Annotated in this window: 69 protein-coding genes and 1 tRNA gene (1 of these 70 running past the window's edge); 19 read left to right on the forward strand and 51 right to left on the reverse strand. The window is 67.7% G+C overall.

The window, feature by feature from the left end; all coding sequences use genetic code 11:
* The 24 genes from KZ810_RS12960 to KZ810_RS13070 all read right to left on the reverse strand — a co-directional run.
* Positions 1 to 357, reverse strand: the 5' portion of a protein-coding gene (locus tag KZ810_RS12960) for a hypothetical protein (RefSeq protein WP_219769543.1). It extends 249 nt beyond the left edge of the window; 357 of the gene's 606 nt are visible here — the first part of the coding sequence; its start codon is at positions 355 to 357; its stop codon lies beyond the left edge, outside the window.
* Entirely contained in the window at positions 358 to 960 is a 603-nt protein-coding gene (locus tag KZ810_RS12965) for a hypothetical protein (protein WP_219769544.1), read from the reverse strand. It abuts the gene before it with no gap.
* Complete coding sequence (locus tag KZ810_RS12970; RefSeq protein ID WP_219769545.1) at positions 960 to 4034, reverse strand: D-alanyl-D-alanine carboxypeptidase family protein; 3075 nt, start codon at positions 4032 to 4034, stop codon at positions 960 to 962. Before KZ810_RS12970 ends, KZ810_RS12965 begins: the two co-directional genes overlap by 1 nt.
* A complete protein-coding gene (locus tag KZ810_RS17470; protein WP_444547605.1) occupies positions 4021 to 4242 on the reverse strand; it encodes a DUF7697 family protein in 222 nt (73 codons plus the stop codon). The genes KZ810_RS12970 and KZ810_RS17470 overlap by 14 nt, the downstream gene beginning before the upstream one ends.
* Positions 4243 to 4250: 8 nt before the next feature.
* Positions 4251 to 4829, reverse strand: coding sequence for a hypothetical protein (locus KZ810_RS12975; protein ID WP_219769546.1), 579 nt, complete (start codon positions 4827 to 4829; stop codon positions 4251 to 4253).
* Positions 4829 to 5125 (reverse strand): hypothetical protein, encoded by a 297-nt coding sequence (locus KZ810_RS12980; RefSeq protein WP_219769547.1) that lies wholly within the window; start codon positions 5123 to 5125, stop codon positions 4829 to 4831. The genes KZ810_RS12975 and KZ810_RS12980 overlap by 1 nt, the downstream gene beginning before the upstream one ends.
* 16 nt (positions 5126 to 5141) lie before the next feature.
* Positions 5142 to 6086, reverse strand: a complete 945-nt coding sequence (locus KZ810_RS12985) for a phage tail tube protein (protein ID WP_219769548.1) — start codon at positions 6084 to 6086, stop codon at positions 5142 to 5144.
* Positions 6087 to 6110: 24 nt separating this feature from the next.
* The gene (locus tag KZ810_RS12990) at positions 6111 to 6551 is read right to left on the reverse strand and encodes a hypothetical protein (RefSeq protein ID WP_219769549.1); all 441 of its coding nucleotides are present in this window, start codon (positions 6549 to 6551) and stop codon (positions 6111 to 6113) included.
* Between the two features lie 2 nt (positions 6552 to 6553).
* Positions 6554 to 7255, reverse strand: coding sequence for a DUF6441 family protein (locus tag KZ810_RS12995; protein WP_219769550.1), 702 nt, complete (start codon positions 7253 to 7255; stop codon positions 6554 to 6556).
* A gap of 1 nt (position 7256) precedes the next feature.
* Entirely contained in the window at positions 7257 to 7565 is a 309-nt protein-coding gene (locus KZ810_RS13000; protein WP_219769551.1) for a head-tail joining protein, read from the reverse strand.
* A 3-nt stretch (positions 7566 to 7568) separates the two neighbouring features.
* Positions 7569 to 7889 (reverse strand): hypothetical protein, encoded by a 321-nt coding sequence (locus KZ810_RS13005; RefSeq protein ID WP_219769552.1) that lies wholly within the window; start codon positions 7887 to 7889, stop codon positions 7569 to 7571.
* A 107-nt stretch (positions 7890 to 7996) separates the two neighbouring features.
* The gene (locus KZ810_RS13010) at positions 7997 to 9037 is read right to left on the reverse strand and encodes a major capsid protein (RefSeq protein WP_219769553.1); all 1041 of its coding nucleotides are present in this window, start codon (positions 9035 to 9037) and stop codon (positions 7997 to 7999) included.
* Between the two features lie 107 nt (positions 9038 to 9144).
* Positions 9145 to 9822: a head decoration protein gene (locus KZ810_RS13015; RefSeq protein ID WP_219769554.1), complete on the reverse strand. Its 678-nt coding sequence runs from the start codon at positions 9820 to 9822 to the stop codon at positions 9145 to 9147.
* Positions 9823 to 9889: 67 nt separating this feature from the next.
* Positions 9890 to 11368, reverse strand: coding sequence for a S49 family peptidase (locus tag KZ810_RS13020; protein WP_219769555.1), 1479 nt, complete (start codon positions 11366 to 11368; stop codon positions 9890 to 9892).
* Positions 11365 to 13062 carry a phage portal protein gene (locus KZ810_RS13025; protein WP_219769556.1) on the reverse strand — a complete coding sequence of 566 codons (1698 nt, stop codon included), beginning with the start codon at positions 13060 to 13062 and terminating at the stop codon, positions 11365 to 11367. Before KZ810_RS13025 ends, KZ810_RS13020 begins: the two co-directional genes overlap by 4 nt.
* Position 13063: 1 nt before the next feature.
* Positions 13064 to 13312 carry a DUF6148 family protein gene (locus KZ810_RS13030; RefSeq protein WP_219769557.1) on the reverse strand — a complete coding sequence of 83 codons (249 nt, stop codon included), beginning with the start codon at positions 13310 to 13312 and terminating at the stop codon, positions 13064 to 13066.
* A 9-nt stretch (positions 13313 to 13321) separates the two neighbouring features.
* A complete protein-coding gene (locus KZ810_RS13035) occupies positions 13322 to 15361 on the reverse strand; it encodes a terminase gpA endonuclease subunit (RefSeq protein WP_219769558.1) in 2040 nt (679 codons plus the stop codon).
* Between the two features lie 142 nt (positions 15362 to 15503).
* Positions 15504 to 16106 carry a hypothetical protein gene (locus KZ810_RS13040; RefSeq protein ID WP_219769559.1) on the reverse strand — a complete coding sequence of 201 codons (603 nt, stop codon included), beginning with the start codon at positions 16104 to 16106 and terminating at the stop codon, positions 15504 to 15506.
* A gap of 248 nt (positions 16107 to 16354) precedes the next feature.
* Positions 16355 to 16567: a hypothetical protein gene (locus KZ810_RS13045; RefSeq protein ID WP_219769560.1), complete on the reverse strand. Its 213-nt coding sequence runs from the start codon at positions 16565 to 16567 to the stop codon at positions 16355 to 16357.
* Positions 16568 to 16676: 109 nt separating this feature from the next.
* Entirely contained in the window at positions 16677 to 17237 is a 561-nt protein-coding gene (locus KZ810_RS13050) for a transcription termination/antitermination protein NusG (RefSeq protein ID WP_219769561.1), read from the reverse strand.
* A 90-nt stretch (positions 17238 to 17327) separates the two neighbouring features.
* Entirely contained in the window at positions 17328 to 17723 is a 396-nt protein-coding gene (locus KZ810_RS13055; RefSeq protein ID WP_219769562.1) for a LexA family protein, read from the reverse strand.
* Positions 17720 to 18289: a hypothetical protein gene (locus KZ810_RS13060; RefSeq protein ID WP_219769563.1), complete on the reverse strand. Its 570-nt coding sequence runs from the start codon at positions 18287 to 18289 to the stop codon at positions 17720 to 17722. Before KZ810_RS13060 ends, KZ810_RS13055 begins: the two co-directional genes overlap by 4 nt.
* Positions 18255 to 19196 (reverse strand): DUF1376 domain-containing protein, encoded by a 942-nt coding sequence (locus KZ810_RS13065; RefSeq protein ID WP_219769564.1) that lies wholly within the window; start codon positions 19194 to 19196, stop codon positions 18255 to 18257. Before KZ810_RS13065 ends, KZ810_RS13060 begins: the two co-directional genes overlap by 35 nt.
* Positions 19193 to 19597 carry a RusA family crossover junction endodeoxyribonuclease gene (locus KZ810_RS13070; RefSeq protein ID WP_219769565.1) on the reverse strand — a complete coding sequence of 135 codons (405 nt, stop codon included), beginning with the start codon at positions 19595 to 19597 and terminating at the stop codon, positions 19193 to 19195. Before KZ810_RS13070 ends, KZ810_RS13065 begins: the two co-directional genes overlap by 4 nt.
* 107 nt (positions 19598 to 19704) lie before the next feature.
* Between KZ810_RS13070 and KZ810_RS13075 the strand changes: the two genes are divergently transcribed.
* Positions 19705 to 19917 carry a hypothetical protein gene (locus KZ810_RS13075; protein WP_219769566.1) on the forward strand — a complete coding sequence of 71 codons (213 nt, stop codon included), beginning with the start codon at positions 19705 to 19707 and terminating at the stop codon, positions 19915 to 19917.
* Positions 19918 to 19937: 20 nt separating this feature from the next.
* On the opposite strand, the gene KZ810_RS13080 is transcribed toward KZ810_RS13075, so the two are convergent.
* From KZ810_RS13080 to KZ810_RS13135, 12 genes are all read right to left on the reverse strand, one after another.
* Positions 19938 to 20717, reverse strand: a complete 780-nt coding sequence (locus KZ810_RS13080) for a PRTRC system ThiF family protein (protein ID WP_219769567.1) — start codon at positions 20715 to 20717, stop codon at positions 19938 to 19940.
* The gene (locus KZ810_RS13085) at positions 20707 to 21363 is read right to left on the reverse strand and encodes a PRTRC system protein A (RefSeq protein ID WP_219769568.1); all 657 of its coding nucleotides are present in this window, start codon (positions 21361 to 21363) and stop codon (positions 20707 to 20709) included. Before KZ810_RS13085 ends, KZ810_RS13080 begins: the two co-directional genes overlap by 11 nt.
* Positions 21360 to 22166: a PRTRC system protein B gene (locus tag KZ810_RS13090; protein ID WP_219769569.1), complete on the reverse strand. Its 807-nt coding sequence runs from the start codon at positions 22164 to 22166 to the stop codon at positions 21360 to 21362. Before KZ810_RS13090 ends, KZ810_RS13085 begins: the two co-directional genes overlap by 4 nt.
* Positions 22163 to 23296: a hypothetical protein gene (locus KZ810_RS13095; protein ID WP_258044892.1), complete on the reverse strand. Its 1134-nt coding sequence runs from the start codon at positions 23294 to 23296 to the stop codon at positions 22163 to 22165. Before KZ810_RS13095 ends, KZ810_RS13090 begins: the two co-directional genes overlap by 4 nt.
* Before the next feature lie 72 nt (positions 23297 to 23368).
* The gene (locus KZ810_RS13100; protein WP_219769570.1) at positions 23369 to 23575 is read right to left on the reverse strand and encodes a PRTRC system protein C; all 207 of its coding nucleotides are present in this window, start codon (positions 23573 to 23575) and stop codon (positions 23369 to 23371) included.
* 41 nt (positions 23576 to 23616) lie between these two features.
* Positions 23617 to 24063, reverse strand: a complete 447-nt coding sequence (locus KZ810_RS13105) for a PRTRC system protein E (protein ID WP_219769571.1) — start codon at positions 24061 to 24063, stop codon at positions 23617 to 23619.
* Positions 24064 to 24067: 4 nt separating this feature from the next.
* A complete protein-coding gene (locus KZ810_RS13110) occupies positions 24068 to 25393 on the reverse strand; it encodes a PRTRC system ParB family protein (protein ID WP_219769572.1) in 1326 nt (441 codons plus the stop codon).
* Positions 25390 to 25722 carry a hypothetical protein gene (locus KZ810_RS13115; protein ID WP_219769573.1) on the reverse strand — a complete coding sequence of 111 codons (333 nt, stop codon included), beginning with the start codon at positions 25720 to 25722 and terminating at the stop codon, positions 25390 to 25392. Before KZ810_RS13115 ends, KZ810_RS13110 begins: the two co-directional genes overlap by 4 nt.
* Complete coding sequence (locus tag KZ810_RS13120; RefSeq protein ID WP_219769574.1) at positions 25719 to 25883, reverse strand: hypothetical protein; 165 nt, start codon at positions 25881 to 25883, stop codon at positions 25719 to 25721. Before KZ810_RS13120 ends, KZ810_RS13115 begins: the two co-directional genes overlap by 4 nt.
* Complete coding sequence (locus KZ810_RS13125; RefSeq protein ID WP_219769575.1) at positions 25876 to 26076, reverse strand: hypothetical protein; 201 nt, start codon at positions 26074 to 26076, stop codon at positions 25876 to 25878. Before KZ810_RS13125 ends, KZ810_RS13120 begins: the two co-directional genes overlap by 8 nt.
* 39 nt (positions 26077 to 26115) lie before the next feature.
* A complete protein-coding gene (locus tag KZ810_RS13130; protein WP_219769576.1) occupies positions 26116 to 26619 on the reverse strand; it encodes a phage regulatory CII family protein in 504 nt (167 codons plus the stop codon).
* 488 nt (positions 26620 to 27107) lie between these two features.
* Complete coding sequence (locus KZ810_RS13135; RefSeq protein WP_219769577.1) at positions 27108 to 27311, reverse strand: hypothetical protein; 204 nt, start codon at positions 27309 to 27311, stop codon at positions 27108 to 27110.
* A 90-nt stretch (positions 27312 to 27401) separates the two neighbouring features.
* Here KZ810_RS13135 and KZ810_RS13140 point away from each other — a divergent pair, with 90 nt between their 5' ends.
* Positions 27402 to 28007: a S24 family peptidase gene (locus KZ810_RS13140; protein WP_258044893.1), complete on the forward strand. Its 606-nt coding sequence runs from the start codon at positions 27402 to 27404 to the stop codon at positions 28005 to 28007.
* Here the strand turns inward: KZ810_RS13140 and KZ810_RS13145 are convergent.
* Positions 27961 to 28380, reverse strand: coding sequence for an HIRAN domain-containing protein (locus KZ810_RS13145; protein ID WP_219769578.1), 420 nt, complete (start codon positions 28378 to 28380; stop codon positions 27961 to 27963). The two genes, KZ810_RS13140 and KZ810_RS13145, sit on opposite strands and share 47 nt — an antisense overlap.
* Positions 28381 to 28536: 156 nt before the next feature.
* Here KZ810_RS13145 and KZ810_RS13150 point away from each other — a divergent pair, with 156 nt between their 5' ends.
* From KZ810_RS13150 to KZ810_RS13215, 14 genes are all read left to right on the forward strand, one after another.
* Positions 28537 to 29016: a hypothetical protein gene (locus KZ810_RS13150; protein WP_219769579.1), complete on the forward strand. Its 480-nt coding sequence runs from the start codon at positions 28537 to 28539 to the stop codon at positions 29014 to 29016.
* Positions 29013 to 29246, forward strand: coding sequence for a hypothetical protein (locus KZ810_RS13155; protein WP_219769580.1), 234 nt, complete (start codon positions 29013 to 29015; stop codon positions 29244 to 29246). Before KZ810_RS13150 ends, KZ810_RS13155 begins: the two co-directional genes overlap by 4 nt.
* On the forward strand, positions 29236 to 29511 hold the full coding sequence (locus KZ810_RS13160) for a hypothetical protein (protein ID WP_219769581.1): 276 nt from the start codon (positions 29236 to 29238) through the stop codon (positions 29509 to 29511). The genes KZ810_RS13155 and KZ810_RS13160 overlap by 11 nt, the downstream gene beginning before the upstream one ends.
* 10 nt (positions 29512 to 29521) lie before the next feature.
* The gene (locus KZ810_RS13165) at positions 29522 to 29962 is read left to right on the forward strand and encodes a hypothetical protein (RefSeq protein WP_219769582.1); all 441 of its coding nucleotides are present in this window, start codon (positions 29522 to 29524) and stop codon (positions 29960 to 29962) included.
* Positions 29959 to 30525, forward strand: coding sequence for a sulfotransferase family protein (locus KZ810_RS13170; RefSeq protein WP_219769583.1), 567 nt, complete (start codon positions 29959 to 29961; stop codon positions 30523 to 30525). The genes KZ810_RS13165 and KZ810_RS13170 overlap by 4 nt, the downstream gene beginning before the upstream one ends.
* 244 nt (positions 30526 to 30769) lie before the next feature.
* Positions 30770 to 31045: a hypothetical protein gene (locus tag KZ810_RS13175; protein ID WP_219769584.1), complete on the forward strand. Its 276-nt coding sequence runs from the start codon at positions 30770 to 30772 to the stop codon at positions 31043 to 31045.
* Positions 31046 to 31127: 82 nt separating this feature from the next.
* Positions 31128 to 31463 (forward strand): hypothetical protein, encoded by a 336-nt coding sequence (locus tag KZ810_RS13180; RefSeq protein ID WP_219769585.1) that lies wholly within the window; start codon positions 31128 to 31130, stop codon positions 31461 to 31463.
* Positions 31456 to 32334, forward strand: a complete 879-nt coding sequence (locus tag KZ810_RS13185; protein ID WP_219769586.1) for a phage Gp37/Gp68 family protein — start codon at positions 31456 to 31458, stop codon at positions 32332 to 32334. Before KZ810_RS13180 ends, KZ810_RS13185 begins: the two co-directional genes overlap by 8 nt.
* Positions 32331 to 32750 carry a hypothetical protein gene (locus KZ810_RS13190; protein ID WP_219769587.1) on the forward strand — a complete coding sequence of 140 codons (420 nt, stop codon included), beginning with the start codon at positions 32331 to 32333 and terminating at the stop codon, positions 32748 to 32750. Before KZ810_RS13185 ends, KZ810_RS13190 begins: the two co-directional genes overlap by 4 nt.
* Complete coding sequence (locus KZ810_RS13195; protein ID WP_219769588.1) at positions 32747 to 33646, forward strand: UvrB/UvrC motif-containing protein; 900 nt, start codon at positions 32747 to 32749, stop codon at positions 33644 to 33646. The genes KZ810_RS13190 and KZ810_RS13195 overlap by 4 nt, the downstream gene beginning before the upstream one ends.
* Positions 33643 to 34461, forward strand: a complete 819-nt coding sequence (locus tag KZ810_RS13200) for a hypothetical protein (protein WP_219769589.1) — start codon at positions 33643 to 33645, stop codon at positions 34459 to 34461. Before KZ810_RS13195 ends, KZ810_RS13200 begins: the two co-directional genes overlap by 4 nt.
* A complete protein-coding gene (locus KZ810_RS13205; protein ID WP_219769590.1) occupies positions 34458 to 34931 on the forward strand; it encodes a hypothetical protein in 474 nt (157 codons plus the stop codon). Before KZ810_RS13200 ends, KZ810_RS13205 begins: the two co-directional genes overlap by 4 nt.
* Positions 34928 to 35461, forward strand: a complete 534-nt coding sequence (locus tag KZ810_RS13210) for a DUF1643 domain-containing protein (RefSeq protein WP_219769591.1) — start codon at positions 34928 to 34930, stop codon at positions 35459 to 35461. The genes KZ810_RS13205 and KZ810_RS13210 overlap by 4 nt, the downstream gene beginning before the upstream one ends.
* 5 nt (positions 35462 to 35466) lie before the next feature.
* Entirely contained in the window at positions 35467 to 35673 is a 207-nt protein-coding gene (locus KZ810_RS13215) for a helix-turn-helix transcriptional regulator (RefSeq protein WP_219769767.1), read from the forward strand.
* Between the two features lie 6 nt (positions 35674 to 35679).
* On the opposite strand, the gene KZ810_RS13220 is transcribed toward KZ810_RS13215, so the two are convergent.
* The 4 genes from KZ810_RS13220 to KZ810_RS13235 all read right to left on the reverse strand — a co-directional run bounded on the left by KZ810_RS13220 (position 35680) and on the right by KZ810_RS13235 (position 38559).
* Positions 35680 to 36513: an SDH family Clp fold serine proteinase gene (locus tag KZ810_RS13220; protein WP_219769592.1), complete on the reverse strand. Its 834-nt coding sequence runs from the start codon at positions 36511 to 36513 to the stop codon at positions 35680 to 35682.
* Positions 36514 to 36520: 7 nt separating this feature from the next.
* Entirely contained in the window at positions 36521 to 36700 is a 180-nt protein-coding gene (locus tag KZ810_RS13225; RefSeq protein WP_219769593.1) for a hypothetical protein, read from the reverse strand.
* A 206-nt stretch (positions 36701 to 36906) separates the two neighbouring features.
* Positions 36907 to 38301: a tyrosine-type recombinase/integrase gene (locus tag KZ810_RS13230; protein ID WP_258044894.1), complete on the reverse strand. Its 1395-nt coding sequence runs from the start codon at positions 38299 to 38301 to the stop codon at positions 36907 to 36909.
* A 167-nt stretch (positions 38302 to 38468) separates the two neighbouring features.
* Positions 38469 to 38559: transfer RNA gene (locus tag KZ810_RS13235), tRNA-Ser, on the reverse strand.
* A gap of 88 nt (positions 38560 to 38647) precedes the next feature.
* Between KZ810_RS13235 and KZ810_RS13240 the strand changes: the two genes are divergently transcribed.
* Positions 38648 to 39595, forward strand: coding sequence for a peptidylprolyl isomerase (locus KZ810_RS13240; protein WP_219769595.1), 948 nt, complete (start codon positions 38648 to 38650; stop codon positions 39593 to 39595).
* A 220-nt stretch (positions 39596 to 39815) separates the two neighbouring features.
* Here KZ810_RS13240 and KZ810_RS13245 read toward each other — a convergent pair whose 3' ends face one another.
* The 7 genes from KZ810_RS13245 to KZ810_RS13275 form a co-directional block, all read right to left on the reverse strand.
* On the reverse strand, positions 39816 to 40412 hold the full coding sequence (locus KZ810_RS13245) for an ABC-type transport auxiliary lipoprotein family protein (protein WP_219769596.1): 597 nt from the start codon (positions 40410 to 40412) through the stop codon (positions 39816 to 39818).
* Positions 40413 to 40414: 2 nt separating this feature from the next.
* Positions 40415 to 41377 carry an MlaD family protein gene (locus KZ810_RS13250; RefSeq protein ID WP_219769597.1) on the reverse strand — a complete coding sequence of 321 codons (963 nt, stop codon included), beginning with the start codon at positions 41375 to 41377 and terminating at the stop codon, positions 40415 to 40417.
* Positions 41377 to 42360, reverse strand: a complete 984-nt coding sequence (locus KZ810_RS13255) for an ABC transporter ATP-binding protein (RefSeq protein ID WP_258044895.1) — start codon at positions 42358 to 42360, stop codon at positions 41377 to 41379. The genes KZ810_RS13250 and KZ810_RS13255 overlap by 1 nt, the downstream gene beginning before the upstream one ends.
* Positions 42360 to 43457 (reverse strand): ABC transporter permease, encoded by a 1098-nt coding sequence (locus KZ810_RS13260; protein ID WP_219769598.1) that lies wholly within the window; start codon positions 43455 to 43457, stop codon positions 42360 to 42362. Before KZ810_RS13260 ends, KZ810_RS13255 begins: the two co-directional genes overlap by 1 nt.
* A gap of 80 nt (positions 43458 to 43537) precedes the next feature.
* On the reverse strand, positions 43538 to 44743 hold the full coding sequence (locus tag KZ810_RS13265) for a DUF445 domain-containing protein (RefSeq protein WP_258044897.1): 1206 nt from the start codon (positions 44741 to 44743) through the stop codon (positions 43538 to 43540).
* A 128-nt stretch (positions 44744 to 44871) separates the two neighbouring features.
* Positions 44872 to 48087, reverse strand: coding sequence for an efflux RND transporter permease subunit (locus KZ810_RS13270; protein ID WP_219769600.1), 3216 nt, complete (start codon positions 48085 to 48087; stop codon positions 44872 to 44874).
* Positions 48088 to 48093: 6 nt separating this feature from the next.
* Complete coding sequence (locus KZ810_RS13275) at positions 48094 to 49263, reverse strand: efflux RND transporter periplasmic adaptor subunit (protein WP_219769601.1); 1170 nt, start codon at positions 49261 to 49263, stop codon at positions 48094 to 48096.
* Positions 49264 to 49397: 134 nt separating this feature from the next.
* Between KZ810_RS13275 and KZ810_RS13280 the strand changes: the two genes are divergently transcribed.
* On the forward strand, positions 49398 to 50138 hold the full coding sequence (locus KZ810_RS13280; RefSeq protein WP_219769602.1) for an SIMPL domain-containing protein: 741 nt from the start codon (positions 49398 to 49400) through the stop codon (positions 50136 to 50138).
* A gap of 60 nt (positions 50139 to 50198) precedes the next feature.
* On the opposite strand, the gene KZ810_RS13285 is transcribed toward KZ810_RS13280, so the two are convergent.
* The 3 genes from KZ810_RS13285 to KZ810_RS13295 all read right to left on the reverse strand — a co-directional run bounded on the left by KZ810_RS13285 (position 50199) and on the right by KZ810_RS13295 (position 51140).
* Entirely contained in the window at positions 50199 to 50456 is a 258-nt protein-coding gene (locus tag KZ810_RS13285; RefSeq protein ID WP_219769603.1) for a GlsB/YeaQ/YmgE family stress response membrane protein, read from the reverse strand.
* 91 nt (positions 50457 to 50547) lie between these two features.
* The gene (gene sciP, locus KZ810_RS13290) at positions 50548 to 50847 is read right to left on the reverse strand and encodes a CtrA inhibitor SciP (RefSeq protein ID WP_219769604.1); all 300 of its coding nucleotides are present in this window, start codon (positions 50845 to 50847) and stop codon (positions 50548 to 50550) included.
* A gap of 101 nt (positions 50848 to 50948) precedes the next feature.
* Complete coding sequence (locus KZ810_RS13295) at positions 50949 to 51140, reverse strand: hypothetical protein (protein ID WP_219769605.1); 192 nt, start codon at positions 51138 to 51140, stop codon at positions 50949 to 50951.
* A 131-nt stretch (positions 51141 to 51271) separates the two neighbouring features.
* On the opposite strand from KZ810_RS13295, the gene mnmA reads away from it, so the two are divergent.
* Positions 51272 to 52372, forward strand: a complete 1101-nt coding sequence (gene mnmA, locus KZ810_RS13300) for a tRNA 2-thiouridine(34) synthase MnmA (protein ID WP_219769606.1) — start codon at positions 51272 to 51274, stop codon at positions 52370 to 52372.
* The last annotated feature ends 24 nt before the right edge of the window (positions 52373 to 52396 follow it).

Genomic DNA, 52396 nt, shown 5'->3' on the forward strand with positions numbered 1-52396 from the left:
GATCACGCGACCGGTCTGCTGATCGATCGCGCCCAGCCAGAGCAGCACCGGTGCGCCCTGCATCGCCACCGAGGAGAGCTGTGCGGCGGCGACGCCATCGCGCGGAGTGAAGGTGAGCGACAGCTGCGGGGCCTCGTCGCCGAAGCCGTCCGTCAGCGTGTCGATCGCGGTGAAGGTGCCGACCACCTCGTCTTCGCCGGTGAAACGCTCGAGCGCACCGTCGACGAGGAAGTCGACGAAGCCGCTGCCGACGAGCAGCCGCACGGTGCGGCCGGGCAGCGCCATGCGGATCGCGCCGAAGATCGTCGCGCGGTCGGCGGAGAGTGCCGCTTCGAGCGCGGGGTCGAGCAGCGACATTCAGGCGATCTCGCTGATCGTGAAGCTCAGCCCCTGCACGCGCGCGGGGATCATCTTCCACCCGCTCGCGTCGCCGCTCAGCTTGCCCTCGATCATCGGCACGCTGACCTCGCACTTGTCGCCGTCCGCGGGCTCGACGCGCAGCATAGGGCCGATCGGTACGCTCGCGCGGCCGTTCGCCCCCACCATCACCGGCTCGCGCACATAGTGCAGATACCGGCGGCCACCGTGGAGCAGTGAGAAGAACTGGCGCCGGCGGAAGCTGTAGCGCGGGGTCGCGCCGCGGATGTTCAGCACCATGCCCGCCTGCCCCGCGCCGTCGACGACGACCTTGCCGGGCGCGCCGACGTGAAAGCCTGGCTGCGGGAAGCGACACGCCACCGTCTCACCGGTCAGCCACGCGTCGAGTAGCGCCGCGGTCCACAGCCGGCCGTCGGGCTCGGGCATGAGGTTCGGCGTCTCGATCGCCATCGACAGGCGCGACCCCATGAAGCCGAGCCACGTCTCGATGCCGCCAGTGGGCGGGGTCTGCCACCCGCCGAACACGATCGGTGACGGCGAGGCAGAGCGCGGCAGCGGCGACGGCGGAAGATAGATCGTCATCAGCGCCGCCCCATCTTCCGCCGCTGCGCCTTGCGCATCTGATCGCGGCCGAGCTCGGCACCGCCAGCGGCGATCCCGGGTGCGTGAACGCCGACACGCTGGTCGGCGACGTCCGACACGGTCGCGGTGAACAGGTCGGTGTTGAGGTGGAGGTCGATGCGCTGGCGTGACGATGCGGTGTCGTTCGCCGCCATCATCCGGCGCGTCTCGGCCGCGGGGTAAATGCGGGTGCCGGTCGGCAGGTCCATGATCTCGCCGCCGTTCTCGTTGACGTAGGTCATGCCGCCCGACCAATGCTCGGTGCCGGTGGCGTTGCGACCAGGCGCGGGCGTCTTGCTGAACAGGCCGCTGATACTGCTGATCGCGCTGTTGAGCGTCGGCAGGTTCTTGTTGCCGTTGATGAGGTTCTTCAGCGGGTTCAGCAGCGCGAGCGCGATGAACTCGCCCTTGAGCATGTTGAGCACGCTCTTCCCGGCGCTGCCCCAGCTGTCCCACTGCGACGGATCGAACACGTCGACCAGCTGCACGCCGGCCGCGCGCACCTCGTCAACGCCAGCGGCCGTGATCTTCGCCTTGCGGTCCATCGCGTCGGCGCTCTCGTCGACGCTCGTGCGGATCTCGCGATCGGCGGCGTCCATCATCCCCGCCATGGGGTCGCTCTCGCCGAACAGCTTCTTGAAATCGGCGGCGAAGCGCTCGTTCTGCCCGGTCAGATACTGGACGCGCGCGGTGCGGGCGTAATCGATACTGTCGGCGAGCGATAGCTTGCCCGCGCTCACCAGCGCGGCGATGCGCTTCAGGCTGTCGGCATAATCGTCCGCCGCGGCGCGCGCGGGATCGAACGCGCGCACGGTGGTCGTGAGGTCCTGCTCCAGCTCGCGCTCCGCCGCGGCCGCCTCGCGAACCTTCTTCGCGGCTTCCGTCCGCTCGGCCGCTGCCTCGCGCGCCGCGCCGCCGGTCTTCTTCCATGCGACGTGGAAGTGGCTTCCCTCGTCCAGTGCCTCGGTCAGCTTCACGCCGGCCTGCCGATACGCGGCGATCAGCTTGGCGAGCGTCACGCCATTGCCCTTCGCGACGTCGATTGCCTGATCGAGCTCGTGGTTGCTGGTGCCGGGCTTCGCCGCCAGCGCCGCCCACGGTCCCTTGCCCGACTTGTACGCCACATATTTGGCGTAAAGCCGCTCCTGCTCCTCGCGCGTGCGGTGGTCGCTGTTGATGTGCCCGCCGATACCCTCCGCGATCTCACGGGCTTCGGCCAGCGTGACGTTGCGCCCGATCTGGTTGGTGACGGTCGGCTTGCGATTGGCGGCGGATTGCTTGTCCTGCTCGGCCTTGATCGCCGCCTGCCGGTTGCGCTCGATCTGCGTTAGCTGGCGCGTCAGCTCGGTGGTGACCGTACCTTCCGCGCGTGCCTTCGCCTGCGCGGCGGTGACCTGGTCGTCGTACACCTTCTTGATCCGTGCCATCGGATCGGTCGCGCGCGCCGCCGATTCGCTCGCCAGCGCGATACGGGTCTGCTGCACGCGCGCTTCGGCCTGCGCGATCAGGTCGGCCTGCTCCTGGGCCATCTTCTCGACGTCGGCGACGCGGTTGCGATAGATCGTCTGCGCGGCCGCCGCGCCCGCACCGCCCGCCGCGCCGAAATTGGTCGCGTCCGCCTGCCGCGCTTCCGCCTTCGCCTGATCGAGCAAGGCCAGCGTGACCTTGCGGATGTTGATCTCGCGCTGGAGCGCCTGCTTGGCCGCGATATTGTCCTGCTCGGCCGACGTCTTGGTCGCGTCGATCGACTTCTTCGTGGCCTCGGTACCGTCGCGGATCGCCGCCGCCACGCCGTCTGCCGATGCCGCGAACCGCACCTTCGCCTGGCGCGAGATCTCGGCGGCCTGCGCATCCTCGCGCAGCTTGTCGACGCCGTCGGCAAGCGCGTCGTTGCCTTCCAGCAGCTTCGCCACCAGCGGCCCCGCCGCGGTCAGCAGCACGGTCAGCACGATGCCCTGCCAGCTGGTCAGGAAGGCCGCGACACCGGCGAGCCGCCCCTCCATGCCCTGCAGCGCGAACGCCGCCTGCCCGATCTGCTGCGTGAACGCGGTCGTGATGCTCTGCCCGGAACTGACCTGGACGGTGAAGTCCTGCACCTGCTGACCGAGCATGATGCCCGATTGGCGCGCCTGCGCGCTGGCGCTCGCGTTCCGCTTCTTGGCGTCGGTCGCCTCGTCGAGCGCCCCCTGCTCGATCCGCAGCTTGGCGGCATATTCGTCGAGCGAGATCGCGTTCTGGCTGATCAGCGAGCGCGCCTCCGCCATCTCGCTGTCGAACCGCTGCTGTGCAGCCGCGGCCGGATCGATCGCGGCGCGCAGCGCGCGCGAGCGGCGCTCGAGTTCTTCCTGCTCCGCGATCAGCGCCCGAAACGCGACAGCGGAGCGCTCGGCCGAGCCCTCCCATCCGCCGAACCCGTTGTCGCCGGCGGCGTTCACGCGCGCCTGCATGCTCGCGAGCGCGGCTGCGGCCACTTCCGCACGCTTGGTCGCGCCGGTGCCGACGTCGAGCGCGGCCTGCGCGCGCGTCTGCGCGGCGGCGAACTGGTCGGTGCTGATGCGGCCGAGATCGTACAGCTCGCGCGCCTCGGCGATCGCGACGTTGTAGCGCTGCTGCGCGACCGACGCGGGATCGATCACCGCGATCAGCGCGCGGGTGCGGGCCTCGAGCTTCTCCTCCGCATCGAGCACCGCCCGGAACACATCCGCCGATTCCTTCGCCGCGCCAGTGCTACGGTCGAGGTTGACGGTCGCGAACTGCGCGCCGTTGCCGCTCTGACCGAGCGCCGCGTCGATGCTGCCGCGCACGTCGGCGCGCGCGGCGTTCAGCTTCGCCGCGTCCGCCTGCCGCTTCCAGCTTTCGAGCTGCCGCTTGGTATATTCGTCGTTCGCCGCGGTCGCACGGCGCGCGGTATCCTCCGCGGCATCGGCGATCTCGTTCATCGCCGAGCGGCCCGCCATGCGGACCTCGGCGAAGTCGTTCACGACGTTCGCCTTGCCCTCGGTGCCGAGGCGGAAACCGACGCTACGTGTCGCCATCGCGGTCCTCCTCCTCGGCGCCCTCGGGCGGGTTGATGATCGCCGCTTCGATCCGCGGCAGGATGGCGGCGATCAGTGCGAGATCGACGCCGAGCGCCTGGCCCGTCATCATCACGGCGGTGTTATCGAGCCCGATCGGGCGGGTGACCGGCCCGTCAGGCCCGGGAACGGTGGCGAGCCGGACCTGCGATCCGATCCCCGCGATCAGGCTCCAGGCTACTTCGCCCGCTTCCGTGCGCGCTTCGTGTCGCTCGTAGGGGCAGGCTGGTCGGCCGGCGTCGTCTCGGCATCGGCCGAGCTTTCCGGCGTCGCAGACGAGCTGGCAGTATCGGCCTCCTGCGTCGCCCCCGCCGAAGTGCCATTCGGCGAGAGCGACAAGCCGTTTTTTTCCGCGTCCGCCATCGCCCAGGGCAGCACCCACAGCTGGTCGGCCGCCTCGACGAGGCGCGGCTCGGCGAGGAACATGGAGATCGTGCCCGGCTCCACGCTGGTCACATTGCCGTCGACGTCCCGGTGCTCGACATCCTGCGTCGGCTCGACCGGCTTGCCGTCGGCGTCACCAATGCCCGACCACGACACGATGTTGTGACGGATCAGCGTGGTCGTGAACGCATCGGCCGCGCGTTCCTCAGCCTCCGCGCCGCCGCCGCGCAGCGCCTCGACTGTCGCGCGCCGCGCCGCACGCAGCGACAGGAGCGACGGCTGCGCGGGGAATGTGACCTTCACCGGCGGATTGTCGCCGATCGCCGGGATCAGCTCGTGCTCGACCGGCTTCGCGTTACAGAGCGCGAACATCAGCCCTGCTCCTCGTCGGACGCCGGCTCATCGGCGGGCGGGTCGATCCACTCCACGCGGATCTCGCGTGCCTCGTCGATCAGCTTGTAGCTGTCGCCCTCGCGGACGAGGTTGCCATCCTTGACCTCGAAGCGGCTCACCTGCCCGGCGTCGACATCGTAGCGGCGCACGCGCTCGATCGTTTCTCCGGACTTCGCGTCGATGACGCGGACGTTGGCACAGACGGCCATGTCGGTGACGCCGATCTCGGCGAACGTGGGCGGCGCGATCAGCATCGCGGCGGCTTTCTTGACCATGTCGATTGCTCCGGGATCAGACGTAGCTGGCGACGTCGTTCGTCAGCGCGACGGTGAGCTGCGCGGCGACCGCACCCGAGGCCTGCCAGTTGAAGGCGGCCATGATGCCCTTCGGCCCGGTGATCGTCCGCTTCGGCTTCGGCAGGAAGACGCGCGGCAGCGTGAAGATCAGGCTGTAGCCACCGTCCATTGCCCACCCGAACTTCAACTTTACCGGCACCTTGCCGCGCGCCTTGTCGTACAGCGCCCGATCGGTGAACCGCGTGTTGATGGTGCCGCTCGCGCGGGCGACGCCGGGATCGACGCCGCCGATGCGGCCGTCCGCGCGGATCACCTCGACCTTGTCGAGATTGTTCGAGTAGCCGATGTCGGCCGACACGATGCTGGCCGCGACCACGTCGTCGATCTCGATCGAGCCGGTCGCCTGCGCGAAGCGCGGCCCCTGCAACGCGGTCAGCACGCCGGCGGCCGACACCGCGGCCGGGTTCGTCTCGCCCTGCGCGATCATCGAGAGCGCGGCGTTCAGCATGCCCGACCGCGCCATCGCGATCTTCAGCTGGTTCACCACCGCGCCGTAGTGCGCCGAATAGATCGGCATGTCGGGGTTGCCGAACTCGATGCTGGTCGACGGTACCAGCGGAGCGCCCGACGAGAAGGTGTGCGTGTACTTGCCCGCGACCGGCCCGGCGGTGACCGGCGCGCCGAAGGTCTGGCGCAGCCAGAAGCCGATTGCGCGCAGGTCGACCGGCACGGTGATGTCGCCGTCGTTAGTGATGACGTCGTAGGTCGGGTCCAGCCCTTCGCGGCCGAAACCCAGCTGGTCGTCTTCGAGCAGGGGCTGCTCTTCGCCGAGGCCATGGCTGACGAAGGGCAGCTTGAAGAAGCCGGCGGCGGGCGTCTGGCCGTAGGTGGTTTCCACCGCGGCGGCCATGACGGCGTTGATACCAAGCGGACGAGCCATAATGGTGCTCCTGAGGGTGAAAGGTCAGCCCAGCGGGCTGGTGGTCGAGTAGGAAGCGACGATGCCGAAATCGCACCACGCGATCGGCGCCGCGCCACGCTCGTCGACTTCGCCGTCGGTGGGCGCCGTCGCGTCGAGCCAGACGCACAGGCCGCCGAGGTAGGGGTCGGCCGAGATCTCGATGCCGACCTTCATCGCCATCTCGGCGAGCACCTCTTGCGCGGAGCGGTTTGGCTCATCGCGGGCGGCAAGCTCGACCGGGAACGTCCGCTCCCACCAATAGGTCGGCGGCGACAGATCGACCTCCGGTTCGCCCGCGTCGCCCGATCGGACGATCGCCTGCCCGAGTTCGCCGATGCTGGTCGGCTTCGCCTCGCCAAGGTCCATGCCGATCACCTTCGCGACCGGCAGCGCGCGCTTGACCAGCGCCTTCACCGCGGCAGCGACTTCCTGGTGCTTCGACATGGCTATCTCCAGCGGGCGTCCAGGTTGGCGGGGAAGCGCGCCTCCGCGAGCGCGGCGGGCTCGGCGAGGTCGATCGACTTCGGCTTGCGCACGTGCGGCACGAGCGTGAACATGATGACCGCCTGCACCGGGCGCGGATTGCGCGTGCGGCCGGCGCGCTCCCGCTCGGTGGCGTTGCGCCAGCGCCCCGTCGCCTTGCGGATCACGAGACCCTTCAGCACCAGATAGGCGACGCCGCGGTGGCGCGCGCTTGGCGTGCGGAAGCCCTTGTCGTTCGGGCTGATGAATTGCAGCCGACGGCCGAATTTGCGCTCGACCTCGTCGGGGGTCAGCGCATCGCCCTGCCGCTTGCGCGGGCAGTCGTCGGTCGGCACCGCCAGCCAGCGCTTGCCCGCCCGCGGCACGATCATAGCGCCGGCGGCGTAGCTTTCGATGATGGCAGCCGCGCCGCGACCGTCTTTCGATGGCTGCGCATAGACCCAGCCGGCAGGTTCGAGCGCGTTGCGGCTGAGCGGATAGGTAATGCCGCGGATGGCGTTCGGCAGGCGCTCGCCGAGGCCAGCTTTGCGCACCTGCGCGCGAAATGCGTCCTTCACCTCGTCGGTGGTGTCGCGCATCGCCGCGGTCAGATACCCGGCGACCTCGCTCTCGAGCCCGGCTCCGATCTCGTCGGCGCGCGCGCGGCTCAGCCGCGGACGAAGCATGTCAGGCGGGGTCCAGCTCGCACGACCAGATCGCCCCATCGGAGCTCAACCGCGGCACGCCAACAACGACGAAGCGCTCGCCGCTTCGCACGATCGTCAGGGCTGCACCGACCGGATCAGGAAGCGACGCGACCGGGATCGACAGCAGATTGGTTTCGACGACCGCCTTCCCTGCCCCGAGATCAACCTCGTCGCTCGGGCGGTGCCAGATACCGACGATCTCGCCGACGACACCATCGACCTTCAACGCCTCGCCGAACTCGTCGGCGGCGAAGAAGACGTGCATGTCGGCGGCGAAATCGAGTGCCACTGGTCAGGCCTGCGGCGCGGACATCGCGTCGTCGGTCGCCGCCATGGCGTAGACCTCGACAATCTTGACGTGGCCACCGTCGATCAGGTCGAACACATCATCTTCGTCGAGCCCGGCCTGCTCCGCGATCTCGCGCGTGATGACGGTACCGGCCGGGATGACGTCCTCGGGCGAGACGTGAATCTCGGAGATCGCCTGCGGCATCTCGGTCGTGGTTGGCTTCGCCAAGGTGGCGCCGAGGATGTTCTTGGTCACCGCCGCGGCGGTCGCGGCGAGGCTCGCCTTCTTGGACGAGCGGCGGCTGGTCGGGGTGGTTTGGGTCATGTCGGTCTCCTGGGTTCATCGAAACCGTGGGTCAGGACCTGCGCGGCTTCGAGGAACCGGGCCGGCGATGCTGCCGGCCCAGTCTCATCAGGTGCGGATCGTCGCGATCAGCGGACGGTGACGCACATGGTCGCCGCGGCCCGCTTCGGGATCAGCAGGCGCGACGTCTGCGTCTGAACCCACTCGGCCGCCGGGTTCTCGTCGATCCAATTCTTCGGGAACCACTCGATCGCGACATAGCCCGCGCGCGGATCGAGGATCGCACCGTAGGTCGGCGTGCCCTCGTAGGCCGCGGGCGCGCCGAGGATGACGGTGTAGGCCGGCAGCAGCCACTTCTTCGAGCCGTCGGCATCCTCGTAGAAGTCATTGTAGACGTAGAGCTCGACGGTGCCGATCCGACCCTTGAAGATCGGCGATCCGGGCGCGCCGGGCGTGAAGCCCAGCTCCACCGCGCTACGCGTCTGGCCGAGGGTGGTGTCGATCTTCGACTTGAAGTCGGGATCCTTCGCGAACAGCGCCCAGGCGCCCTTTTCGAAGATGACGTGGCTGTAAGCCGCGCCGACCTCCGCCGATCCCTCATCGAGCCATGCTTCGACGTTGCCGACGGGAGACACGCCGTCCTCACCCCAACGCGCGGTCAGCGTCAGCGCCTTGGTGAGGTTGGCGGGCCGGTCGAAGTCGACCACCGACGTCGGATAGTCGTCACCGGTCATCGTGACGCGGCCGGTGCGGATGGTCTCGGCGGCCATGACTTCGTCGCGCCGCTCGATCTTCTCCTTATGCGCGAGCATGTACTCAAGCATGAGCAGATCGCGGCGGTCGGACATGCTCAACTCGCCGCCGAGCGCCTCGCCGGGCCGCCGCTTCTGAAGCTTGGACGGGTCCACGCGGTCGGTCGGCTTCTGGTAGCCGGGCACGAAGCTTTCGGTCTGGTAGCCGCGATCCTGGCTCGGCTTGCCCGGCGAGTACGGGCTGACGAACGGCGACAGGCGGCGGTCTTCGAAGACACGATCCCACTTGATGTCGGGCGTGTCGAAAAGGATCGGCGCGGCGGAGAAGAACAGGGACCGCAGGAAGTTGCCGCGGACGCTGAGCGGCTGGATGATGCCGTACAGCTCGGTCGTGTCGTAGAGGGTGAAGTCGGCCATGGGGCTCTCCGGGTGATGAGGTGCGACAAGGGCGGCCCGATCGCTCGATCGGACCGCCCTCGGGACGGAGCTGGCCCGGCGTCGCTGCCCGGGTCAGGCGGGGTGGATCAGCCGAGCGTGATGTTGCGTCGGCGCAGGCTCTCGCGGGCGGTGTCGGCGGTGATCCCCGCGCCGAACACGAGCTGCTCGCGCACGAAATCGCCGCTTTCGTAGGCGATCGCCTCGACATCGCCGGCACTGGCGTCGACGTCATAGGCGAGCACCAGGCTCGGCTCCTGGCTACCATCGACCGAGGCCGCCGCGGCAAGTTTCGCGCGATCGAGGCCTGCCACCTTCGGGGCAAGGCCAACCGTCACGTCGAAGCCATCACCGACGGCGAAATCGGTAGCGCCATCGGTGATGGTGCCGCGAATGTGTTCGCCAACGACGGCGGTGCCGCCGGCGCCGCCTGCGATCGCGACGTCGCCGAGGACGATGCCGTCGGGGTCTTCCAGTCGGAAGGTGCCGCCGTTCGCGGCCGCGGCGATGCAACGCAGCGTGTAGATGCCCGGCTTCGTGCGCGGGCCGAGCGGCGCGGACTCGTTCAGTGCGAAAGTGCCGTTGCCGACGTTGCCGGGCTTTGCGGCGGCCGCCGCGGTGCCGAGCGTCACGATGCCGAGCACCGATGCGGCGACGAACAGCGCGCCGGACAGCACCACCTTGCGGGTGCGCAGCGTGGCGGAGGATCGGATGAAGGTCTTGGGGGCGGTGAAGGTGCTCACCGAGCGCGAGGCGCGTTCGTACATGGATCAGTCCCTTGTTCAGGAGGGTGGCACGGTCGGACGGCCGCGCCGGTTTCGGGGCGAGTGGGCGTCAGCCCTTGGCGGGCGCGAGGTGGGCGACGGCCTTGTGACCCAGCGCCGCGGCGCGAGCGACGATCGCAGCGCCGCGCGCCTGTCCGGTGGGTGCTTTCACGCCGCTCTTGGCGTCAGGCTTGCCGCCAGCGGGCAACTGATCGGGCTGGACGGAGCCGGCGCGCAACTGCTCCATGCTTCCGCCGCGACCCTTGGCCGCCTGCGCGAGGCCGATCGCGAAGTCGCCGGCGGCCTGCCCGCTCTCGATCGCGGTGGTCAGCGAGGCGGACACCGTCGTTTCAGGGCAGAGGTCGACCAGCGCCATGATACGACCGCGTTCGTCTTCGGCTGAGGCGTCCGCCACCGGGGCGGCGTCCACGGCGGTGACGACCAAGCCGTCCGCCGCGCCCGCGGCGACGAGGGCAGTCTGGATCTCGGCGGCATGCGCTGTCGAGCCGACGATGGTGAGGGCCGAGATGCCCGCGAGGATGGTCATGCTAGGGTTCTCCTGGGAGGCGCGCGCGGCGGTCTTGGCCTTGCGCGGGGTAGATGCCGGGGCGGCCCGGCCGTTCACGGTCGCGACGAACTCGTTCAGGCTGTCCGCCCAGCCCATGACCTTGTCCGCGAGGCCGGCGTTCACGGCTTCCTGACCACGGTAGACGCGAGCCTCGGTCGCGCGGACGGCGTCGGCGGACATGCCGCGCGCGGTCGCAACGTGATCGACGAAGCGACCGTAGGCGTGGTCAATGTCCGTCTGGATCGATGCGCGAACAGCATCTGGCAGCGCTTCGAACGGGTTCCCGTCCGCCTTGTGCGCGCCGGCATGGATCAACGTCACCTTCACGCCGGCCTGCTCAAGCTGGCCCGAAAAGTCCGCGTGCATCGTGATGACGCCGATCGAGCCGGCGTAGCCGAGGTCCTGGACGGTAATTTCGTCGCAGCAGCTGGCAATTGCGTAGGCGGCCGACGCGCCGACACCGCGGATGATCGCCCGGCTCGGCTTGTTGCCGCGGTCGGCCATCATGCGGGCGCACAGCTCCATGAGGTCGGTGACCTCGCCGCCGGGAGAGTCGATGTCGGCGACGATCCCGCGGACAGCGGGGTCGCGCTGGGCGAAGCCCCAGGCGGCCGCCACGGCGTCATAGCCGGTGAAGCCCGAGCTGGGGCTGACGCCGCCGCCATTCTCGGCGACGAGTTCGCCGCGCACGTTGATGTGTGCGACACCGTCATGAACATCGAGCACATCGGTGGCATTAAGATTGGCATGGCGTTCGTCGGCGCCGCGCCGTGCATCGATCCCGGCGCGCGTTGCCGCCGCTCGCGCTTCCAGCTCGCCGATGTCGAGCTGCTCGCCGCCGGCGTGCATCAGCAGCTGGCTGACGTCGAAGCGCGGACCGACGACACCGAGCACGATTGCGGCGGTCGACGGCAGCACGGCGAGCGGCGTGTTGAACATGCGTCGGGTGATCCCGGCGCGGCTGAACGAGCGAAAGCTCATGCCTTTTCGTCCTTCTTCTCGTCACCATCGGGGGCATCGTCAGCCGCGGCGTCGGCGGGAGCGGCGGCCTTGGCGGCGCCGGCCTGGGCCGGCAGGGGCAGTCCTTCAGCGACGAAGGCGCGGTGCTCGGCACCACGCTTTCGGATGTTCTCGCGGAAGCTGCCGCCGGTCAGCTCGGCGGTGATCTCCTCGCCGGTGCGCCAGCCGTGCGCCTCCTGAACTTCGTAGCCCTTGGCTTCCTGAAGCGCGTTCAGCGTGATCTTGCCGTCACCGCGCCAGCCGACGCCTGCCCAGGCCGCCCGGCGGCGCAGGTCGGAAAAGAACCCCGGCATGTCGTAATCGCCGCGCGCGATCTTCTCGGCGAGCCAGCAGACATACTGCCACACCGCGATATCGCCCTCGAGCCACGCGCGTTCGGCGCGCACCTGCAGGTAGAACACTTCCAGTTCCGCCTTCGACGCGGTGTAGCTGGAGTTGAACATCAGCATGAGCACGCCGGCGGGCACGCCGATCGCGGCGCCGATCTGGCGGACGATCGCCTGAAAGAACGGATCGAAGGCGGAGTTCGGCCGTCCGGGCGACTTGATGTCGACCTCGGCGTCGCTGTCGATCTCCATGACCGAGCCCGCCTCGAACCGGTACTCGTTGGGAGCCTCGGGCGGCATCATGCCACCACCGCCCTCGCCCCCGCCTTCGACCGCGTCTTCGTCGCCGAAGTCGGGCATCGGCATGGGCGACGCGCCCTTCGACTTGTAGACGACGGCGATCATCGCTGACATCACCGTGGCGTAGAGCTCGGCGTCACTCGCGTCCGAGACCATCTTGAGCGGCTCGATAACCGTGGCGAGCATCCCGACGCCGCGCACCTGTTCGGGACGCTCACGCTTGAAGACGTGAACGACGCGCGGCAACTGCAGCACCCGATCCCATGCCTCGATCCGCTCGGGCACCAGCATCGCGCCGGGGCGCAGCACGAGGTCGCCCGGGTGCTGTTTGAGCACGTGGTAGGCGACGGGTGCGCCGAAAGCGTCGACCTCGACACCGCCCGCGATCATATGTCCGGTCGCCGGATCGATCGCACCGTCGGCGACGGTCGGCGGATTACGCAGCCGGTCGGCTTCGATCAGCTTCCACGCCGTCGCGGTGACGCGCCCGGGCTGATCATCGGGCATGACCCGCATGGCGAGGATGTCACCCGACGTGATCGCGCCACGGTAGGACACCGCCTGAAGCCCATAGCCTGTAGACTTGCGTTCGGCGTCGGCATCCTTCGACGCCATGTAGCCGTCATAGTCGGCCGCGATCCGACGGTGCCACTCTTCGACCTGCGCCGGGGTCAGGCCGAGCGCCTCGCCATCAATCGCCGGTAGCGCCATCAACCCGGAGCCGACGACTGCGGTCACCATCCGGTTGATAGCGGCCGTCGCGATCGGCGCGTTCATCACGGCATCGCGCTGCTCGGCGCGCAGGCGCTCCGATCCGGGCAGCATGTCCGCGTTCGCGGAGCGCGCCCGCGCAAACCAGCCGCGCCGCTTGCCGCGTTCGCCGCGCCCGCCGCGGTACCCGCCGCTGCCGCCGAACAAGCTGGTGCTGGCGCTCATACGCGTGCGATCGGCGAGCCGATCGGCTCCAACCTTCGGCGCAAAATAGCCGATCGCGCGATCGAGCAGGGTCGGCCGGACCTCGATCTTCACGTCAGCGCATCCGGTACCGGCCGCCGCGGACCCGCCCGACGGCGCGCGGCGTCGGCAGGATGCGCTGCACCGGATTGAGCTTGTCGACCCAGCCGGACCAGTATTCGATGCCCGAACGAATGGCTTCGAGGTCGGCGCGCGTCATCTCGCGCCCGTCGATCTTGTACGCCTGGCTGGCGAGCACGGCCTTCTCGGCCGCCATGTACTCCTGAAACCGCGCGTCGGCGACCTCGAGCGTGATGCCTGCCATAAGGGCTCCTCAGCGGGATCGGACGATACGGACCCCCCGGCGCGACCCGTTTGGGGCAGGTCGGGCGGGTGTGCCCTGCCGGCTCACCTTCGGCCCAGCTGGGCGCGGCGGGGGCGGAGCAGGATCGTCATCGGTGGGCGGCGGCAGCGCGATCGTTGGCGCTGCGACCCGGGGCGGACGCGCCCAGCTGGGCACGGCGGAGAGGTTGGGGTCGCGCCCCACCATCTTCATGATCACGACCAATGCGTAGACGAGAAGGTCCCAGGTCTCGTTGCGGACGCCTTCCGGCTTCTCCCAACGGCCTTCGATCTCTTCCTCTGCGCGAAGCTCGGCAACATACGGGTTGACCAGTCGACCAAGCGGCAAGTCCGCGAACTCGCGCGGCAGGTCGATGAACGCCGGTCCGGCCGCCGCGCGGCGGATGCGGTAATCGGCAATCGATTTGAAACGGTTGACGTTCGGCACGACGAGCTCGCACTCGGGCGCCCCTTCCATCTGCCGCTTGGCATCGACCGTCGGCCGCGGCAGCAGGACGCCGTTCGGGCGATTGCCGCCCTTGAGCAGCATGATCGCGCTCGCCGGCAGCGCTGGGCGGCGTTCGGCCAAGCTGCCGGTGACCATATCGTGCCACCACGCATAGGCATTGTCGGTGGCGTCCTCGGCGCCGCCCGTATCGACCCCGGTACAGAGCACCCGCATGCTGAGCGACGGATCGCGCGCCAGCGGATAGCGCTTCGCGAGCACCTTCTTGTGCAGGACCTTCCAGTGCTCGCGCTTGCGGAACGGCTCCACCTTCGTGATGCCGTCATCGAGCGTCGTGATGTCGAAGCGATCAATGATCCAAGCGCGATTGTTCAGGCCGTGGCCGACCGCCATGACAGAGAAACGATCAGCGCCGAGGTCGACCGTGTGCGTGATGGCGATGACGCCGTCAGGCACGGTCCCCATCCGGTAGGTCGATGCCCGCGCGCGCTCCATCAGCGCGTCTTCGGTCACCGGCGCGTCGCCGCGTCCGCGACCGGGATCGTTGCGGCCGACCTTTGTCTGCCAGAACGACTTGATCGGCCCCTCATCCTGGTGCTCCTCGAACCGGAGTTCGGCCGAGCGATATTGCCGCGCGAGCGATGACCAAGGCGCGAGCCCGAACACGCCGTCCCAGTAGTAGGAGTCGACGGTGTTGACCTCGATCTTGCCGACCTTGCCCGAGTTCGTCCCGGTCGACCACGACACCGCCGTCTCGCCCTTGCCGACCCAGCGGCCGGTCGCCATCAGCGCCGGCTTGTCGGCCTGGACGTGCGCCCCGCCGCAACCTTCGTGCGGACACACCATGACGACGCTCTCGGCAGCCTCGACCGGCGTGCCGTCCTGGCGGAAGCTGAGGCGCTCCCATGCCATCTCGAACGGCTCGGCGCACATGAGGCAGTCGACGTACCAGCGATTGCCGGTGCCGGACGCGACCAAGGCCTCGATGCCCCGCTTGGGTCCCTTCTTCGGGCTGGAGTTGACGTACAGTTTCCAGCCGTACCCTTGGAAGCTCGTGGTGCGGCCTTCGAACAGCGAAACCGCGTCGCCCTGCCCGCCGATGTCGTCGTCGAAGTCGTCGAGATCGTCGATACGCCCGCGGGAGAACGGTCGTGCGCGGAAGTTCGAGCCGGTGGGCCACAGGAAGTGCCAATCGCAGCCGCGAAACTGCTTGAGGTGAATGTTATCAGCAGACGAACCGGTAAGCTGGCGCGCCTTCACGTCCGGGCACTCGTCGAGCAGCTTGTCGATCTGCGTCGTGACGTAGCTGTGGATCAGATTCTTGTCACAGAGCCAGAAGCCAATGTCCGCCGGGTCGTACATGACCGAGTGGACCTGCCAGTTGTTGCCGATCTCCGACTTGCCCATCTGAGACGGGCCCATGATTGCGAGGACGCTGTACGAGCATGTCATCGCGAGGTTGTTGGTCGGCTGCACCAAGTGCTGCATCGGCTCGGGGCTGTCGCGCCACGGCCCGCTGTAGGCACCCGGGTTGCGCAGGAAGCGATGCCGGTTCGCCGCCTCCATCGGCGTCACCTTCTCGGGGAAGGCGACCTCGGCGAATGCTTTCACGATCGCGGTGCCCGCGTCGGCGAAGCGCGGCGGCTCGCGCCGCGCCTCCATGAGGCGGGCGAGCGCACCAAGGCGCGGAGCCGACGGTTGCTCGACGTCAGGCGTCGGCGAGGGCGACATCGACGTCCAGCTTGGCGACGAACGCCGCCAGCCGTTCAGCGATCTTCGCCTCGATCGCCAGTTCCAACTCCTTCTCGAAGCCGTGCTCGCGGCGCAGCTCCGGCGCCACACGCAGCAGCTGGCGGCGAAGCTCGATCACCGCGTTCGCGATCTCATCCTGGATCGTCGCGACGCGCGCTAATTCACCGATCAGCTCGCGGTACCGAAGCTCGACCATGCCGGCCTGGAACTCCGCGGACCGCTCGGCTCCCGTCATTCGGAAGCCTTCGTCGTCGCCGCCGTCGCCCATTGCCATGAGACGCCATTCGGCCAGCTGAGACCGGCGGGCATCGTCCTCGGCGTCGCCGACGCTCGACCTGCTCTTCCACCATGCGACCGCACCCGGAGCAGCGATCTTGTAACCGACGCCGCGACGCCCGCGCTCGATCATCCAGTCGGCATCGGCGGGTGCGTCGACGAGATGCTTGCGCATCGTTTCCGGCGTGACGCTGCAGATCGACGCGAACTCGTCGAGGCTGACGATCAGCGGACCCTTGGCGGCCTTTTTCGGCGCGCGGCGGCCGGTCGCGGGTTGAGCCATGCGTCCTCCCGCCGATCAGCGGCTCGGCCGAATAATCCAAAACACGAATAATAAGGCGTAGTCCCCCGCGAAAACGGGAAACGCACACGCGTCGCGCCCTAGCCCCCCACATTCGCGCCCGGCATCAGGGGGGACCCAACGGGGGGCCTAGGCCCCCATGCACCAGCGCGCGGCGGTGTCGAGCAGCAGCCCGACCGCGGCTGCGACCACGGCACCGAAGCCGATGCAGCTGGCGACATGGTAGCGCATCAGCCGCGGAACGCCCGACGTACCGAACCAGCGATGTCATTGAGGTGCGATGCGGCGGCCTCACCGGCGGCGATCAGGCGGTCGGCGCGCTCGATCGTGCGTGATGGCTGATCCGCCTGCCCGGCCAGCTCGACCAAGTCCGACGCGACCTGATGCGCTTCATCGGCGAGGTCACGCAGGCGCGTGCCCTTGGCTTGTGCGTTATTGGCCATGTGGCCCTCGCTGTGTTCGGGAATACCGTTGGACTTCGCCCCGCGACATGCGCGGGTACGTTGTGGTGCGAGGGCAGTAAGATCCCGAAGGATCAGCCGGTCACGCTCGCTAGGCTGCTAAGGCAGCGGGTGCCTGCTTGCGAGCAGGCGTTAGAACCGGAGCCTCTAGACCAATCTCGGAAAGATTGGAAGTGGCGATCTCTACGCGGCCCAACATGCCGCCGAAGTTGAGGAAGGTGCGGCGGCCGTCGCTGCTCACGACAACGCCCGACATGCTGGTGAACGGGCCATCCGTCATCTTCACCTCCGCACCGACGTCGAGCGGCTGCGCGCGATCCTTGCGGATGCTACCCGCCTTCCGCTGCTCGACCTCCTGCGACACACGCAGGCCCGCCAGATCGCTATCCCTGATCTGCACCACCTCGCCGCGATGCTGCAGCAGGGAGAAGTCCGGATGCGGCGACAGCGGATCTCGACGGATCGCGCGCAGCTCCTCGATATGAACGGCGCGCGCGAAGGCAAACGTGGGCGCGATCGGGTGCGGAACGGTGCCCTCGGCCTTCTTCTTCGATCGCGGCGCGCGGCGCTGGCGCTCCACCACCGGCGTCCAGATCTCTATGCCGGCATCACGCAACGAGGTCACCACCTTCAGGGTGCGCGGTGCGGCCATGCGTAGCACGCACCAGCGCGATGACCTCAGCGACCCTTCATGGCTTTCTCCCGTCATTCATTGCTCCCGGCGCAGCCGGGGCGGCAGCGCTCACTCTATGTGCTGCAGCTTATCCACGAGCGGCAGTTCCCAATTTGGCACCACCGGATCGACCGGAAACGACGTGGTGAGATTGGGTACCGCCGACTTGATCACGGTCCAGCCGCGACCGTGGCAGCCGTTCTCGAGGTCGAGGTCGCTTAGGTTGGCGGCGAGGTCGACCAGCGTGATTGGTTCGGCCGCGCGGCGGTCATAGACCAAGTAGCCGGCCTCCTGCAGCCGCTTGAGATAGCGTGCGACGTGCTGCCGCCGTACAAGCGCGCGCCGCGCGATCTCGCCCAGCGTCGGTGATCGCCCATGCTCGCGACGATACGCCCTGACCGCGCTCAGCACACGGTCAGTGGCGCTCGTGGTGAAGGGAACAGGGATGCTGTTCGGTTCGATCACGCGGCCTCGCCGACCGGCGGCTCTTGATAGGTGCTGCCATCTTCAGCGAAGCGCGTCTCGAGGCCGTGCCGACGCATCCAGTCGTTCACGAACGCCACCTTTTCGGGACGCGGCGGCGCAGGGCTCGGGGCGGGTGCACCGAGCAACGGCGCGGGCGGGTTCAACGCGCGGTCAATCGCGTCGCGGTGCCGACGCATGGCAACGAGGCGTTCCTCCCGCTCGGTGATCAGCTGGGCCGCGATCTCGCGCACCGTTACCTCGATCTCACCAATGAAGCGAAAGGGCCGATGGATTGCCCGTTTGGCGGCGGTCAGCGAGATCATGGCAGGCAGGTCCGACAGCGCATCTGCGAGAGCTTCGCGCCATTCCATCGTGTCGGCCGCGCGCGCGGTCGGCAGCACCTTTACCGCAAGGCGGCGCAGGCGCTCATCGATCGCGGCTCGCCACTCGCCTCGCCCTTTCTCGTCCGACGGTACAGGGCGCAGCTCATGGGTGCATTTGGCGATGGCGGCCTCGATGCAAGCCGGGGCGTCAGCGCCCAACTGCTCGGCGATTGTCGTCGTCATCGAGGGATGCAGGCTCAATGCCCTCCATGCCAGGTCGTGCTGCCCAGCCGCCGCCATCTGCGTCACGTCGTTTGCCATTGCGGAGAACCCCCTCGATGAATGATGTCGGATCGATTGCGCCTTCGCGCTGCGCCTTGCCGAGCGCGACGATCACGGCAGGCGCACCGTGATCGCGCTTCCATTTGCCAAGCATCGGCCGGGCTCGTGCGACCGGGATGCCCGCCGCTCCGAGCAGCCGTATGCCTTCGTCGAACATGACCTTCTCGGGATCGGCAGGCGGAAGGACCTCGACCGGCGGCGTCGCGGCAGCGGCGGCCGAAGCGTCAGCTTCGGAACTAAGGTCTCCCTGTCCCTGTCCCTGTCTCTGTCCCTCTCCCTGTCTCTTGGAGGCGTTGTCCCTAGGGACGGCATCGTCCGTCCCTAGGGACACGAACGGGACGGACGCGGGATGATGCAGGGACAACCACTCGCCGAATGTCGGACGGGCCTCGCGGTCTTTTGGCGCAATGCCTGCCCGGTCGTCGCGCTTCTTCAGCGTGGCGCACTCGCTGCGATGACGCTGGCGGAGCTTGCTCCCCCATGCCGACGTCACCTGCTCGGCGATCACCGGATGGTAAAGCCGGCCATCGTCGCACGCAACGAACCCGCGCAGCGCGTCCGCGCGATGCTTGCGGAAGGTGCGCGCGTCACGACCCAGGCCGCATAGCTTCATCAGCACCGTATCGTTATCGGGCAACGACCCCGCGGGCAGCTGGTGCCACGCCGCCGCCCATAGCAGCACCGCGTACCAACAGCCTTCGGGATCGCCCTCGGCGGCAAGGTCGCTGTCGCGCAGCCGTGCGACGTGCAGCGGCATGAAGGGGAAGTCCTGAAGGTCGGCATCAGGTGGTGTTAGGGGCGCGGTCATGCGGCCGTTCTCACGATTGGAGGGCTAGGCTGAGGTTGGTCGGCCGACGCGGCGGCGGCGATGGTGACGACGACCGCGCCGCCGCTGACTGGCGCGCCGCGGGCTAGAGTCAGCTCGGACAGTCCGTCATCGACGGCCACCGCGACGCTGACGGCATCCAAGCCCGACTTGATCGCCGCGAGCATGTTGTCGAGGTCGCGGCGGTTCGCATCGGGCGGGTGAAACGTGATGCTCACCGCCGCCCGTGCCGCTGCCAGCGGACGGAGGCCGGCGGCCTTGCACGCCCAGCCGCAATCGATCTTGTAGCGCTTCGACAGCTTGGCGCGCTTGCCCCAATGCTGCCCGCGCGATCGGTTCGGGTTTAGCTTGGGGGAGGGCCAGGGCAGCGTCACCTGCATCATGCCGCATCCTTCCCAGCTTGCTGCCGTTTCAAGATCAGATGAGGCGATCTCGGTTGGCGAGCACGCGTCTCCGATTGCGACGGGAGAGACAATCCATGCCTGGGCTGTTGAACGAAGCGGCGAAACTTCACCGTATCATGCCGGGTGACTACGAGGGGCCAGCGCGCCCTCCGGTGCATGATGGAACGGTTCGCGAGTGCGCCGTCATGATGCGGGAGCATTACGCGGACCAGCGAACCGACTTTTACGTCGAGCTCGAAAACGGCGCGCGGCTGTCCGGCGACGAACTCGAACGTGTCGCGGTGAACGAGGGCGAATAGGACCTGCGGACCTGAGCCCTTCATGCTTCAGGACCTCCTGGAATCGATGAAGGCGGCAACGGGATCGGCAGCACCTGCCCGCTGGCGAGATTGATGAAGGCGCCGGCGTGGCCGATCGACCCGCGGCCGAGCAGATCGAACAACAGCGCGAGAGCGTGGCTTGCGACCACCCGGTTGACGAACAGCGACTGTCGCTCGAGCGCTTCGGCGACCGAGCACGACGGGGCATCATCCTCGGCGATGCTCTCGTCGGCCAGCTCCGGGAAATACTCGAGAACGGTCGGGAGCCGACCCGGCGTGCCGCCGGCCGACGGGTTCGGGCATCCGATCAGGAACTGACCGTCGGTCGCACGATTGCCGAGGTCCAGCCAATAGCGCGGGCATGATCGGCCTGCGACCATCGCGCCGCCGATCGCTCGCCTAGCCGCCGCGGTGTCGACGCACGTGATCAGCAGGTCGATCGCATCCAGGCCGATGTCGACCGGTGCGCGCCCATGCACCGCGCGCCAGTTGAGGCCATGCGCGATGTTGATCCGCTCGGTGAGCGTCCGCGCCTTCGACGTACCGATGTCGCAGCGGTAAAACGGCTGGCGGCCGAGGTTCGCCTCGCTGACCGTGTCGTCGTCGACCACGGTGACGTGCAGCGACCGTGACGAGATCGCGCGCATCGCCGCGTCGAGGGAGGCGAGTCCCATCAGCATCTGTGCGCCGTTGCCGCCGCACCCGACGAGCAGGACGTTCACGACACGATTGCCGTAGGCGTCGGGCAGGTAGTGCCGGCGAGCAGCATCATGCGGCATGGTGATCTCCTGCGAAGGGGCTGCGCGGCATCGGCAGGAACATGCCGCCGGCGCAGAGACGTGACGCCACGGTCGGGCCGTCGGGATTGTCGAGGTTGCCGAAGACCAGCGCGACCTTGGTGGTGTGCACGTCGTCGGCGTCGTCGGTCGTGCTGAAGAACGCCGGCGCCGCGCCGTGGCTGTGAATGTCGCAGACTAAATGCTGACCGGCCGCGGCGGTCGGCGTGCGATAGACGAGGCGCGACGGCGTCGCGGCGTCGATCGCCGGGAACTCGACCGCGAACGTGCCGGTCGCCTCGTTCCAGATCACGAAGGCGGCCGCCTCGTTCGGCAGCGCCGCGCACAGGTGGTCGAGGATCCCGGCCAGCATGTCACCGGGGATCAGCCCGCACCGCAGCACCGCGCGCGGCTCGCCGACGCTGCCATAGGGCAGATACGCCTTGATCGGCGGCGTGACCGGCACGTCGACGGCGAGCCACGGCCGTCGCAGGATCAGCATTACGCCATCGCAGCCGATCGCGAGACCCTGCCCCGCGCGCGCGTCGCGCAGCGCGTCGATTGCGGGCGAGCGCCCACTAGGCGGCACCGGATAGCAGGGGGCGGCGGCCAGCACCGCGGCGGCCGTCGGATCGTCGGCGAGCGTCATGCGCGGACGCTCCGCTTGATCAGCGCGCCCAAAGTCACCGGCTGGTCGACCTTGCCGCGCCCGACTGAACCGAATGGCTTCAGTCGGCCAGCCGGGAAGCGTGTCGCCTTGCGCACGGCGAGGTCATCCCACAGCTTCACCAGCCCGCCGCGGCCAGTCACGGTTGCCTCCTGACCGGGGTTCGGGTGCGTCGACCAGGATGCGAACACGGCGCGCTCGAACTCGGGGATCGATGCCGCCGTGATCGCCTTCGGCCGTGCGATGTTGCCCCAGCAGAGCTGTCCGTTGATGAAGACGTTCAGCACCGGCGAGTGCAGCACCGGCGTGTCGGCCACCGGCCGCTCGCTTGCCGCGAGGGCATAGACGCCGAGCTCGTTACGTGTCGCGACGAACAGGTGCGCCGGATACGGCAGCGGCAGCACAATGCGGTCGGCGAGCGCCCGCAATCCTTCGGGCGGGTGCGACAGCGCGAAATAGGAGGTGCGCACCTGCGCCGGCACCCACCACGCGAGGACGTCGGCGTGCGAGACGAGCACGTTCTCGGGCAGGATCTCCGGCGCCTTGTTGCGGCCGAGCGCCTCGGTCCACTGCCGCAGGTGCGCGCGCGATAGCGGTGCGCCGGCGACGATCACCGGGCACCCGTCGACCTGTTCGACGGCATGGATGCTCGCGAACGTCAGTCCGTCGGCACGACGCACGCGGTACGGGTCGGAGAGGGATACGCCCTCGCTCTGATATAGGAGGATGGCGTTGGTCAGCGCCATGCCGCCGCCGGTGGGTTCAAACCCCGTCGCGATCGTCATTGTGGGTTCCTCGGGTTGGCAGGATCGAGGCTGATCAGGTGCTGCGCGGCGAGCAGGAACTCGACGCCGACCTTCAGAGAGGCGAACCAGGTGTCGATCGAGGCGGCGTCGACCAGCGGGCACAATCCCGCGACATCGTAGAAGCCCTGCTCCATGCCGAAGCGTGCGACGTCATCGATCTCGCGCGCGAAGTGGTCGAACGGCACGATCGTGAGGGGCGGCAGCGTGCCGCAATCCGCCATGCCGGGAATGTAATCGAACACGTGCTCGGACTCGGCGGCCCAGGCATTGCTGGTGCGGTCCATCGCTTTCAGCGCCGCATGCGTGTCGCGAAGCCGTCTCAGCGCCTTGCGCAGGTCGGCAGGCATGTCCTTGAGCGGAGCAGGCTTGGCCGTCATCCAGTCAGGACGGCGAGCGTACATCTGCGAGGGCAAGGTGAAGTCGTTCTCTTCGAACGCGTCCTCGCCGTGGTAGTCGATCAGGGTGGCGCGCGCTTCCTCGTCGGTGGTCGCACCATCCCAGTTGTAGGCTGACACCTCTTCCATGAGGTCGGCGAAGCCGAACACCGGCAGCGCGGCGTTCAGCGTCTCGCCGATCGCCTTATATGCCGCCGCGCGCCAGCCGACTGGCGCGACGTGCCCGGCTAGGGTGTTCGCCAGCACGTTGGCCTTCACGATCCAGCCGAGATCAATCTCGCCGATGGTGTTACAGACCACCGCGAGAGCGGGTGGCAGATCATCGCCGCCGACCAGCGCGATCACGTTCAGATCGACCACGTCGACAGGCGCCATGATGTCGAGCACCGCGGCGCCGAACACCTTCTCGATCCGCTCGCGCGCGCCCTGCCGGGTATAGCGCCGCGGCTCGGTTTCGCGTTCGGCGACCCAGCGGCCGATCAGCTTGTGATGCGGCGCGAGGGTGGCGTCGAACACCGCCGGCACGTCGGCCGACAGCGCGACCGCCCGCCCCGCCAGATCACCCGAGGGGCGCGAGACGAAGGCCGGGAGGCGGTTGAAGCGCTTCGGGCTGGCCGCGCCCCTCGTGGCCGATCGCGACGAATAGCTGCGCGTGGAGGGCCTGGAGGTCGGCGCTGCAGGCGGGTGCGGTGGTGTCGGTCGTGTCGCCATCATCATGGTCGATCCATTCGAGAAGTGTCTTGCGGGGTGCTGGCGGGATCGCCGCGCGCGGTGCCGCCGCCACGGTCAGCCCTTGGTGCCGACCGCGCGCCGGTATTCGGTCACGTGCGTGGTACCGATCACGCCGGCGTCGACCGTCTCGGCGTTCAGGATCGCCGGGTAGAGCGTCGCATGGTAGGCGCGCAGGCCCTGCGGATCGTCGGCGAGGTGCGGCGGGATCGGGAGGTCGATGCCGTCGTAGCGATACACGCGGGTGAGCTGGTTAATTTGCATGGGTGCCTCGGGATGGCTGGGGGTGGATGGGTCGGCCGCGCTCACCAGAGCGAGGCGGGTTCGCCCGGCGCGCTGGTGGTCGGTGCCGCCGGCGGCGGGGTGACGAGATCGGCCGGCACCGCGGGCTTCTCGGCGGCCGGTTTCTCGGCCGGCTTGGCGGTGGTCCTCGACGCGCCCTTCGTCTTCGCCGCCGAAGTGGTCTTCGCCTTCTCGGCCGCGTCGCGCTGCTCGGCGATCTGGTCGGCGAGCGACTTGCGCGCGGCGATCAGCTGCCCGAGTGCGCCGTCGGCGCCCTTCGCCAGCTCGGCGTCGATCTCGGCCGCAGTGCCGGTGATGGAGATCGGGCGGACCTCGCCGGCATCGAGGTCGTGCTTCGACCCCGTCGCCTTGCGCGGAATGATCGTGACGGTGACCGCGTCGGAGCCGGCGACGAGGTCGCAGCCGAGCGAGTAGCGGGACAACAGCGGCAACAGGCTGGTGATCAGCATCGGATCAATCCTTGTACGGGAGGGGTGCGGCCGGCTGCGCGCCGTAGGTGCCGTCGATGGTAAGCGCGCTTGGCAGGCGACCGGCCCAGGTGAAGCCGGTGGCGTGCAGCATGCCGGTGATCAGGTCCGCGACCTTGCCTTCGAGCAGCTTGGCGAACGCCTTCTCGCCCATGTGCGCGACGAGGCCACACTCCTTAGCGATGAACTTCAGCTCGTCTTTGCCGAACCGGCTGAGGAACGCGGCGTCGACCTGCCACGTGTCGCGCAGGGTGGCTTCGAACGCGCGGCCAAACTCGGGATCGCCCTCCACCATCTTCACCAGCGCCGCGCGCCAGGCGCCCTCGCGGATCGTGGTGGTGCGGTCGATGATCGACTGCGCAGTGACGGCCGCGGGTGCGGGCTTGGTGGGCTTCGTCGGCGCTGCCGCCGGCGTGGGCGCAGACGCGGCGGTGGCGGGCGCCGGCGTAGTGGTGACGATCGCCGGCGGCGGCGTCGTGACCGGCATTGACGTTTCCGCGACCTGATCGCCGCGGACGTGGAGCGCGGCACCGTCCTGCGCGGCTTCCGTCTTCAGCTGGTAGCAGCCCGGATTGGTGCAGTGCCCGTCATCGACGTGCGTCTCGAACATGACGCGCTGCGCGCCCGAGTTGAACGGGCACGTGAGGCACTCGGCCTTGTCGAAGGTCGCAGCGGCAAGGCTCTGCGTCACGCGCATCAGCAGGTCGCGCGTCTTCGCGACGTCGAGGTTGGCGGTCACGATCGTGTCGAGCGCCTTCTCCTGCTTGTCGGCGGGTACAACCGCCAGCAGCTCGGCGTGCCCGACCTTGATCCGCCGTTCGTCCAGCGCGGCCTTCACGGCGTCGGCGAGGTTCGCGAGGGCAAGGCGACGATCAAGCTTCGACGCAGACCATCCCAGCCGCCGCACCGCCTCCGCGCGATCGCCTTGGCAGGCGGACAGGATGCGCACTGCGGCGTCGGCCTGCTCGGTTTCCGAGGCATCGTCGCGCACGTCGTTTTCGTCGATGGCGGCTTCCAGCGCCTCGCTGTCCGACATCGCCATGATGCGCACCGGCACCGTGCCGTCGTCGCCGAAGGCGTCGATCGCGGCGCGGTGGCGACGGCCGCCGGCGACGATCAGATAGCTGTCGGCCGCCGCCGGATCGGGGCGCACGATGATCGGCTGGAGCATGCCGCGCAGCCGGAGCGATTCTACCAGTTCGGCGTGCTTCTGCTTGTCGAAGTAGCGGCGCGGGTTCGCACCCGGCTTGATGCTCGGGAGCGCCAGCATCGTGACGCTGGTCGGGTCGGTGCCTGCTATGGTGTCGGTCATGCGTTCGGCCCTTTGCTATTGTGGTCGGCGGCCTCGCCGATTTCCTTTAAGAGGTTGGCGGACACGCGGGCGCAGCGTTCCGAGACACGGGCGAGTTCGCGCGCGATCATCCGCACCTCGAAGTTCGTGATCGTTGTGTCGCCGTTGCGTTTGGCGTAGAGTGCGCGCTCGCTGCAGCCGATCAGCTCGGCCACGTGCTTGATGCCGCCCTTGTCGCCGAGCACCTCGCAAGCGGTTTCCAGACCAACCATCCGCGGAGCAGACAGCGCCCGGTTGCCATCTTCCGAAGTTTCGGAAGTGCGCGGCGATGATGACGTGCGATCCGTCATCGCGCCTGCGCTCCGAGCTTGCGCACGATGCCCTTCCACATGCGCTCGGCGTCGGTGACGCTCAGCCGCAAGCGGTGCGCTGCCTCGACCAGCGACGGGCAACCGTCCGCCATCTGCTCGGCCAGCCGGTCGGGCTTCGCGAGGCGCGGCTTGTCAGCCACGGTCGCCGCGCAGTGTTTCGATGATGACCGTACGGCCGAGCCAGCCGATCGCGAAATACCAGCCGTCGTCCGGCTGGCCGCTCGTGAACAGCTGACCGCTGACCCGCCCGATCTCGAAAGCCGGGATCAGGCGACGCGGACGCAGGTTTCCTGTCGCGGGAGCAGGCGCTCCCGCGGTCATGCCGTCTTCCATCATACTACTCCTCAGCGGGTCGCGCCCGCGGTTCGGTCCTCAGGTGGCGGGGGTGTCACCCCGCGCGATACGTTCCAGGCTGTGGCGCATCCGCGCTGTGGCTCTCTCCATGTCGGCGACGTGTTCGAGCGCGGCTGCGGCCTCGACCTTCGTGACCTCGGTGCCGCCGGCACTGCCGCTCGACAGCGCGTCGGCGATCGCGCGGGACACGTCGCCCATCTCGCTGCTCATCTCGATCACGCCCATTTGCAGGCAGCGATCGTCGGTGACCGGCTCGGGCAGCATGATGACCACCGCGCCGAGGATCCCCGCCATGGCGTTCAGGATATGCGGGTGCCCCTGCTCGCCGTGCCCGATGGCGTCGATGCGCACGGCATCGCGGATCGTGATGCTGTCGCGCTGGTGGGGCGAGCAACAGCGTGAAATCTGGCTGTCGGACAGGCCGGTTTCGCTCTCGCAATCGGCGAGGCCGCCGGCGGCCTGCACGGCGCGCTTCGTTGCCTGGGCGAGCCGCTGCTCGTTGACGGGGAGCTTATCGGCCATTGTTCTGCAACCGTTCCGGGCGGGAGGAAGCGCCGCGATCGTTTCCCGATGCGGCGGCGATGCGTAGCAGGGTATCCACATCGGCATGATGACCGATCGCAGCACCCTGCCGTTGTACGGAGCCACCGGCGGAGCGGGGGGATACCCCGCCGATGGAGGTGCCAGCGCCGGGAGGTGGCGCGCTGGTACGGAGGTGAGCACCGGGCATCATGCCGCGCTTCCGGGGCCGCGCCTTGACAGCGCAGCCCCTTCCGCCATCGTCGCGTCATCACACACCGACGAAGGGGTAAGTGAGTGCCGCATCGTGCCCTCACGCAGACGGAAATGGCCGCTGCACAGAAGCTGTTCGATCACATCATGGCCGCGGAATACGGCGGAGCTCCGAGCGACGGGGAGTCGATGGCCGACTACACCCTTCGCGTTTGGGATCGATGCGCAGGGGCCGTTATCGAGCCGGCGCCGGTGGGCAGAGAGGGCTGACGACGGCATCACGCGGCGGCCTGCTCATTCGCTGACGCGGAATGGTCGGCCATGAAGTCGCGGACCTTCTTCTCGGTCTCGGGCCAGAGCCGCCGCCCTCCCCTTAGCTGTCGCACCAAATGACGGTCGCCCATCGCTTTGTCGCCGAAGCGGGTCGCCGCCATGCCGGTAGCCTTGAGGAAGGCTTCAACGTCGCTCAGGATTTGTGCCATGAGCAAAACAGTATGTGTGACTTCTCACCCCGTCAAGGTGTGAAAAGACCCATCTACCCGCTTGGTACAAATATGTGTGATAGTTCACACATGAATGAGCGAGACGAAGTCGAGCGCGTTAAGGATCGGCTGCGCCTCTTGATGGAGCAGAAGGGAATCAAGGCGAAGCCCCTGTCCAAGCTGGCAGGCAAGGGCGAGACGTTCGTGCGCGACATGCTGGACGGCGATGATGTGAAGGTTGGCAACCTACACCGGCTTGCCAGCGCGCTGGACGTGTCGCTCTCCGACATCATCGGCGGCAATTCTCTCCGGGTCGCCGGCCGGATCGGCGCAGGTGGGTCTATCATATATGAGGAAGCCGACGGCGGAGCAGTCCCTCGTCCGCCGGGCATTTCCGGCGAGCTAGAAGCGCTCGAGGTCGAGGGTTCGTCCATGCTCCCGCGATATTCATCAGGTGATATCGTCTATGTCGAGAAGGGGCAGCGCGGTGTGCAGGCTGACGACATCGGCGACTTCTGCGCCGTTCGACTGACCACCGGCGAGACTTATATCAAACAGCTTGCCTATGGCTCACGCCCGGGCTTTTGGGTGCTCCGCTCTCTTAACGCCGAAGACATCGTGGACGTCGAAGTCGAGTGGGCACAACCTGTTATCTTTGTTCTGACGAAATCGGCCCGGCGGCGGCTGGGTTACTGATCCAGTAGCGGAAGCCGCCAGGCGGTGGCTCGGGGCAGGCCTGTCCTGGATAGTAGGAAGCGCGCTGCACATCGTCGTCGCAAACTGCCATACTGAGCATCACACCCAAGATGCACGAGCGACTGTATCCGACGCTGTGCACCACTGCCGAAACGCCTCGGCCCTGTTGATGGATCACGCGATGCACCCAGCTCCGCTTAGGCGCATAGCCGATCGTTTCGCCGAGGAGTGAGACGACACGAAGGGCCATCGCGTCATGAGGATTGTCGGGCTCGTGCACGAACCGAACTGCTTCGCCAACGGAGCAGCGAGCGACTGCTTCCTGATAGAAGGACACGCCGACAACCCGCAGATACTCCAACTCGTCGTGCATCGCGACTCGCGCCTCCTCGCCCCAAGCATGCAGAACGAAAAGAACAATACAAGAACGATGTGATAAGTCACATTTGCTATCGACGGAGTGGGAATAGTCACACTAGCTTAGCTCCATCGCCGCCGCACTGTCGCGTCGCGGCGCTGGGAGCCCACAATGGCCACTGCGCTACAAGCCGACTGGCTAAGCCAGCCCGAAGAAGATCCACGCATCGCCGCCGCCGTGGCTGATTTCCGCGGAGCCGTGATCGACATCCGCCGACTGTCTGCCGAGCTGTTCACCACGGGCGAAGGCACCACCAAGCGTTCCGTGCTGCAGGCGCATATCGATGACCTCGTCGGCGGCATGCAGGCGCGCGCCGATATGGTGGGCCTGACGCTCGATCAGCTGTTCGCGCTCATCAACGCCGAGCTGAAACGCAAGCGTGTCGGCAACGATCACCAGCCGCACGGCGACCACCTGCGGGCAATCACCGACGAGAACACCAGCGCTTACGCGGACGAGGCCCGCCTGCATCGCGAGATCGATCGGCTGCAGAAGATGGTGCCTGCCGCCATCGATCGCCGCATCGCCGCCGATCGGGCATGTGCCGGATACTGTGCGGGCTGGGCGGTGCGCGGGAGCGCGCGGGCGTGACGCAGGTGCAGCTCTCTGACCCCATGCGGCTCGTGCTCGCCTTCGTCGCGGCAGCGGGCGCGAATGGCCGTGAGATGACGGGACGCGGCCCGACGCTGCAGGCGCTCAAACGGCGCGGGCTGGTGGAATATCGCGGCTCACGCGCCCTGCCCCGCGTCAATCGCTGGCACGCCTCACCCGATGGTCGCGCGTGGCTCGCCGCTCAGGAGGCGCGCCGTGATGCCCGCTGAGCGCGCCATGCTCGCGCAGCTGACCGCCCGCGGCTTGACCGAGGAGGAGGCGCACGCTGCCTTCGATCACGTCGCCGCCGCCATGCGCGCGGCGCTGGTGGCCGGGAAGTCGATCAGCTTGCCCGACATCGGCCGACTGAGCTCGACCAAACTGAAGCCGGCGTGGGTGCTCGGCTACGGGCGCACCAAGGCGCGGCAAGAGCGCAAGGTCGCCTTCCGCTACCCCGCCTTCCTCGAACAGGGGGAACCCTACGATGTACTCTAGTGCTTCGATTGTGCTGTCGGCGCTGGCATTTTCCGGCGCCGGTGGGGCAGCGGTTTACGTGTTCCACGACACGATCGTGACGCATGGCCGCCGCATAGCTGATGCGCTTGCTGGCCGCCCTCACCTGTTTGACCAGCCATCCCGCCCACGTCGCACCGCGCGCTCGCGCATGACCGTTGCGGCGGTTCTGCCGGCGCTGGCACTCACCGCCTGCACGCCGCCGACCGGCGAGATGCGCGCGGCTGTCGAGGACTTCGGCTTCACCGACGTCGAGATCCAGGGCGTCGCATGGTGGGGGTGCAGCAAGGATGACACCTTCGAACGCAAGTGGAGCGCGCGGACTGCCGCGGGGCGTCCAGTGCGGGGTGTCGTCTGCGGCGGCTTCGGTAAAGGCTGGACTGTGCGGATCACCGGCCGCGGGAACGCCGCCGACGAGCAGGTCGCGTCATGAGCGCCGAGATCATCCTCGTTGCCGGGCTGGGACGCTGCGGCACTAGCCTCGCGCTACAGATGCTTCACGCGGGCGGGATCGCCTGCGTTGGTACGACACCGTCCTACGAGGATGCGACGATCGACGGTTTCCGCAGGACGGACCCGCAGGCATGGGCGGCGTGCAGCGCGGGCAAGGCCGTGAAGCTGCTCGATCCGCATCGCTCGCCGCCGCCGCTCGGGCCGCGTTATCGCACATTGTGGCTGTTCCGCGACTGGCGCGACCAGGCGCGAAGCGCGCTTAAGTTCATCGGAGCATCGCAGGACCGCGCATCGCGTAAGCGGATGGAACATGCGCTGAAGGCAGACACCGACAAGGCCGTCGGCGCGCTCTGGCGCGTGGGGGCGTCGCCGGCGCAGGTGATCCCGTTTGACTGCCTGCTGCTGCGGCCTCGTCAAACGGCGGAGCTGATGGCGCGCGCGATCGGGCGCGAGATCAACGTTGATCGGGCGGCATCGGTTGTGATCGACCGTTCGCCCCGATGCTACCCGGGTCTGCTCGAGCTGGGGATGATGGCCGCATGATGCGCGCGCTGCTCCCCCGCCTGTCGGTGATGCGCTGGTGCGGCGCCTCCGATTCCCTGTCCGTATCCGACGCAGAGGGTCGGGTGATCAACTTCAGCTGGGGCCGGCTCGTAATCGAGTTCGCCATCGGCGTTAGGGAGATCTGCTGATGTGGCCGTTCACGAAAGACGCGCGCCGCGCGCGCACAACAACCGACCCCTCACCTCGCATCCTCCAGCCGGAGCGCGCGGCTGACTTCGAGGAGGTGCGCAGCGACATCGGGGCGCATATCGCGCCGACGTTCATCGACACGCCGCGCGGTCGATGCGAGCTGATCAAGGCACCCGGGCTGCTCAACGTCCGGCTGCTGGCGAAGGACGAAGGCGAAAACTGCGTCGGCATCGTCCTCTACAGTCCTGCCCTGGATGACGAGCCGTACGGCCTCGGCATGATCCACATGCTGGATGCCGATTCCGCGCGCGCCACCGCCGCCGGCCTGATCCGCGCGGCGAACGATCTCGACGGACGGAAGCCGAACTGATGGCCTTCGCTGAGAACGCCGCGCTGGAGAAGCGCGCGGGCACCGATCCTGCACCGATTACAACCAACCGGAGCAAGCGCGCATGATCTGGCCATTTCGCCGCCGGCAGCGTCCGGCAAAGCCGCAACACATCGGACCAGAGGCAATCACCTGGCAGGCTGGTGACGTGGCAGAGTGCATCGCGTGCGACCGGATGTCGACCGCGGCCGATCCGAAACTCGGCGGCAGGTACATCGTGCGCGGCGTCATGTACGGCGACAGTATCGATGGGTCATTTAGCGCCTTCGGTCTGCTGCTCTGCGGCTTCAACGAGTGCGGCTATTATGTGCGAGCCTTCCGCAAGGTCGTGCCGACGTTCGAGGAAAAGAGACGCGAGGATCGCGCGCCCGCACAGACGCGGGAGAAGGTCGATGGCTGAGAACAGCGCGATCGAATGGACCGACCACACCTTCAATCCGTGGGAGGGATGCCAGAAGGTCGGCCCCGGGTGCGACCACTGCTATGCCGAGACGCGGAACGCGCGTTTCGGGGGCGGTACCGCGCCGAACTGGGGGCCGGGCGCACCTCGGCGCCGGACCTCGCACGCGAACTGGCGCAAGCCGCTCCAGTGGCAGGCCGATGCCGCCGCCTTCCATGCGGAGCACGGTCGCAGGCAGCGCGTGTTCTGCGCCAGCTTGGCCGACGTCTTCGACAACGCCGTCAACGGCGCATGGCGCGTGGACCTCGCGAGCCTGATCCTGGCAACGCCTGACCTCGACTGGCTGCTGCTAACCAAGCGGATCGGCAATGCCGCCGGCATGCTGCGCGATATGTTCGGCCGCGACGTTCCAGCGAACCTCTGGCTGGGCGCGACGATCGTCAATCAGGACGAGGCCGACCGCGACATTCCGAAGCTGCTCGCGACGGGCGGGCCGCGTATTCGCTTCCTGTCGATGGAGCCGCTTCTTGGCCCGGTCGACCTGACGCAGGTACGTGACGGTTACGTCGACGCGCTCCGCGGCATTGAGGGCGGCGGCACGTCGACGCTGAGGATGGTCAACGAAGTCGACTGGGTAATCGTCGGCGGCGAGAGTGGACCCGGCGCACGGCCGATGCACCCGGATTGGCTAATCGGCCTGCGCGATCAGTGCGAGGCCGCCGGCACGCCGTTCCTGTTTAAACAGTGGGGCGAGCATCTGCCGGTTCACGTCGACAAGGTGACGCATAGCGGGATCGAGTTTCGGCGGATCGGGAAGAAGGCCGCCGGCCGCCGCCTTCATGGCGTGCAGCACGACGGGGTGCCGGCATGACCGACGCTGAGCTCGAACGGATCGAGGCCGAGGCCTGGGCCGACCAGTGGGGGTACGATCGTCGGCAGGAACTCCGTGCGATCATCGCGCTATGGGGTCCAGCGATCAGGCATCGCCCGCGTGACAGCCGCAAGGGCTGGACGATCTACGACGGCTATGAGCGCAACCGCGAGGAAGAGTGGACGGTCTGGCGCGCGCTGGTGTGCACGATCGCGATCCTGCTCGGCCGCCGCTGGGGCGATGACGCCGAGGCGCGCTGGAGCCGCCGCCACGGTCGCGCCGGCGTGTGGGCGGACACTCCCCGCCTCGCCTTCTTCGACAGCCGCGACACCTACGGCGGCTACGACATCACTCGCGTCGAGCTTGCTCCCGGGTGCCGGTTCTCAGTTTTCAGCGATGGGGAGTGCTTGATGTGACCAACCGCAGCTTCCGCCTCTACGACACTATGCTCATCGTCTCTGCGCCCGGCAGCGAACGCGAGCGACACGGCCGCCACGTGATGTCTTGGAATGCGCCCGATTACGAGACCTTCTATCGGCTGCTCGATGCGCTGCAGGGGCACGGCTTCACCGTGGAACGCGACGTAGGGATCGAGGAACGCCACCCCTCGCAGGGCAAGTATCACCGCGTCGGGTCGCACCCGACGCCGCACGGCGTGCTCAGCTTCCACGCCGAAGCGTCTCCGATCGGGTGCAAGGTAGAGTTCTATCAGGACGTCGTGACGGTGAACTGCAACGGCGGACGATACGACTTCGATAAGCGCCAGAAGATGCCGTACCTGATTGGCAAAGCGTTCGAGGCCGCGGTGCGCGCCGCACGCGCTCACCTCGTTGGCCGTGGCTTCAGCGAGAGACGGAAGCTCACCAGCCCGATCGCTGATCCGCTCGCCTATTTCAATCAGATGTGGGACGGCGACTTCGAGCAGCGCAGCGGCATTCATCGGTTCAAACGTGGCGACGATGGCTGGCCGACCGAAAAGGAGCTCGCATCCTGGCGTGGCGCGTCGGACGAGCCACGGATCGAGCAAGGGTCCGTCTGGTACTTCCGCGACCGTGGCGGCCGGCTGGCGCGTGGGCGCTGCTACGGTGGCATCAACGGCATGTGGACCGTGATCTACGGTCCCGGCTCTCGCGACTTCACCAGCAAAGCGCGTTTCGAGCTGTTCCAGTGTAGCCCCGCCGCCGCCCGCCGGCGCGAGGTGCCCGCCAAACGCGGGATCGACCGCCTGCAACACGAGCTACGCTCGGCGGTGTCGGCCGAGAACTTCGAGCGCGCGATCGTGCTCCGCGACAATCTGAGGAAGGCGGCATGACCAATATCCTACCCGAAAGCACGAACTCCGATGCTGTCACCTTCCAGGAGCGCGTCCAACCTTGGCTGCTGGCGTGCTTCGGCGAGATGATCGCCGGTGACCGCGAGGAGCGTAATCACCGCTTCCTCGAAGAGGCGTTGGAACTCGTTCAGTCGACAGGCTGCACCGCGAGCGAGGCTCACCAGCTGGTCGATTACGTGTTCGCGCGCCCGGTCGGCGAGCCGGTGCAGGAGGTCGGTGGCGTCATGGTCACGCTGGCGGCGCTCTGCCTCGCGAACCACCTCGACATGCACGCTGCCGCCGAGGCGGAGCTCGCACGCATCTGGACGAAGGTCGAGGCGATCCGCGCGAAGCAGGCCGCGAAGCCGAAGCACTCGCCCCTACCCTCCGCGTGGGAACGCCGCCTTCAGCTTGTGAAGGATCACTGCGAGGTGCGCGACCAACGGTGGCTCATTCCGATCGACGCGGCTGAGGAGCCATGCGCTGTCCGCGTGATCCATCGGCAGCACGGCGACTACATGGACTGGCCGGAGGCGCTGGAGGAGCAAGGTGTCTGCGTCGCTGCCGATCGGGCCTACACGATGCAGGAGGAGAGCCGTTTCTATACGCGATCGGCTGCGATGCGTGCGGCTCATGATTTCTTGCGCCGGTTCGGCGCCGGCGAGGTCGAGTATCTCGAATGGGACATCGATAGCCAGAGCATGGTGGTCGTCGGCCACTCGCATCGCAGGAATATGAACGGCTGGCATTCATTCGAGGCAGATCGCCCCGACCCGCTCGCGCCCTTCTACGCGCCGACGGGAGCGGGCCAGTGACCGCAATCACCGAAGAGTGGCTGCGCGATGCTGGCTTCCGGTGGAGCCAGTTCGATCGCCAGCCCGACAAGCATTGGACCCTATGGCTTGGCTGGGCGATGGACGATGGCCCAGACATCGAAGACGTCGGCATCGAGGTCGCCCCTAATCGCGATGGCCGATGGTTCTGCTGGCTGCGCGCCGACACCGCTGGCCGCTATACCCGTTTCGTGCATATCCGGCACCTGCGCTGGCAGCGCGAATTAACCGAGCTCATCGCGGCTATCGCCGGTCGCCCCTTCGATCCCGCCGACGTGTTCTACGGTGGGCTGGTGACCGCGGCGCGCGCGGAACGGTATCGGGGCGAAGCTGAGCGGATGGATCGGCAGATGCTCAACGAGCACTACTGGTCGACGGACGGAACGGATCACGCCCTCGGCCGCGCCACGGCCGAACACCTGCCTCGAGAGCAGCGCGGGGTGCAGTCATGAGCGACCTGTTCATGCGCCGCGCCGCCGAGATCAGCGACTGCGGCCTCTATCGGCACTGGCTGGAACGCGAGTGGGACAAGGCGCTGCCGGTCCTCGTTGTCTGCATGCTCAACCCGTCGACGGCGGACGCTGAGCGCGAGGATCAGACGCTGCTCGCGCTGATCCACTTCGCGCGGCTGTGGGGCTACGGCGGACTGACGATCGTCAACCTGTACGGCTGGCGCTCGCCGCACCCCGACGAGATGAAGCGCGCCGCCGGCCGCGCGGACGAGGTCAATCATCAGCGCCGCCGTGACGCGATGCTGGTCGCGGCCGTGATGGGCGGGAACCGCTTGCTCGTCGCTTGGGGCAACGACGGCGACTTCGAGGGCGAGGCGACCCGCTTCGCCGATTACGCAGCCGACACGGTAGGCGTCGACCTAGTTTGCCTTGGCACGACGCAGTCGGGCGCACCGAAGCACCCGATGGCACGAGGGCGCTGGCGCATACCGCGCGACCAGCAGCCGATTATCTGGAGGCAAGGGAAGTGAGCGTTATGGGCAGGATCGAGGCGGCCGATCGGCTGCTAGGCTTGGACGAGGTCAAGACCGTGGCAGGGCTCGGGAAGTCGATGATCTACCGGAAGATGCGCGCGGGCACCTTCCCCAAGGCCTGCAAGGCTGGCGGGGGCTCAACCCGCTGGAGCGAACGTGAAGTGCAGGCGTGGATTAACGAGCAGCTGGCGGCGCGTGCCGCCGCCTAGTCGTGGCTACGGTGCCGCCGGCGCGGGAGCCGCTACTGATGTACTTCGCGCACGACCCTCGAACACCTTGATCAGGTTATCGCGGCGGGTATCGTAGTCGTACATGCAGTACAGGAGCCATATGCGGCTCCAGATAGGGTCGTCGTGCGCGCATGCGTCGATCTTCAAACCGAGGCTCGCGGCCTCGATATGGTCGATTGTCGACCCATGTGAGAAGTAGGTTTCGCGAGTAGCGAGCGCGTTGACGACGGTGTCGATTTCAGCACCACTCCGGCCGTTCATCATGCCTTGGTCAAGAAGGCGAGTGGCAAGCTTTCGCGTCTGTTTCAGTGCTAACTCGGCGAGCTGTTGCAGTGGGAAGTTCGTCAGCGCAACCTGCGGTTGCACTAGCACCGTGCAGGGTATGCCGTTCAAATGGGGATCGATTGGACCAAGTTCACTCGATGGCCCCATCACGATCGTACTGGCAGCAAGGCAGATCAGCGTACCGTTGCTTTTGGCCGCGTTCGCGATGACGACGCGCAGATCTGCGACGCGGAGCTGAAGGATCGAAATCAGCGCTTCGGTCGCGTCCGTGGCGCCGCCGTTCGTCTCGATGAGCAGGTCGACCGGTTCGTCGCCAACGTCGCTGAGCAGTTCGGTCAGGTATGCAGGATCCGCCGCGTCGATGCCCGAACCGTCGCGGAAGCGGTTCGCGAAATAAACAATGAGGCGCCGACCGGTCAGCGCCTCGATATCTCGGATCATCTGCTGCCGAAGGTATCGATCCTTCTGGCCCACCCAATACATGGGTGATTGGGGCGGCAGGTCACTCGTACGTGGAAAGTGGCCGTCGCCCATTCACGCCTCAAGCTGCAGGTGCGTAGTCGAGTTCTCGGCCGCGCTGATGAACGATATCGCGCATACGCGCGTAGTCGGGCTTTGCGATCTGTCGCCCTTGCACGACGTGGCCGTTAGTCGGACGGCCGCTCGACGTGGGCTTGGTCAAATCGCTGATCCGGGTGGACGCGATGACATCCCAGTCCATGAACGTTTCTCCTGTACACCCCGGTACTGACCCCCAGCCCGGCGTGGTTTCGCGGTAATGCGCGGTATGAATCACGAATACAAGTGTGACCCGTCCCACACAGATAATGTAACGGACGGCCGAGCAAAAGGTTTAGGCCTGATGCGATTATGCATCACGCTTCGCCCTCAGACTCGGGCTTATTCCGCCCTCGGACCCGTCGCGGCTTACCGGATCGGCCGACCCAACTGAGCCTCCGGCGGCTCAAGGCCGACGATAATCAGGTCGGCATATTCCTGCGCCAGCTCGCGCCGCCGCGGCATGTAGGCGGCGCGGTTGTACGCCGCCTCCACCTTGTTGCCCGGCACGTGCGCCAGCATCAGGTCGATCACCGCCCGGTCGTCGTCGGCGCGATTGGGCCGCTCGTTCATGATCGTGGAGAAGGCCGCGCGAAAGCCGTGCGGCACGTGACGGTTCTCGTACTTGGCGCGCTTCAGCAGCGCGTTCAACGTGTTCTCCGAGATCGGCCGATGCGAGAATCGCTCGCCGGGGAATAGCAGCGGGTACCGGCCGCTCAGCTGGTGCAGCGCGACCAGCACCTCGACGGCCTGGCGCGACAGCGGCACCAGGTGGTCGCCGCCGGCCTCTTCCTTGCGATCCCTGTCGCCCTTCATGCGCGCGGCCGGGATGCGCCAGAGCGGCGCGGGACCGTCCAGCCCCTCGAACTCGGTCCACTCGGCACCGGCGACCTCGCCCGGTCGCACGGCCGTGAGGGCGAGCAGGCGCATGGCGAACTTCGTGCCGGCGCGCGTGCGCTCTGCCTCGATGTCGGCGAGCAGCTGGCGGACGCGGGCGATACGCTCGTCGTTGTCCTGCGTGCCGTCAACGATCGACGGCTGCTTGCGCGCCTTCGGCTTCGCCTGAAGCACCTTAGTCAGCGAGGCCGGCGCGGGGTCGACACGCGCGATGCTCGCTGCGATCGCGTAGGTGAAGATGTCGGACAGGCGCTGGCGCAGGCGGTGCGCGCTCTCGATCGCGCCGCGCTGCTCCATCGCGTGCAGCACCTCGAGGATCTTCGGCGTGTCGATGTCGGTGATCGGCAGCGCGCCGAGCGCCGGGAAGGCATCCTTGCGGAGCGACTTCAGCACGTCGTCGGAATGAACCGCCGACCAGCCGCGCACCTTCGGGTCGCTCCAGTTCGCCGCATCGCGCACGCGCGCCGCGCCGTGTTCCGCCTTCCAGGCGTCCAGCTTCGTGAGCGACCATCCGCTGCGCAGCTGGAACCACTTCTCGGCAATCTTCTGGAACGTGGCGTCGGCCGCCGCCGATCGATCCTGCCGGGTCAGCTGCTTGACCACCGCGGGGTCGCGGCCGTCGAGCAGCAGCTTCTTCGCCGCGTCGCGCGCCTCGCGCGCCTCGCCGAGCGACACCACCGGATAGGGGCCGATCGTCAGCGTCTTCTGCGCTGGCTTCCCGGCCGCGTTCTTCCCGAACGTGTAATTCATCCGCCAGTGTTTTCCGCCGGCGGTGGTGACGTGGAGGAATAGCTGGCCGGTGTCGCTCAGCTTGTAGGCCTTGGCCTTCGGCTTCGCGGCTTTCACCTTCGCGTCGTTCAACGCCATGGTTCGGCGCTCCATACCATGGCGTTCCTTGCGGATACCATGTGCGGTGCCATGGTACCGTGTGGACGCGAGTGGACGAATATGGACAACACAACCCTGTTAGAGGGCGGTTTTCCTGCGTTATCAAGGGGGGTGTGGACGGCTATGGACGCCTATGCACTAGGTTTTGGCGGAGCGGGAGGGATTCGAACCCTCGATACGGTTTTGCCGTATACTCACTTTCCAGGCGAGCGCCTTCGACCACTCGGCCACCGCTCCGCATATCGCTGGGTGGTGTCGCCTACCGGGCGGCGCGCGCTTGTGCAAGCCGTTGCTTGATGCGTGGCCGAGATGCAGGATGCGCGGCATGCTGCACGTCCCGATCGCCGCCTTGCTTGCCGCCGCCGCCGCGACACCCACGACCCCCGCGCGACCCAGCCCGGGACAGGTCGCGCAGTCGGCGCCCGCCGGGGAGTGGACCCTGATCGCCGACGACGATCTGCTGGTGATGACGCTCGCGGGTCCGTCCGGCACGATGCGGCGGGTGATGATCCAGTTGATGCCTTCTCCGGTGTCGAGCGCGTGGGTGGCGAACATCCGTCGCCTCGCCGCGGCGCATTGGTGGGACGCGACGAGCATCAACCGCGTGCAGGACAATTATGTCGCGCAATGGGGTGACGCGAGCGAGAAGAAGCCGTTGCCGCCCGGGCTCGGCGCGACCTCGGCGGCAGACTATACGCTGCGCTGGCGCGCGCTGCCTGCGTCGTCTGGTCCAGTGACCGAGTTGGGGACAGATGGCCGTGCCGCAGACGTCTACGCCCGTGGCATCTTCTGGTATCGCGGTTTTCCGATGGCGACCGACGCGAAGCCGGTTTCCGACGAACGGCGCGCGTGGCCGATCCACTGCTACGGCAGCGTCGGCGTCGGACGGAACCTGGCGCCCGATGCGGGGACGGGTGCCGAGCTTTACGCCGTGATCGGCCATGCACCGCGCCACCTCGATCGCAACATCGCGGTGGTCGGCCGCGTCATCGCTCGCATGGAATATCTCTCAAGCCTGCCGCGCGGCACGGGAGACCTCGGCTTCTATGAGAAGCCCGGCGAGCGGACCGCGATCATCAACGTGCGGATGGCAAGCGAACTGCCCGCGAACGAGCGCCTGCGATACAGCTATCTTTCGACCAGTGGCACGACATGGCCGCGCTACATCGCGGCGCGGCGTAATCGCGAGCCGCCGTTCTTCGAACAGCCCGCCGACGCCGCCGATGTCTGCAACATTCCCGTGCCGACCAGGGCCGAGCCGACCGACCGGTAACGGCCGGCGGACATCGGCATGGCGGCCGGCGGGATCGATTGCGGTTCGCTCTCGGCTTAGGCGCGTTCAGCTAACCGCGGACGACGGCAACCGTCCGGTGTCGTTAGTTGATTACCGATCCCGAACCTCCGCGAGGCATATGTCACCCGCCGCCTGAGTTTGCGGACCGGCCTACCGCCCGAACCTGCCCCTACGAGGGTGCGACGCAGGCGTGCGCGGGTCAGCGTCCGCCGACCCAGGTGGCGACTTCGCCCGCGACCTGATTCGCTGCCTGATTGAGCGATGTCGCCGCGGACGCCGCGTCGATCGCGGATACGGGCACGCGCGCCTCGAAGCGGCGCTTCTCGACCGCGGTCGCGTTCACGCGCGTCAGCGCGGCGTCGTAGACGACGACGGCCTGCTGCGTCGTCGCGTCGAGCCCGAACTGGCGCAACTCGCCGGCGAGATTGCCGCTCGGGTCGCTGACCGATTGCGCCGGCGAGAGCACGACGATGTTGGCCTGCGCGGTCAGCGTGTCGGACAGCAGCCGCGCGAACAGCCGCGCCGGCGGTTCGGTCCATTGCGCGTCCTTGACGTAGGCGATTGTGTCGACGCTCGCCTGTACCGGCACGCGCGCGGTGGCGAGCGCGGTCGGCACAGCCGGGGTCTGCACCACGATTGAGCGCGCATTGGCGGAGGATTGCGTCTGACCGGGTTGCGGCTGCGCGGTCGCGTTGAGCGTCAACAGCGAGGGCGGCGGCTTCGCACCGAAGCTGATGCAGCCCGACAAAGCAAGCGTGGCCGCGACAGCGGAGAGAGGGAGGAGAGAGTGCCGCACGCTTATTTCCCCTTGTAATCCGGCAGCTTCTGCTGGCCGATCAGCGAACTCGCCCCGCCCTGCTCGACGCGTTCGGAGATCGCCGACAGCGACGCGGAAGTGACGCGCAGGTCGCGGACCAGCTGATTAATCTGCGGGATCGTCTGTTTCGAGAAGGTGGTCAGCCCCGGGCGCGCGTCGCCGATCGCGCTGTTGAGCGTGTCGGCGCTCGCCTGCGCCGATTTGATCGCGCCGTTCAGGTTCTGGATCGTCGGCTGGATGTCGTTGGCGAGCACGCCGTTGGTCGTCTGCGCGAGATTGCCGATCTGCTCCGCAGCGACGCCCGCCTGCGCGATCGCGACGCGGGTCTGCGCCAGCGTCGCTGCAATCTCCGGCCCACGGTCGGCGAGCGCGGCGGACAGGCGGTTGGTGTTGTCGAGGATGCCCGCGATCGACGCCTGATTGCGATCGGAAAGCATGCCCGTCAGCCGCTCGGTCAGCGTCGACAGCCGTTCGAGCAACTGCGGCGCGGAATTGAGGATCGCACCGAGCCCGCCGGTTTTGGTCGGGATCACCGGTTTGCCGAGCGGGCAGACCTTGTTTGGATCGGGATCGGGGCAGGTGATCGGCGGCTGCCCCTTCACCGCACCGTCGAGGCTGACAGTGCTGGTGCCGGTGAAGCTGCCCTGGATCGTCGCGGTGGTGCCGCGCAAGACCGGCGTGTCCTGGTTCAGGCTGACGCGGACGCGGACATATTGTGGATCGGGCTGCCACAGCGAGATCGACTTCACCTGTCCCGAGGGTACGCCCGAGAAAGTCACCGACGATCCCTTGGCGAGGCCATCGACTGCCTGGCGGAAGAAGATGTCGTACTCGCGCTCCTCCGTGCCGCCGAAGCGCGCGATCCAGACGGTAAAGATCGCCAGCATCGCGAGCAGGATCAGCACGACGGCACCGACGAGGACGTGGTTCGATCGCGTTTCCATCACTTGGTCCCTGTTGTGCGCGCGGCGTCGGTACGGCCGAGCGTGCGCGTCGCATCACTCACGGGCGCGCCACGCGCCGCATTGTCGGCGAACGAGCCTTGCGTGCGCTGTCCGTCGGCGAGCCGCGCGACGTCAGTCGGACGTGCGGCGGCATCGGCATCGGCCGTTCGTGGCTGCCCCGGCCCCACATGACCTGCCCCCGCCTGTTCCTGCGCCGCCACCGCGTTGCGACCGCGCGGGCCGTTGAAATATTCCTGGATCCACGGGTGGTCGGTCGCGAGCAGTTCGGGGATCGTGCCGACCGCGATCACCTTCTTGTCGGCGAGCACCGCGACGCGGTCGCAGATGGCGTAAAGCGTGTCGAGATCGTGCGTGATCAGGAAGACGGTGAGGCCGAGTGTGCGCTGCAACCCTTGCGTCAACTGATCGAACGCCGCCGCGCCGATCGGATCGAGCCCGGCAGTCGGCTCGTCGAGGAACAGCAGTTCGGGATCGAGCGCGAGCGCGCGTGCCAGCCCGGCGCGCTTCCGCATGCCGCCCGACAGCTCCGCCGGGTATTTTGGCCCGGCATCGGCGGGCAGGCCGGTCATCACGACCTTGTACGACGCGATCTCGTCGAGCAGCGCGAGGTCGAGATCTGGGTAGAACTCGCGTAGAGGAACCTGCACGTTCTCGGCGACGGTCAGCGTCGAGAACAGTGCCCCCCCCTGAAACAGCACGCCCCAGCGTTTGCGGATGTCGAGCGTCTCGGTCTCGTCGCGGCCGAGCGTTGGTTCGCCGAACACTTCGACCTCGCCAGCCTCGGGGGTCTGCAACCCGATGATCGAGCGCATCAGCACCGATTTGCCGGTGCCCGATCCGCCGACGACGCCCAGGATCTCGCCGCGCCGGACCTCTAAGTCGAGGCCGTCGTGGACGGTCTGTTCGCCGAAGCGGTTGCGCAGCCCCTTGATGCGGATGATGTGATCGTCGGCGTCCGCCATCACAACCACCCAATCTGTTCGAAGAAGACGGCGAAGAATGCGTCGAGCACGATCACCATGAAGATCGCCTGCACCACCGCCGACGTGGTGCGCAGCCCGACCTGTTCGGCATCGCCCTTTACCTGCATCCCCTGGTAGCAGCCCGCGACCGCGATGATCGCGCCGAATACGGGTGCCTTGATCAATCCGACGAACAGGTCGGTGATCGGAACGACCTCGCGGATGCGCGACACATAGGCTGCGGGAGGGATATCGAGCGACAGCCAGCACAGAACGCCGCCGCCGATGATCGAGATGACCGAGGAATAGAAGCCGAGGAGCGGCATCAACACGATCGACGCGATCGTGCGCGGCAGCACCAGCGCCTCCATCGGGGACACGCCGATCACGCGCAGCGCGTCCACCTCCTCGGTCAGCTTCATCGTGCCGAGCTGCGCGGCGAAGGCCGAGCCCGACCGCCCGGCGACCATGATCGCGGTCATCAGCACGCCCAGTTCGCGAAGCGTGATGCGGCCGACGAGGTTGATCGTGAATGCTTCCGCGCCGAACTGCCTGAGCTGCACCGCGCCCTGCTGCGCAATGACGATGCCGATCAGGAAGCTCATCAACCCGATGATGCCGAGCGCAGAGACGCCGACGACCTCGAAACGCTGCACCACCGCGTTGAAGCGGAAGCGGCTGGGATGACGGATCACGGTGCCGAGCGAGACGACCGTCGCGCCCATGAAGCCGAGCAGCCCGACCGCGGTCTGCCCCGCGAGCACCACCGCGTCGCCGATCTCGCCCATGACGCGGCGGAACGGGGTGACGCGCGTCGGGCGCATCTGCACCGGCTGGTCGGCCGCCTCGACGTGTTCGAACAAGGTGCGGCTGTCGCCGGTCAGCCCTTCGACCTGGGTGTCCTTCTCACGCGCGAAGCGGTGGATGACCCAGGCGCCGATCGTGTCCATCCGTTCGACCTGCGACAGGTCGATCGCGCGAACCGCGCCGTCGTGTGCAGAAAGGCGATCGGGCAGGTTGCCGAGTTGCGCGAGCGACAGATCGCCGGAGAAGCGCAGCACGCCCGCATCGTCGTTAAAATCAGCAGCCGCGCTCATGCGTCGATCCATGCGGCAAAGCTCATCACGTCACAAGCGATTCAAGTGAACGATCGTTCCGCAACTGGAATCATTCTGACCTACATCAGCACATCGACGGCGTGGATCAACACGCCGACCAGCCCGCCGACCAGCGTTCCGTTGACGCGGATGAACTGGAGATCCTTGCCGACCGCATTCTCGAGCCGCTCGGTGATGGTGCGCGTGTCCCAGCCGCGCACCGTCTCCGACACCAGCCGGACGATCGTGTCGCCGTAATCGGCCGCCGCGCCGACGACCGCGCGGCGGACGAAGCGGTTGATCGTGCGTCCGAGCCTGGGATCGCGCGCGAGCGTATCGCCGAGTTGCCGCAATGCCTCGCCGAACTTGCCCGACAGCAGCGCCTGCGGATCGCGCGCCATCCGCAGCATCGCGGCGCGCGCCTGTTCCCACAGACCGTTGATCCAGTCCTGCATCGCCGGGTTCTCGAGCAGTTCGATCTTCAACCGCTCGACCTTGTCGCGCATCTCGGGCGCGTGCTGCAGATCGTGCGCGAGGCGGGCCAGCCCCTCCTCGGCCCGGACGCGCAAGGGGTGGTCGCGGTTCTCGGCGACATCGCCGATCAGCTTGTCGAGCCCGTCGATGAGCTTGTTGGCGAGCGTCTCGTCCAATCCGGTCCAGCGCAGGATCGAGCCCGCGCGGTCGTGCACCATCGCGCGGATGAGCGCTTCGTTGCTGCGGAGCGCGTCGCGCCCCCACACGATCAGGCTGTCGAGCACGGGCAGGTGGCGATCCTCCGCCACCGCGGCGGAGAGCGCGCGGCCGAGCATCGGCGATACCTCGGTCTCGCGGACGCGCGCCACCATCATCGCGCGAACCATGCCGCCCAGGCGTTCCTGGTCGAGCTCCTGCAGGATCTCGACCGCTAAGCGCGACGTACCGCGCGCTAGGCGTCCGCCAGACCCCTGCGGATTGGCGAGCCAGCGCCCCGCCGCCCCCGCGACGTCGATCCGCGCCATCCGCCGCGCGACGACCGAGGGGATGAGGAAATAGTCGCGCAGGAAGGTCGCGAGCTGGTCGCCGATCCGGTCCTTGTTGCGCGGAATGATCGCTGTGTGCGGTATCGGCAGCGCCAGCGGATGACGGAACAGCGCGGTGACCGCGAACCAGTCGGCGAGCCCGCCGACCATCGCCGCCTCGCTGAACGCGCGCACGAACCCCCAGGCGGGGTGGAGCGACTGAAGTGAACGCGTGACGACGAAGGTCACCGCCATCGCGACGAGCAATCCGGTCGCGATCAACTGCATGCGCCGCAAGCCGGGAGGAACGGGCTGGCGCGGGAGGGGGCGGCGGACGGGAACGGTCATCGCGAGGGGAAAGCTCGAGCCGGGCGAAGGTTCATGCCCTCGCCGCCGCCCCTCGACAGCGGCGCTGCTCATTCCGCCGGATGCGTGCCCTCTCCGCCATAGCCGATCCGACCCGCGGTACCGGGCAACGCACCCGCGGGGGCGTCGTGCTCGATCACCGGACGGCCGTCGTCACCCGGCCGGTACGTGAGCAGACGGCGACCGATCCACGGCCCGATGCGCCGCTCTGCCCCGATCGCGAGGCTGAACGCCGCGGGCACGATCAGGAGCGTCAGCAATGTCGAGAGTGACAGCCCGCCGATCACCACCACGCCCATCGGCGCGCGGAACGAATTGTCGCCCGACAGCGACAGAGCGGTCGGCACCATGCCCGCGACCATCGCGATCGTCGTCATCAGGATTGGCTGTGCGCGCTTGTGCCCCGCGTCGATGATCGCGGCGCGAAGCGGTACGCCCGCCTGCATCTCCTCCAGCGCAAAATCGATCAGCAGGATCGAATTCTTGGCGACGATGCCGAGCAGCATCAGCAACCCGATGAACACCGGCAGCGAGAGCGGCTGCCCCGCGATGATCAGCGCGATGAGGCCACCCAGCGGCGCGAGCAGCAGCGACCCCATGTTGACCACCGGCGGCAGCAGGCGGCGGTAGAGCAGGATCAGCACCGCGAAGACGAGGAACACCCCCGCGAGGACCGCGAAGACGAAGTTGACCAGCATCTCCATCTGCCATTTCGCCTGACCGACCTGCAGTTCCTGCACGCCGATCGGCAGATTGCGCATGACGGGTAGCGCCTTGATCCTCGCCATCACCTCGCTCGCGACCAGGCCCGGCGCGAGATCGGCGCCGACGGTCAACTGCCGCTGCTGGTTGAGCCGGGTGATGCGCGTCGGGCCCGAGCCGAACCCGATCTCCGCGACGAGGCCGAGCGGCACCGAACCACCGCTGGCGGTCGCCACCGGAAGATTCTGGATCGTGTCGAGCTTCGAGCGCGACGACGGCGCGAGCGCGACGCGGATCGGGATCTGGCGATCGGACAAGGAGAAGCGCGCGCTGTTCTGGTCGAGGTCACCGAGCGTGGCGATGCGGATCGCGTTGGAAAGCGCGGCGGTCGTCACCCCCAGATTGGCAGCGAGGTCGAGCCGCGGACGGATCTGTATCTCGGGTCGCTTGAGGTCGCCCGCGATCCGCGGCGCGACGACGCCGCGGACCCCTGCCATCTGCTTGACCAGCGTGTCCGCGGTCTGGCGCAATTGTTCGGGATCATCGCCCGCCAGCGTCACCGACAGATCGCGATTGTTGTCGCCCCAACCGAACTGCGATTCGAAATTCACGCGCGCGTCGGCGACCTTGGCGAGCTGCGGCGTCAGCTCGCGCTCGAACTCGGTCGAGGTCTTGTCGCGCGGTTTCTTCAATTGCAGCACGAGGCGGCCCGAACCAACGCTGGTCGTCGCGTAGACGCTTTCCACCAGCGGCTGGCGGTGCATCAGTTCGTCGACCTGCTCGACCACCGCCTGCGTCGTCTCGAGCGTCGCGCCCGGGGGCATCGTCACGGTGACGACGCTGCGGTCGCGGTCCTGCGCCGGCTGGAACGTCATCGGGATCTGCGTGAATAGGAACAGCGTCAGCGCGAAGGCGAGCGCGCCGATCCCGACCGTCCAGACGCGGTGATCGCGCAGATAGCGCAAGCCGCGGCGCATGCGACCCTGCGCGCGCGCGGCAGGAGCCTTGCCCTCGCCCAGCGTCCACACCAGCACGCGTTGATAGATGTCGAGCCAGCGCCCGCCGCCGTGTTCCGCATGGCCCGAGGATTTGAGGAAATAGGCCGCGATCATCGGCGTGATCAGACGCGCGACCGCGAGGCTCATCAACACCGCGACGACGACGGTCAGGCCGAAATTCTTGAAAAACTGCCCCGAGATGCCGGGCATCAGGCCCACGGGGAAGAACACCGCGACGATCGCCATCGTGGTCGCGAGCACCGCGAGCCCGATCTCGTCGGCCGCGTCGATCGAGGCCTGGAACGCGGATTTGCCCATCCGCATGTGGCGCACGATGTTCTCGATCTCGACGATCGCGTCGTCGACCAGCACGCCCGCCACCAGGCTGAGCGCGAGCATCGTCATGTTGTTGAGCGTGAAGCCCAGCATGTCCATGAACCAGAAGGCGGGGATCGCCGACAGGGGAATCGCGAGCGCGGCGATGAAGGTCGCGCGCCAGTCGCGCAGGAACAGGAACACGACGAGGACCGCGAGCAGCGCGCCCTCGATCATCGAGTGGATCGCGGCCTTGTATTGGACCAGCGCGTATTCGGAACCGTCGACGCGCAGGCGGAACTGCACCTTGGGATTGCGCTTCTCGAGTGCCTCGAGCTTTGCCTTCGCCTCGCGGAACACGGTGACGTCCGAGGCACCCTTCGCGCGCTTGAAATCGAACGAGATGACCGAGCGCCCGTCGACCGCCGCCGCGCTGCGACGTTCGCCGTAGAGATCGCGCACCGTCGCGATATCGGCCAAGCGGATGGTGCGCCCGCCGCCGACGTTGATCTGCGTCTGGCTGAGTTGATACGCGGTGTCGGCGTTGCCGATGACACGCACCGATTGTTCGGCACCCGCGATCTCCGCGCGCCCGCCCGGCGCATTCAGGTTCACTTGGCGAAGCTGCTGGTTGATCTGGCTGGCGGTCAGCCCTTGCGCGGCGAGCTTGGCGGGATCGAGGATCACGCGAATCTCGCGGTCGACGCCGCCGTTGCGCGTCACGCTGCCCATGCCCGACACCGACAGCAGCTCCTTCGCCACCGTATTGTCGATGTACCAGCTCAGATCCTCGATCGACATGTCGGTGCCGGTCGCGGTGTAGCTGCCGAGATTGAAGTCGTTCGCCTTGATGCGGCTGACCTGCGGCTCGGTGATGCCGTCGGGCAGATCGGCGCGGATCTGCGTGATCGCGTCGCGCGCCTCGTTGACCGCGCGGTCGACCGGCGTGCCGATCGCGAGCTGCACCACCGTGGTCGAATCGCCTTCACTGACGTAGGAGTTGATCTCGTCGATCCCCTCCAGGCTGCGTACCGCCGCCTCGACGCGCTGCGTCACCTGGGTTTCCAGCTCGCTCGGCGCCGCGCCCGGCTGGTTGATCGAGATGATCACGCCGGGGAAGTCGATGTCGGGTTGCTGGTTGATGTCCATGCGGACGAAGCTGACCACGCCCATCACGGTCAGGATCAGGAACAGGACGATCGACGGCACCGGGTTGCGGATCGACCAGGCCGAGATGTTGCGGAAACCCATGGTTCGTCAGCTCCCCTGGCGGCGCAGGATCGGCGTCACCTTTTGCCCGGGATTGAGGAATGCGCCCGCGGACAGCACCACGCGCTCGTTACCCGACAGCCCGGTCGCGATCGCGACCCGATTGTTGTCGACCGGCCCCAGCGTCACGTTGCGGCGCTGCGCCTTGTTCTGCTGGTCGATGACGTAGACGTAATTGCCCTGCTCGTCGCTCTGGAGCGCAGATTGCGGCAACTCGGGCGCGCTGCCCGCATTGGCCGTGATCGACGCGGAGGCGAACCCGCCGGGACGAAGCGCCGGATTGTACGACAGCGCGATCCGCGCGATCCCCTGCCGCGTCTGCGGATCGATGACGGGGGCGACCTGCCACACCTGCCCGCTGAACTGGCGCGTGTCGCCAACCGGGGTCACGATCGCGCGCGAACCGGCGCGGATCGCCTGGAGATCGCCCTCCGACAATTGCGCGCGCATCTCCATCTCGCCGCCCTTCGCCATGCGGAACAGGACGCCCGAGCCCGAACTGACGATCTGGCCGGGTTCGACTCCGCGCGTCAGCACCAGCCCCTCGGCCGGCGCGCGGATATCGAGCCGTGCGTTCCGCGCCCGCTGTTCAGACAACGCCGCGCGCGACACCTGCAGGCGCGCGGCGGCGGCATCGCGCGTCGCGATCCGGCGCTGCACGTCCGCCTTCGAGATGAAGCCGCGATCGACGAGGCTCTGCGCGCGCTCTAGCTCGGCCTGGGCGAGCGTCAGGTCGGATTGCGCGACACCGATCTGCGCGGCGAGGCTCGCGGCGGTCTGCGCCTGGACCGACCGGTCGACGGTTGCCAGCACCTGCCCCGCCTTGACCCACTGACCCGGCTCGACCAGCACGCGCGACACCATGCCGCCCTCGCCCGCGACGCCGACGGGCATCTCGCGCCGGGCCGCGAGCGTGCCCGTCGCGCTGACGGTGCGGTCGACGACCTGGCTACCGGGGACGATCACCGTGACGTTGGGCGCGCCCGAGTCCGACGATCCGGCGGCGGCCGCGGGCGCCTTTTCGTGCTTGAAGACGAACCAGCCGCCGACGAGCGCGAGCACTACCAGCACCGCGATGATCCAGCGCCGACGCCGCCGTGGCCGCTCATCCGCCAAGAGCAGCCGCTCGCCCTCCAAAGTGCCCGGCTCGTACGTCATGCGCGCTATTTATCCCTCAACCCGCTGCTGTATTATCCAGCTACGTCACCACGCGCAAGCCCGCGCGTCATTCAGCTTATGTTGTGCGAACCGCCCTAGACGAGGACGGGTTAACGAACGGGAGATGTTGAGACATGCGGATTGGTTCAGGGTTGTGCGCGGGGTTCATCGGCATGGCGGCCGTGATGCCGGCCCTCGCGGTGGCGCAGGCGCCGCAGGTACCGGCGACGCCGGTCGACGGCACGGTGCTGGAGGTGAATGCGACCGGTCGCGTCACGCGAGCGCCCGATCAGGCGGTGATCCGCGCGGGCGTGGTGACGCAGAGCACGACGGCGGCAGCCGCGACGCAGGAAAATGCGACGCGCATGGCGCAGGTGATCGCCAGCCTGAAATCGGCAGGCATCCAGTCGCGCGACCTGTCGACCAGCAATGTCTCGCTGCAACCGCAATATCGCTACGCCGATAACCAGCCGCCGGTCGTCACCGGCTATCAGGCGAGCAACAGCGTGTCGGTCAAGTTCCGCGACGTTGCACGAAGCGGCGCGGTGCTCGATGCGCTGGTGAAGGCGGGCGCCAATCAGATCGACGGGCCGGCATTGTCGCTGTCGCAGCCGGACGCCGCGCTGGATGCGGCGCGCGCGGATGCGGTGAAGCGGGCGCAGGCGCGCGCGTCACTCTACGCGCAGGCGGCGGGGCTGCGGGTCGATCGCATCCTGTCGATCACCGAAGCGGGCGAGAATGACGGCGGACAACCGCAACCGCCGGTCATGTTCCGCGTCCGCACGATGGCAGCGGACAGTGCGGCTGCGACGCAGGTGCTGCCGGGCGAAACCGACGTCACCGCGACGATCAACGTCCGCTTCGTCCTGAAATAACGAGAAACGGCCGCCCGATCGCTCGGGCGGCCGTTCCGCTGTTACCGTTGGGCGGTGCGATTAACGCACGCGGCCGCGACGGAACAGGTTGACGATCGCAAGCAGGACGACCGCGCCCAGCAGCGACACGAGGAAGGTGTACAGCGTCAGCGGGGCATTGTTGATCGAGCCGCCGGTGAAGATCAGGCCACCGAGGAACGCGCCGACGATGCCGACGATGATGTTCAGGAAGATACCCTGCTGCGCATCGGTGCGCATGATGATGCTGGCGAGCCAACCGATCACACCGCCGACAATAAGCCAAATGATGAGGTTCATCGCAAACACTCCCCTTCGTTGATCGCCCAAAGCAGGCACTGGGGGAGAGACGCGCGACGCCAAAACATTGTTCCGCTGCCGAAACCTAAGCTCAGAATTTCTGCTGGCGTTCGTACAGCGACTTGTAGTGCTGAATACGCGTGACCCGCAACCCCGGCATCCCCGACCGGTCGATCGCGCGCTGCCATCCCGCGAATTCCTCGACCGTCAGGCCGTAGCGCTGGCAGACGTCATCGACCGACAGCAAACCGCCGTTCACCGCGGCGACCACCTCCGCCTTGCGACGCACCACCCAGCGCGTCGTGTCCGCCGGGGGAAGCGTGTCCAGCGTCAGCGGCTCGCCGAGCGGACCGATGACCTTTGCGGGACGAATCTTTTGGTTCTCGATCATTCCTAAACCTCGACTGGGGGCCTTCGCCCCCGTTCCATCGTGCGACCCTTTTAGGGTGATGGCCTTGAACGGTACTTAAAGCGGCGCGGTAAACAGGGTCTTCACGGCTGGCGCCACGACGATACCGCGGCAGCGGTCGGCAGATCGAAGCTGCCCGTCAGCGGGGACAACCGCGTCGCCTCCACCCGCGTCGCGTCGATCGCGTGCGCGCGTGCCGCGGTCGGCGAGCGCGCGGTGCGCGAGGCGGCGGCGCGGAACGGGGTGGTGGCGGCACTGTATGGCTGGGTCGTCACGCATGGCGTCTCATGATGGTCGATCGTTACAGGTCCGATTAGCCACGAGATATTGAAGGAGCGGTAAAGCCCGGGCCCCGCTTTGCGGCGCCGAGTGGCGATCGCGCGACGAACCGCTTATAAAGAGCGGCATGCACGAACTCGCCGAATTCCAATTGCCGCCGGGCGCGCGGCGCATCGTCGTCGCGATGTCGGGCGGAGTCGACAGCTCGGTCGTCGCCGCCCTTGCCGCGCGGACGGGGGTCGAGACGATCGGCGTGACGCTGCAACTCTACGACCACGGCGAGGCGACCAAGCGCGCGGGCGCGTGCTGCGCCGGGCGCGACATCCGCGACGCGCGCGCGGTGTGCGACCGGCTGGGGATCGCGCATTACGTGTTCGATCACGAGACGAGCTTTCGCGAACAGGTGGTCGACCGCTTCGCCGACGAATATCTCGCCGGACGCACGCCAATCCCGTGCGTCCAGTGCAACATGGGGCCGAAGTTCACCGACCTGTTCGCGCTCGCGCGCGATCTGGGCGCCGACGCGCTGGCGACCGGGCATTACGTCCGCCGCGTCGAGGGGGCGGATGGCGCGGAGCTGCACCGCGGCGCCGACCCGGCGCGCGACCAGAGCTATTTCCTGTTCGCGACCACGGCCGCGCAGCTCGACTTTCTGCGCTTCCCGCTCGGCAATATGCCCAAGGCACGCGTGCGCGAGATCGCGGGCGAGATGGGGCTGCTGGTCGCGGCGAAGCCCGACAGCCAGGACATCTGCTTCGTGCCCGACGGCGACTATGCCGGGCTGGTGAAGAAACTGCGACCCGAGGCCGCGCAGGGCGGCGAGATCGTCGACCTGGCCGGGCGCAAGCTCGGCGAGCATCGCGGCATCATCCACTATACCGTCGGACAGCGCCGCGGGCTCGAGATCGGCGGCAGTCCCGAGCCGCTGTACGTCGTGCGCGTCGAGCCCGAGGCGCAGCGCGTCGTCGTCGGCCCGCGCCGCGCCCTCGCGGTGGCGGCGGCGCGGCTCGATGGCATGAACGTGCTCGGTCCGATGACGGGCGCGTTGACCGCGAAGGTGCGATCGATGGCAAAGCCGGTGCCGGCGCGGATGCTGGGCGACCGCTTGGTCTTCGACGCGCCCGAATACGGCGTCGCACCGGGACAGGCGGCGGTGCTCTACGACGGCGACCGCGTGCTGGGCGGCGGATGGATTGCGGAGACAGAGGCCGCGATGGCGGCGGCGTAAGCGCGTAGCGGGCGGAACCGCGGA

It is taken from the genome of Sphingomonas citricola, assembly GCF_019429535.1.
Taxonomy (GTDB): Bacteria; Pseudomonadota; Alphaproteobacteria; order Sphingomonadales; family Sphingomonadaceae; genus Sphingomonas; species Sphingomonas citricola.

Excerpts from the sequence above, each read along its gene's own strand:
- KZ810_RS12965 (WP_219769544.1), bottom strand. The coding sequence starts at position 960 with ATGACGATCTATCTTCCGCCGTCGCCGCTGCCGCGCTCTGCCTCGCCG.
- KZ810_RS12970 (WP_219769545.1), bottom strand. The coding sequence starts at position 4,034 with ATGGCGACACGTAGCGTCGGTTTCCGCCTCGGCACCGAGGGCAAGGCG.
- KZ810_RS12975 (WP_219769546.1), bottom strand. The coding sequence starts at position 4,829 with ATGTTCGCGCTCTGTAACGCGAAGCCGGTCGAGCACGAGCTGATCCCG.
- KZ810_RS12980 (WP_219769547.1), bottom strand. The coding sequence starts at position 5,125 with ATGGTCAAGAAAGCCGCCGCGATGCTGATCGCGCCGCCCACGTTCGCC.
- KZ810_RS12985 (WP_219769548.1), bottom strand. The coding sequence starts at position 6,086 with ATGGCTCGTCCGCTTGGTATCAACGCCGTCATGGCCGCCGCGGTGGAA.
- KZ810_RS12990 (WP_219769549.1), bottom strand. The coding sequence starts at position 6,551 with ATGTCGAAGCACCAGGAAGTCGCTGCCGCGGTGAAGGCGCTGGTCAAG.
- KZ810_RS12995 (WP_219769550.1), bottom strand. The coding sequence starts at position 7,255 with ATGCTTCGTCCGCGGCTGAGCCGCGCGCGCGCCGACGAGATCGGAGCC.
- KZ810_RS13005 (WP_219769552.1), bottom strand. The coding sequence starts at position 7,889 with ATGACCCAAACCACCCCGACCAGCCGCCGCTCGTCCAAGAAGGCGAGC.
- KZ810_RS13010 (WP_219769553.1), bottom strand. The coding sequence starts at position 9,037 with ATGGCCGACTTCACCCTCTACGACACGACCGAGCTGTACGGCATCATC.
- KZ810_RS13015 (WP_219769554.1), bottom strand. The coding sequence starts at position 9,822 with ATGTACGAACGCGCCTCGCGCTCGGTGAGCACCTTCACCGCCCCCAAG.
- KZ810_RS13020 (WP_219769555.1), bottom strand. The coding sequence starts at position 11,368 with ATGAGCTTTCGCTCGTTCAGCCGCGCCGGGATCACCCGACGCATGTTC.
- KZ810_RS13030 (WP_219769557.1), bottom strand. The coding sequence starts at position 13,312 with ATGGCAGGCATCACGCTCGAGGTCGCCGACGCGCGGTTTCAGGAGTAC.
- KZ810_RS13035 (WP_219769558.1), bottom strand. The coding sequence starts at position 15,361 with ATGGAGGCGGCGAACCGGCATCGCTTCCTGCGCAACCCGGGTGCCTAC.
- KZ810_RS13040 (WP_219769559.1), bottom strand. The coding sequence starts at position 16,106 with ATGGCTCAACCCGCGACCGGCCGCCGCGCGCCGAAAAAGGCCGCCAAG.
- KZ810_RS13045 (WP_219769560.1), bottom strand. The coding sequence starts at position 16,567 with ATGGCCAATAACGCACAAGCCAAGGGCACGCGCCTGCGTGACCTCGCC.
- KZ810_RS13050 (WP_219769561.1), bottom strand. The coding sequence starts at position 17,237 with ATGGCCGCACCGCGCACCCTGAAGGTGGTGACCTCGTTGCGTGATGCC.
- KZ810_RS13060 (WP_219769563.1), bottom strand. The coding sequence starts at position 18,289 with ATGACGACGACAATCGCCGAGCAGTTGGGCGCTGACGCCCCGGCTTGC.
- KZ810_RS13065 (WP_219769564.1), bottom strand. The coding sequence starts at position 19,196 with ATGACCGCGCCCCTAACACCACCTGATGCCGACCTTCAGGACTTCCCC.
- KZ810_RS13070 (WP_219769565.1), bottom strand. The coding sequence starts at position 19,597 with ATGATGCAGGTGACGCTGCCCTGGCCCTCCCCCAAGCTAAACCCGAAC.
- KZ810_RS13080 (WP_219769567.1), bottom strand. The coding sequence starts at position 20,717 with ATGCCGCATGATGCTGCTCGCCGGCACTACCTGCCCGACGCCTACGGC.
- KZ810_RS13085 (WP_219769568.1), bottom strand. The coding sequence starts at position 21,363 with ATGACGCTCGCCGACGATCCGACGGCCGCCGCGGTGCTGGCCGCCGCC.
- KZ810_RS13090 (WP_219769569.1), bottom strand. The coding sequence starts at position 22,166 with ATGACGATCGCGACGGGGTTTGAACCCACCGGCGGCGGCATGGCGCTG.
- KZ810_RS13095 (WP_258044892.1), bottom strand. The coding sequence starts at position 23,296 with ATGATGGCGACACGACCGACACCACCGCACCCGCCTGCAGCGCCGACC.
- KZ810_RS13100 (WP_219769570.1), bottom strand. The coding sequence starts at position 23,575 with ATGCAAATTAACCAGCTCACCCGCGTGTATCGCTACGACGGCATCGAC.
- KZ810_RS13105 (WP_219769571.1), bottom strand. The coding sequence starts at position 24,063 with ATGCTGATCACCAGCCTGTTGCCGCTGTTGTCCCGCTACTCGCTCGGC.
- KZ810_RS13110 (WP_219769572.1), bottom strand. The coding sequence starts at position 25,393 with ATGACCGACACCATAGCAGGCACCGACCCGACCAGCGTCACGATGCTG.
- KZ810_RS13115 (WP_219769573.1), bottom strand. The coding sequence starts at position 25,722 with ATGACGGATCGCACGTCATCATCGCCGCGCACTTCCGAAACTTCGGAA.
- KZ810_RS13125 (WP_219769575.1), bottom strand. The coding sequence starts at position 26,076 with ATGGAAGACGGCATGACCGCGGGAGCGCCTGCTCCCGCGACAGGAAAC.
- KZ810_RS13130 (WP_219769576.1), bottom strand. The coding sequence starts at position 26,619 with ATGGCCGATAAGCTCCCCGTCAACGAGCAGCGGCTCGCCCAGGCAACG.
- KZ810_RS13135 (WP_219769577.1), bottom strand. The coding sequence starts at position 27,311 with ATGGCACAAATCCTGAGCGACGTTGAAGCCTTCCTCAAGGCTACCGGC.
- KZ810_RS13140 (WP_258044893.1), top strand. The coding sequence starts at position 27,402 with ATGAATGAGCGAGACGAAGTCGAGCGCGTTAAGGATCGGCTGCGCCTC.
- KZ810_RS13145 (WP_219769578.1), bottom strand. The coding sequence starts at position 28,380 with ATGCACGACGAGTTGGAGTATCTGCGGGTTGTCGGCGTGTCCTTCTAT.
- KZ810_RS13150 (WP_219769579.1), top strand. The coding sequence starts at position 28,537 with ATGGCCACTGCGCTACAAGCCGACTGGCTAAGCCAGCCCGAAGAAGAT.
- KZ810_RS13160 (WP_219769581.1), top strand. The coding sequence starts at position 29,236 with ATGCCCGCTGAGCGCGCCATGCTCGCGCAGCTGACCGCCCGCGGCTTG.
- KZ810_RS13170 (WP_219769583.1), top strand. The coding sequence starts at position 29,959 with ATGAGCGCCGAGATCATCCTCGTTGCCGGGCTGGGACGCTGCGGCACT.
- KZ810_RS13180 (WP_219769585.1), top strand. The coding sequence starts at position 31,128 with ATGATCTGGCCATTTCGCCGCCGGCAGCGTCCGGCAAAGCCGCAACAC.
- KZ810_RS13185 (WP_219769586.1), top strand. The coding sequence starts at position 31,456 with ATGGCTGAGAACAGCGCGATCGAATGGACCGACCACACCTTCAATCCG.
- KZ810_RS13190 (WP_219769587.1), top strand. The coding sequence starts at position 32,331 with ATGACCGACGCTGAGCTCGAACGGATCGAGGCCGAGGCCTGGGCCGAC.
- KZ810_RS13200 (WP_219769589.1), top strand. The coding sequence starts at position 33,643 with ATGACCAATATCCTACCCGAAAGCACGAACTCCGATGCTGTCACCTTC.
- KZ810_RS13210 (WP_219769591.1), top strand. The coding sequence starts at position 34,928 with ATGAGCGACCTGTTCATGCGCCGCGCCGCCGAGATCAGCGACTGCGGC.
- KZ810_RS13215 (WP_219769767.1), top strand. The coding sequence starts at position 35,467 with ATGGGCAGGATCGAGGCGGCCGATCGGCTGCTAGGCTTGGACGAGGTC.
- KZ810_RS13220 (WP_219769592.1), bottom strand. The coding sequence starts at position 36,513 with ATGGGCGACGGCCACTTTCCACGTACGAGTGACCTGCCGCCCCAATCA.
- KZ810_RS13225 (WP_219769593.1), bottom strand. The coding sequence starts at position 36,700 with ATGGACTGGGATGTCATCGCGTCCACCCGGATCAGCGATTTGACCAAG.
- KZ810_RS13230 (WP_258044894.1), bottom strand. The coding sequence starts at position 38,301 with ATGGCGTTGAACGACGCGAAGGTGAAAGCCGCGAAGCCGAAGGCCAAG.
- KZ810_RS13240 (WP_219769595.1), top strand. The coding sequence starts at position 38,648 with ATGCTGCACGTCCCGATCGCCGCCTTGCTTGCCGCCGCCGCCGCGACA.
- KZ810_RS13250 (WP_219769597.1), bottom strand. The coding sequence starts at position 41,377 with ATGGAAACGCGATCGAACCACGTCCTCGTCGGTGCCGTCGTGCTGATC.
- KZ810_RS13255 (WP_258044895.1), bottom strand. The coding sequence starts at position 42,360 with ATGGCGGACGCCGACGATCACATCATCCGCATCAAGGGGCTGCGCAAC.
- KZ810_RS13260 (WP_219769598.1), bottom strand. The coding sequence starts at position 43,457 with ATGAGCGCGGCTGCTGATTTTAACGACGATGCGGGCGTGCTGCGCTTC.
- KZ810_RS13265 (WP_258044897.1), bottom strand. The coding sequence starts at position 44,743 with ATGCAGTTGATCGCGACCGGATTGCTCGTCGCGATGGCGGTGACCTTC.
- KZ810_RS13270 (WP_219769600.1), bottom strand. The coding sequence starts at position 48,087 with ATGGGTTTCCGCAACATCTCGGCCTGGTCGATCCGCAACCCGGTGCCG.
- KZ810_RS13275 (WP_219769601.1), bottom strand. The coding sequence starts at position 49,263 with ATGACGTACGAGCCGGGCACTTTGGAGGGCGAGCGGCTGCTCTTGGCG.
- KZ810_RS13280 (WP_219769602.1), top strand. The coding sequence starts at position 49,398 with ATGCGGATTGGTTCAGGGTTGTGCGCGGGGTTCATCGGCATGGCGGCC.
- KZ810_RS13285 (WP_219769603.1), bottom strand. The coding sequence starts at position 50,456 with ATGAACCTCATCATTTGGCTTATTGTCGGCGGTGTGATCGGTTGGCTC.
- sciP (WP_219769604.1), bottom strand. The coding sequence starts at position 50,847 with ATGATCGAGAACCAAAAGATTCGTCCCGCAAAGGTCATCGGTCCGCTC.
- mnmA (WP_219769606.1), top strand. The coding sequence starts at position 51,272 with ATGCACGAACTCGCCGAATTCCAATTGCCGCCGGGCGCGCGGCGCATC.